We start from the raw sequence: 55,681 nt of genomic DNA on the forward strand, positions 1-55,681 counted from the left end.
GTTGGCGGCCGCGCACCGCGACCCGGACCGGCTGCCGGTGGGCGAGCACGGTGACCGGGCCGCGGTGCGCGAGGTGTTGCACGCGCTGCCGCTGCTGTCGCGGCGCTGACCCCGGTCAGGCCCGGTCCGGCCGATCCCGCCGGACCGGGCCCGGCCGGACAGGGCCCGGCCGGACAGGGCCCTCGGCCGGACAGGGCCTAGGCGAAGACGACCGTCCGGGCGCCGTCGAGCAGCACCCGGTGCTCGCTGTGCCACTTGACCGCGCGGGCCAGCGCCTGGCACTCGACGTCCCGGCCGAGCGCGACCAGCTGGTCCGGGCTGACGTCGTGGGTGACCCGGGCCACCTCCTGCTCGATGATCGGACCCTCGTCGAGGTCGGCGGTGACGTAGTGCGCGGTGGCGCCGATCAGCTTCACGCCGCGGGCGTGCGCCTGGTGGTAGGGCTTGGCGCCCTTGAAGCTCGGCAGGAAGGAGTGGTGGATGTTGATCACGCGGCCGGACAGTTCGGTGCACAGCCGGTCGGAGAGCACCTGCATGTAGCGGGCCAGCACGACCAGTTCGACGTTCTCCTTCTCGACCAGGTCGAGCAGCTGCCGTTCGGCGTCGGCCTTGGTGTCCCTGGTGACCGGGATGTGGTGGAAGGGGACGCCGTAGCTCTCGGTGAGGTCCCGCAGGTCGGTGTGGTTGGAGACCACCGCGGCGATCTCCACCGGCAGGGCGCCGATCCGGACGCGGTAGAGCAGGTCGTTCAGGCAGTGCCCGAACTTGCTGACCATGAGGACGATCCGCATCCGCTGCTCGGTCGGGTGGATCTGCCAGTCCATCGCGAAGGAGGCGCCGATCGCGGCGAAGCTGGCCCGCAGCTTGTCGACGGTGACCGGCTCGGGAGCGGAGAAGTGCACCCGCATGAAGAACAGTCCGGTGTCCCCGTCGCCGAACTGCTGGCTGTCGATGATGTTGCAGCCGGTCATGAAGAGGTAGCTGGAGACAGCGTGGACGATGCCCTGCTTGTCGGGGCAGGACAGCGTGAGGACGTACTGGGCGCTGGCCGGCTGCTGTTCCACTGGGGGTATCCCGTCCTGAGGTCGTGCGCGCGCGGGCACCGTCGGGTGCCCGCACGGGTCGAGTGCGTGAATGGTCCAGCGTGTCACATCGTGGACGGTCGCCGCCCCGCTGCCCGTACTGCGGGACGGCGCCGACCGGCGGACTCCTCAGACCTGGGTCAGGATGCGCAGCACGTCCAGGGACTTGGGGGTCGCGTCCGGGTCGTCCCCGTCTCCCGTGGCCAGGGCGACGTGGGCCTCGCGGGCGGCCCGGACGGTCTCCGGCCAGCCGGGGTGGCCGAGGTAGGCGGAGGCCGGGGCGTCGGCGCCGACCTCGTGCAGCATCTGCACCGCGCGCAGCACCGCGACGTCGACCAGGGCGGCCTCGGCGGAGTCGCGGAAGATGGTGCCCACGTACTTCTCGGCGGACCAGCGGTCCAGCCAGGTGTCCTCGACGAGCCGGTAGACGGCGTCGGTCACGTCCCCGTAACCCTCCCGGCCGGTCAGCCAGGCCTCGTACTGGAAACCGGGGTCGGAGAGCATGTGCAGGGCCGAGCGCAGTCGGGCTCGCCAGCGCCACCAGGGCAGGTCGTTGAGCGGCATGCCGCCCATCGTGCTGGAGCGGTGGCCCGGACGAGAAGGGTTTCGGGCGGACCGGTGCGAAGAATCTGTGCTGGCGGACATGGTGAACGATCGTACGTTCCCCGTCTGTTCGTGCTCCACTCGCGATCTACACGCGTACCGACCCGGATTTCGGCGGCCGTTTGCCGACCGTTCGCATTTCGGCCCTCTCGGCTTGTGGCTCCCGGGCTTGGCTTGTCCCCCGGTGCGCCGGATGGCGCCCCAGAGAGGGAAGACCGATGACCAGCCGAAGGGACTTCTCCCGGGCCCGTCCCACGATCAGCAGGCGCCGCCCGCGGCGTCCGATCGCCGCCGCGGTCACCGCCGCGGTGCTGTTCCCCACCCTCTTCTCGGCCTCCGCGTGCGGCGGACCGGCCGATGCCTCCACCAGTGCCGACGACCTGACCGTGATGACCTGGGCCCCGTCCGGCACCGGCTCCGCGGACCGCCCCGGCATGACCGCGCTCGCCGAGTCGATCGGCCGGGACGTCAACGTCAAGGGCGGGCTGAGCGGTCGCCGGCTGCACGTGATCACGTGCAACGAGCACAACACCGCCGACGGCGCCAAGACCTGCGCCCAGCAGGCGGTGGACGCCAAGGCGGTCGCCGTGCTCGGCTCCTACAGCCAGTGGGGCGACGCCTTCATGCCGGTGCTGGAGCGCGCCGGCATCCCGCTGATCGGCGGGTACGGGCTGTCCCAGCCGGAGTTCTCCAGCCCGCTGTCCTACCCGGTGGACGGCGGCATGCCCGCGCTGATCGCCGGCAGCGGCCGCCAGCTGGTCGACGCCGGATGCAAGGCCGTCTCGCTGATCCGCCCGGACACCCCGGCCGGCGACAACCTGCTCGGCTACCTGGGCAACGCGCTCAAGCCGGCCGGGATCAGGCTGCTGGACGTCAAGGCGCCCGAGCAGTCGTCCGACTACAGCCAGGTGGTCCGCAAGGCGATCGGCAAGGACGAGCCGGGCAACTGCATCACCAGCGCCCTGGCCGCCGAGCCGACGAGCAACCTGCTGGACGCCTACCGGCGGCAGAACGTGCGGAACACCCGGGTCGCCTCGGTGATCGGCAGCGTCCAGCAGTCGGTGGTGGACTCCACCGGCGGCGACTCCGGCCCGCTGGCCGGCGCGTTCGTCACCAGCTGGTACCCGCCGGAGTCGGCCAAGACCTGGGACGGCCTGCGCGCGGTGGTGCGCTCCCAGGCCACCGACGGGCACAGCATCGACGTCTCCGACCCGGGCGTGGAGACCACCTGGGTCGCCTACGAGGTGTTCCGGGTGGTGACGGAGAAGCTGTCGGCGGCCGGCCAGCAGGTCTCCGCGAAGACCATCGCCGCCCTGCTGGACAGCGGCGAGGGCATCGACGTCGGCCTCACCCCGCCGCTGAACTGGGGCACCACCAACATGCTGCCCAGTACCGAGTCCCCGCGGCTGGTGAACACCTGGGTCACCTACCAGGTGGTCAAGGGCGGCCGGATGACCCTGCAGCAGCCGGGCTTCGTGGACGTCCGCTGGGTGCTCACCGGGGCCCGCTCTCCGAGCTGACCCGGCCACGGGCACGGCACGGGCACGGGCACGGGGTACGGCACGGGGTACGGGTACGGCACAGCACGGGACAGCACGAAGGGCGGGCCCGGTGCGGGCCCGCCCGTCCGTAGCGCTACAGGTCGCCGTCGCCGCGGCTGGGCAGCCCGGTCTGGGTGGCGATCGCGTTCCACAGGGTCGAGGCCTGCTTCTTGGCGGTGGTCGCCGTGCCGCTGGCCTGCACCGCGTTCTTGTAGTGCTGGTTGCCGGTGTCCGGCTTCTTCGGGTCGCAGGAGGACTGGGCGTCGGTCGCCCAGGCCGCGTACTCGTCGTCGGCCTGGGCCGAGGCCGTCCAGGCGGCGTTGAGCTGCTCGACCAGCTGCTGGCCGCCGGGCAGCTTGTCGGTCTTCAGCTGGCCGAGCTTGGTCTGCAGCTCGCGCCGCTTGCCGGCCGCGGCGGACAGCGCCTGCTGCGAGTCGGGGAGCTTGTCGCACTTCTGCACCGCGGCGACCGCGGAGACCACCGCGCTGCGGCTGTCGCTCGCGGTGCCCAGCAGGTCGGACAGCGGCTGGGCCTGCGCCTTGACCTCCGGGTCGGCCGCCGCGCCGGAGCCGCTCGCGCTCGCCCCGCCGGGGGTGCTGCTGCCGGTGGCGGCGACCGGAGCGGTCTTCTGGTCGGACTTGGTGGTGCTGTCGTCGCCGTTCACCAGCACGGCGACCAGCACGCCGGCCGCCGCGAAGCCGGCCACCACGCCGCCGATGACCAGCTTGTTGGACGGGCGGCCGCCGCGGCCCGAGCGGCCGCCCTGGGTGGCGTCCGGGCCCGGCCCGTAACCGTCCTGCTGCCCGTAGCCGTCCTGCTGCCCGTAGCCGTCCTGGGCGTAGCCGCCCTGCTGGGGGTAGCCCTGCGCCGGGTAGCCCGGCTGCTGCTGCGGCGGCTGCCCGGCCTGCGGATAGCCCTGGTGCCCCTGGTAGCCGGGCCCGGCCTGCGTCGGGACGCCGTAACCGGGCTGGGGCGCGGGGTAGCCGCCCTGCGGGTCGCCGGCCGGGTACGGCGGCAGGTGCTGGGTCTCCGGGGCCTGCTCGGCCTGCGGCGGGACGCCGTAACCGGGCTGCGGCGCGGCGCCCCACGGCGGCTGCTGGGCGGGCAGGGCCTGGGTCGGCAGCGCGTGCGCGCCCTCGCCCAGGTACTCGGGCTGCCCGGACGGCTGGCCCACCGGCGGCACGGCCGTGGGGCCCTGCGGCTGGCCCGGCTGGCCCTGGGGCTGGCCGGGCTCGGGGCGGAACAGGTCGTCCAGGTTGAAGTCACCCGAGTTGGGGTACGAGCGGCGCTGACTCAACGCGATTCCTCACCTGTGCAGGACCGCGCACTGGCGGCGGACCACATCTCGTCGGTTCTTGGGAGCATCACAGTTCCTTGGACGTCGCGCCCACGCTACCGGTTCGCCTCACCGGGTGACCACGTGGGCGGGACGATCCCACACGCTCCCTGCACAGACGATCCTCAGGCCGCCTCCGCGTCCGCTCTGGCGTGGAACTCGCGCACCACCCGCTGTTCCCGGTAGGGCTCCAGGCGGCGCCGGAACTCGTCCAGGTACTCCACGCCCCGGTTGGAGCGCAGCCCGCTCAGCAGCCGCACCGCCTGGGTGCCCGTCTCGCAGGCGCGTTCCAGGTCGCGCTGCTGGAGTTGGGCGGTGGCGAGCAGCACCAGGTCCACCGCGCGGCGGCGGACCCGGGTCGGCGGGTGGAGGTCGAGCGCCCGGCGGGCGTAGTGCTCGGCCGGCCCGGCCTGTTCCAGGTCCCGGTGGCAGTGGGCGAGTTCGTCGGCGAGGTAGGCGTCGTCGAAGTGGACGATCCAGTCCGGGTCGTCCTCCGGGCGGCGCTTCTCCATCATCTCCAGCGCCTTGGCCGACACCGCCTCGCAGGAGCGGGCGTCGCCGAGCAGGGCGTGGCCGCGGGCCTCGGCGGCGTAGAACATCGCCATCGCCGTCGGGGTGGCCACCGTCCGGGCGCCCTCCTGGGCGGCGCGGGCGAGTTGGGCGATCTCCCGCGGGTTGCCGAGGGTGGCCGCCAGGTGGCTCATCGAGGCGGCCAGCACGTAGCCGCCGTAGCCGCGGTCGTCGGCGGCCTGGGCGAGCCGCAGCGCCTGGATGTAGTAGCGCTGGGCGAGCCCGGGCTGCCCGGTGTCCACCGCCATGTAGCCGGCCAGTTCGGTCAACCGGGCTACGGCGGCGAAGAGTTGGCGGCCGGTCTCCTCCCGGTAGGCGCCGCCGAGCAGGCCGGAGACCACCGAGTTGAGGTAGTGCACCACGACCGGGCGCACATGACCGCTGCCGAAGCGGTGGTCCAGGTCGACCAGCATCGCGGTGGTCGCCTTGATCGCGGCCACGTCCGTCGGGCCGACCCGGGGGCCGCCGGCGCGGGCCACCACCGGGTCGGGCGGGGTGATCAGCCAGTCCCGGCTGGGCTCCACCAGCGCGGAGGCGGCGACCGTCGCGCCGGTCAGGAAGTCCCGCCGGCCGACGTCGCTGCGCCACAGCTCGCAGACCTGCTCCAGGGCGGCGCCCAGGGTCGGCGCGAACTGCAGCCCGATGCCGGAGCTGAGGTTCTTGCCGTCGGCCATGCCGATCTCCTCGACCGACACGCTGCGGCCGAGCTTGCGCCCGAGGGCCTCGGCGATCACGGCCGGCGCCTGACCGCGCGGCTGCTGCCCGCGCAGCCAGCGGGCGACGGAGGTCTTGTCGTAGCGCAGGTCCAGTCCGTGCTCCGCGCCGCACAGGTTGACCCTGCGGGCCAGACCGGCGTTGGAGCAGCTGGCCTCCTGGATCAGTTGCTGCAGGCGCTCGTTGGGCTGTCGTGCGACGAGTGGTCTCGCGGCCATTGGGCTTCGCCTCCCCACACCCTCCGGTCCCGGCCGGCGGGCGACGATGTGCTGATCTGTTGCCGACTGTCCGACCGTCCAAGGAATCTGACACCAGGTTAGCGATCAGCAACGCCAGCGGGATACCCACGGTGACGAACCGCACCCCCCGCGCGCCCTGGGGAATGCTTCTGTGCGCCCCCGCTGCGCCTGCCTCCGCCCGCCCCAACTCGCTTGAGTCACCGGTTCGGGTGACATTGCCGGGATGCGGCCGACCGGGGCCCGCCGGGCCGTAACCAGCCTCACACACGGTAGTTGAGCAGCCCGTGGAAGACATCCCCGACGCCCCCGGCCAGGACAAGAACGCCGGCCTGCCCCCGCTGCTGATCGAAGCCGTCGGCTACGCCGAGAACCGCCACTGGGAGGTGGCCCCGGGCGCCTGGCTGATCGACGGCGACGGGCCCGCCCGCTGCTCCTGCGGCGACCAGCGCTGCACCCAGCCGGGCGCCCACCCGCTGGACGCGGACTGGGCCCGCAAGGCGAGCGCCGGGCCGGGCGCGGTGCGGCGCTGGTGGACGGAGCGGCCCAAGGCCTCGATCCTGCTGCCCACCGGCCGGTCCTTCGACGTCCTGGACGTGCCGGAGACGGCCGGGTGCCTGGCGCTGGCCCGGATGGAGCGGATGGACCTCCAGCTCGGCCCGGTCGTGGTGCTGCCCACCTCGCCGGGGAGGGTGGGGCGGCGGCTGCACTTCCTGGTGCTGCCCGGGGTCGCGGCCAAGCTGCCGGAGATGCTCCGCAAGCTCGGCTGGCCGCTCGGGCGGCTGGACCTGGTCGCCCGCGGCGAGGGGGACTGGACGGTCGCCCCGCCGTCCCGGATCGGCTCCACCGGCTACGCCCAGTGGGCCCGCTCCCCCTCCGAGTCCAACCGCTGGCTGCCGGACGCCGCCGAGCTGATCAGCCCGCTCGCGTACGCCTGCGGCCGCGAGGCGCCCGCGCAGCCCGTCCCGGCCGCCCAGCCGGCGGGCGTCTGACCGGACCACGCCCCGCCGCGGGCCGAAGCCTGCCGCCCTGCGCCGATCGGGTGAGGGCGAGCACCGCGCGACACAACGCGCGTGAGTGACGGGCCTTGTCTCCCACCGGGGACGGGGCCCGTCATACGCATGTGCGGATAAGGCTTCGGTCTACCCGCTGGTCACCCGGGAAAGCCGCTCGTACGAGTGACAGCGCTCAAGGATTGCCATGATCGGCCGAGGGGAGGAATGGCGGTGTGGGGGTCGCCGGAAGGGTCGCTCGGACGGGGAAGCCGGGCGAGGCGGTGGAGGGGAGCGGGAGGGAGCGGGAGGGGCAGGAGGGGACCGGGAGGGAGCCGGGGAGGACGGGAAGGGCCCGCTGCACGGGGAGCAGCGGGCCCTGATCGTTCCTACGGAGCGGGCGGCCCCGGCCTGGCGGGCTCAAGCCGCGGGCTCGGGCGGCGGGCTCAGGCCTGGGCGACGAAGACGTGCTGGGCGATGTCCTTGCCCAGCTCCGCCGCGTTCTCCCCGGTGCCGACCAGCACGCCGCCGACGCCGGCGCCGATGCTCACCTTGACCGTCGAGCCCGGCCGGACGCCGGCCCGGCGCAGGGTGCTCATCAGCTCGCTGTCGGTCTGGATCGGCTCGCCGATCCGGCGGACCACCACGTCCGCCCCGGCCTCGCCCGGCTTGACGGAGTCCAGCGGGACGAGCGCGGCGTCGAAGCCCTCGCCCTCCGCCTTGGTGTCGCCCAGCTCGTCCAGGCCCGGGATCGGGTTGCCGTACGGGGACTGGGTCGGGTGGCCGAGCATGGCGAGCACCTTGCGCTCGACCGTCTCGCTCATCACGTGCTCCCAGCGGCAGGCCTCCTCGTGCACCTGCTCCCACTCCAGGCCGATCACGTCGACCAGCAGGCACTCGGCGATGCGGTGCTTGCGCATGACGCGCACCGCGAGCCGTCGGCCCTCCTCGGTGAGTTCGAGGTGGCGGTCCCCGGCGACCTGGAGCAGCCCGTCGCGCTCCATCCGGCCGACCGTCTGGCTGACCGTCGGGCCGCTCTGCTCCAGCCGCTCCGCGATCCGGGCACGCATCGGGACGATGCCCTCTTCCTCCAGCTCCAGGATGGTGCGAAGGTACATCTCAGTGGTGTCGATCAGCCCAGACATCGCCGCTGGCTCCGTTCTTCGGTGTCCTCACCGCCAATTCTGACGTACCGCACTGACAACCGGGCCCGCCCGGGGGTTTCCGGGACCGGTTTTCGTTCCTGTTGACAGCGGTACCGCCGGGGCGCGACCGTGCTCGCCGTAGCTTTCTCCACTGGCGGTCCGGGCCTCCCCGGCCGCCCCACCCGGCCGGCGCCCCCACCGGCAGAGAGCGAAGGCAACCGATGAACGACCTGGTCGGCAGGTACTTCGACGCCGCGATCGCCCACCTGAACCGGGTCCGCGAGGAGGAGTCCGACTCCATCGAGGCCGCGGCGGCCCTGCTGGCCGAGGCGATCTCGCAGGGGCGGCGGGTGTTCGCCTTCGGCGCCGGGCACTCCTCGCTGCCGGCCCAGGACGTGGTCTACCGGGCCGGCGGGCTGGTCCCGATGAACCTGCTGAACGTGCCCGGGATGGCCGGGGTGACGATGATGCCCGCGCCGCTGGCCAGCGCGCTGGAGCGGGTCTCCGGGCTCGCCACCTCGACCCTGGACCTGACCCCGGCGACCAGCGGGGACCTGCTCTTCCTGATCTCGCTGTCCGGCCGCCAGGTGATGCCGGTCGAGCTGGCCCGGTACGCCCGGGGCCGCGGCCTGAAGGTGATCGGGGTGACCTCGCTGGCCTACCCCGGGGAGGTGCCCTCGGCGCACCCCTCCGGCAGCTATCTGAAGGACCACTGCGACGTGGTGCTGGACAGCAAGGTCGCGGTCGGCGACGGCGAGCTGACCCACCCGGGCGCCGAGACCTCCTTCGGCCCGGTCTCCACCATCGTCACCAGCGCGCTGATGCAGGCCGTGGTCGCCTCGGCGGTCGGCCGGCTGGCCGACCGGGCAGCCGCCGGGGACGCCCCCGCGCCGCCGCTGTTCCGCTCCGGCAACGTCCCGGGGGGCACCGAGTGGAACGCCAAGCAGATGGCGGAGAACGCCGAGCGCATCCTCTACACCTACTGACCGGGCCCCACCCGCCGACCCGTCGGGCGGCGCGAACACCGGCACGCCCGCTGACGGCGAGTGCCGGTACGACTACGGGGCGTACCGGACAACCACCGGACCATCCCGGCCATTGCGGGCCGCCCCGGCCACCGCCAGGCGTACCGGGAAGCCGCCGGGGGCAGGAGAGCCGAGGGACCTGAGCGACGGGTGGGGGCCGAGCATGGTGTCTGGTGCGGGACGGACCGGGTGGGTGCGGGAACGGGAGCTGCTGCCCGAGTTCTTCTGGGCCGCCGACGCGGCCTCGCTGCGCGGCCAGCGGCGTTCGGTGCTGCTCTCCGCCTGGGAGCTGGTCCTGCTGCTGGTCGCCGCCGCCACCGGATCGGCCGACGGCGAGCCGTGGGCCTGGTCGGCCGCCGCGGCCTACCTGGGCGCGATGGCGCTGGCGGTGGTGATCAGCCGGCAGAACCCGCAGGGCCTGTGGTACGAGGGCCGGGCGGCCGCCGAGTCGGTGAAGACGCTGGCCTGGAAGTTCGCCGTCCGGGCCGACGCCTACCAGCCGCCGCCGCACAGCCTGCCGGACGCCGAGGGGCTGTACCGCTTCCAGCTCGACCGGGTGCTGGGCGCCTTCCGGAACACCCCGGTGGCCGTGCCCGTGGACGGGGTCGAGGTCACCGAGGCGATGCGCGACCTTCGCGCACAGCCGCTGGCGGTGCGCCGCGAGGTGTACCTGAACGAGCGGATCCGGGTGCAGCACGACTGGTACCGCCGCAAGGCCCGCTACTGCGCCCGCGCCGGGTACTGGACCGGCGTGCTGGGCGTGCTGCTGCCGGCGCTGGGCCTGGCGCTGGCCGTGCTGCGGGCGCTCGGCGCGTTCACCTACGACGCGCTGGGCACCGTCTCGGCGGTGGCCGCCTCGGTCACCGCCTGGGCCCAGTTGCGCCAGTACCGCCCGCTGGCCGCCGCGTACGGGCTCGCGGCCGAGGAGTTGGAGCTGATCCACCTCCAACTCGCCCGGCTGGACCTGGAGTCGATGGACGCCGAGGAGCTCTGGGCCCGGCTGGCCCGGGACGCCGAGGACGCGGTGTCCCGCGAGCACACCACCTGGCAGGCCCGCCGGGAGGTGCGCACCACCACCGACCGGGAGCACTGAGGAGGAACGCGTGGCGTTACGGATGGTCAAAACGGCGGACGGTCGCGCCCTCGCCGTCGAGTCCCTCGGCGACCCGCGCGGCCGTCCGGTGTTCCTGCTGCACGGCATGCCGGGCAGTCGGGTCGGACCGCACCCGCGCAGCACCGTGCTGTACCGGCTGGGGGTGCGGCTGATCTCCTACGACCGGCCCGGCTACGGCGACTCGACCCGGCTGTTCGGCCGCCGGGTGTCCCACGCGGCGGCCGATGTGCGCACCATCGCGGACGAGTTGGGGCTGGACCGGTTCGCGGTGCTGGGCCGTTCCGGCGGCGGCCCGCACGCGCTGGCCTGCGCGGCGATGCTGCCGGGGCGGGTCAGCCGGGTGGCGGTGCTGGTGGGGCTGGCGCCGCGCGACGCGACCGGCCTGGACTGGTACGCGGGGATGACCCCGTCCAACGTCCGCGCCTACCGGGAGGCGGAGCGCGGGCACGGCCGGATCGCGGACGCGATGGAGTTCCGCTCCCGGCAGATCAAGGACGACCCGGTCCGGCTGCTGAACGGGCTGCGCACCGAACTCTCCCCCGCCGACCGGGAGGTGGTGGCGGACAGCGGGCTGCGCCGGATGCTGCAGAGCAACTACCGGGAGGCGTTCCGGCACGGCGCGGACGGCTGGATCGACGACGTGCTGGCCTTCACCGCGGACTGGGGCTTCGAGGTCGGGTCGGTCGGGGTGCCGACCTGGCTGTGGCACGGCGCGGACGACCAGTTCTCGCCGGTCGACCACTCCCGCTGGCTGGCCGACCACATCCCGGGCGCCGAGCTCTTCCTGGAGCCCGGCGCGGCGCACTTCGGGGCGTTCCGGGTGATGACCACGGCCCTGGCCTGGGCGGCGGGTTAGGGTCCGTCCTCGAACTCCCGCCTGCGGGGCGACGGGAGCTCGGGGACGGACCCTAGCCCCGGACGGGGGTGAGGGGCTCGGCGCCGTCCAGCACGGCGAGGATGTTGTCCACCGCGAGGTCGCCCATCGCCTGCCGGGTGCGCACGGTGGCGCTGCCCAGGTGCGGGACGAGCACCGCGCGTTCCTGGGCGAGCAGCGCGGACGGGACGTCGGGCTCGTGCTCGAAGTTGTCCACGGCGGCGGCGAACAGCGCGCCGGACTCCAGGGCGGCGGCCAGCGCCTCCTCGTCGACCACGCCGGCCGTCATGCTGATCACCACCGCCCCGGGCGGCAGCATGGCGAGCCGGCGGGCGTCCAGCAGGTGCCGGGTCTCCTCGGTGCAGGGGCAGGTGACGACCAGCACGGTGGAGGTGGCGAGCAGTTCCTCCAGCGGCTTCCACTCGGCGCCGCCGGCCTGCTCGGGCGGCAGTGCGCGGCGGTTGTGGTAGCCGACCGGCATGTCGAAGGCGGCGGCCCGGCGGGCGACCGCCTGCCCGATCCGGCCCATGCCGAGCACGCCGAGCGGGGTGCCGGCCAGTTCCAGGCCGAGCAGGAAGTTCGGGCCCCAGGCCCAGGGCGTGCCGGAGCGCAGCAGGCGTTCGCCCTCGCCGAGCCGGCGGGTGGCGGCCAGCAGCAGGGCCCAGGCGGCCTCGGCGGTGGCGTTGGTGAGCACCCCGGGGGTGTTGGTGACGACCACGCCGCGTTCGGCGCAGGCCGCGAGGTCGACGTTGTGGTAGCCGACGGCGTGGTTGGCGACGATCTCCAGCTGCGGGCCGGCGGCGTCCAGGAACTCGGCGTCCACCCGGTTGTTGAGGGTGGTGAGCACGGCTCGGCGGCCGCGGACGGCGGCGAGCAGTTCGGCTCGTTCCAGCTCACGGTCGTTCTCGCCGCAGGTGGCGGCGTACCGGCCGGTGAGCCGTTCGAGGACGTCGGGCGCGGGGTGCCGGGTGACCAGGACCGGGGGCGGGGTGGTCGGGTCCGTGGGCCGCTCGCTGCTGTCGCTCATGGCTCGGCAGCGTACCCCGCCCCCGCCCGGTCACACCGGCTGCGGCTCCAGGTCGCGGTTGATCCGCTTCCAGCCGCGCGCGGAGACCGTGTTGGGGTGTTCCTCGCCGACCTGCCGGATCAGCTCGGAGATCGCCCGGGCGCGCAGTTCGGCGGCCTGGGTGTGCCGGCCGGCCGCGCGAAGGGTGATCGCCAGGTTGGCCTCGCAGGCGACCGCGTCCGGGTGCTGCGGGGAGTAGCGCCCGCACAGGCCCGCGTAGGCGGACCGGCCGAGGTGCTCGGCGAGGTCGTTCTGCCCGTCGTCGCCGTAGGCGTTGGCCAGGTTGATCACCGCGTTGAGGGTGTACGGGTGTTCCGCCCCGACGGAGCGGGTGAGGCCGTCGACGGTGAGCCGGCCGCGTTCGATGGCGCCCTGGACGTCGCCGCTGCCGCGCAGGTAGATCCCGAGGTTGTTGGCGCAGGCCAGGGTGAAGGGGTGCTCGTCGCCGAACAGCCGCCGGTGGCCCTCGAAGACGGTGGCGCAGAGGTCGCGGGCGGCTTCCTTGTCGCCGGAGGCGCTGTGGTCGGCGGCCAGGTTGAGTGCGCAGGCGAGCGCGTCGGGGGCGTCGGCGCCGTAGCGCTCCAGGTAGCGCTCGTAGGTCTCCTTGGTGATCCGGCGGGCCTCGGCGAGCTGGCCGATCCGGCGCAGTGAGACGGCCAGCGACTTGGCGTTGCGCAGGTTCTCGGGCAGGTCGGGGTCGAGCACGTCGCCGAGGTCGGAGGTGACCTCCTGGAGGAGGTCCACCGAGCCGCGGTAGTCGCCGAGTTCGCGCAGGTCGCGGGCCAGGTTGGACTTGGTGGACAGGGTGTAGGGGTGCTTGGGGCCGAGGACGGCGGTGCGCCGGTCGAGGGTCTCCTGGTCGAGTTCGCGGGCGGCCTCGCTGTTGCCGACCAGCCGGTAGTCGATGGCCAGGTTGTTGGCCATCGAGAGGGTGCGCGGGTTGTCGTCGCCGAAGAGTTCGCGGAACTGCTCCAGGATCTCCTGGTCGAGGTCGAGTGCGGCCTGGAAGCGGCCGAGCGCCCGCCGGTCGGCGCCGAGCGAGCCGGCCGTCATCAGGGTGTACGGGTGGTGTTCGCCGAGCAGCACCCGCTGGCGCTCCAGGGTGGCCTCGTCGAGGGCGAGCGCCTCGGCGTAGTTGCCCTGGGAGCGCAGCACGTTGGCGAGTTGGAAGCGCAGCAGCAGGGTCTGCCGGTCGTCGTCGCCGAGCTTGCCGGTCCATTCGGCGTCGAGGGCGTGGCCGAGGTCGCGGGCGCGGTCGAGTTCGCCGCGCTTCCACAGGTAGCGGACCCGGTCGATGAGCAGTTGGCGGGTGTCGGCCTCGTCGCAGTTGTGCGCCTTGGAGGGCGACAGGTGGGGCCAGATCTCGTCGAAGGCGGGCCAGTTGGCGGGGTCGTCGGTGTCGCCGAGGACGGGCCGGGCGCCGGTGAGGATGCGGTGCACCTCGTGGACGGCGATCTCCTGTTCGTCGTCGGTCATCCCGGCGCGGATCACCGCCTGGACGAGGCGGTGCACCTGGAAGCTGTTGCTGCCGGCGTCGACCTTGGCGAGGGCGTACCGGCCGATCGCCTGGATGACCTTGCCCAGCATGAACTTGTCGCTGAGGTCGGCGTCGTAGCGCACCAGCGCGCGGATCATCTGGTCGCTGTAGAAGAGGTTCATCGAGATCGGCTCGGGTGCGAAGAAGGCGCACAGTTGCAGCAGTCGCACGGCCGCCGGGGACTGCTGGCGCAGCCGTCCGATCGAGACGTTCCAGGTCGCGGCGACGGGGGTGGGGTAGTCGGTGGGGTGGTCGACGGCGAGGGCGCGGGCGGCCTCGGCGTGCAGCTGGGCGACGTAGGTGTCGACCGGGGTGCCGGTGGTGTCCAGCCAGGCGGCGGCCACCTCGACGGCGAGCGGGAGGTCGCCGACGGCCTCGGCGACCCGGTCGGCGTCCGGGCGGGAGAGGCTGCGGGCGCGCCGGCACAGGTGCTCGACGCTCTCGCCGCGGGTGAAGACGTCGACCTCCAGCGCTTCGGCGTGCCCGGTCCAGGCCTGGTTGCGGGAGGTGACCAGGATGTGGCCGGAGCCGCCGGGGAAGAACCGGCGGATCTCGGAGGGCTCGTCGGCGTTGTCGAAGATCAGCAGCCAGCGCGAGGTGGGCACGCCGCGGCGCAGCGCCTCGCGGGCGGCCTCGGCGGCCTCGGTGACGGAGTCGCCGACCCGCAGGCCGAGCCGGCGGGCGAGTTCGGCGAGGGCCGGGGCGACCAGTTCGGTCTGCTCGGCGTCGATCCACCAGACCAGGTCGTAGTCGGACATGAAGCGGTGGGCGTACTCCAGCGCCACCTGGGTCTTGCCGACGCCGCCGAGCCCGTACAGGGTCTGCGGGGTGGGCAGGACGGCCGCCATGCCGCCGCGCAGCTGGTTGCGCAGTTGTTCCAGGACGGCGGCGCGGCCGGTGAAGGAGGGGTTGCGCGGCGGGACGTCCCAGACCGAGGGCTTGCTGCCGGGGAAGCGCGGGCCGCCGCTGGGGGCGTCGTCGAGCACCGCGTCGCCGCGGCCGAGGGCGCGCAGCAGGCTCTGGATGGACTGGGTCTCGTCGCGGCCGACCAGGTCGACGGGGTTGCGGTTGCTGAACGGCGCGGTGAGCCGGACGTCGCCGACGCGTACCGGCAGCAGCTGGCGCCGGGTGCCGGAGGGGTCGGAGTTGACCACGGACTCCCACAGCGCCCGGGCCTGCGGGGAGCGCTGGTAGGCGGGCGAGAGCACGGCGACCGTGCGGTAGGCGGAGTCGATGCCGCGCTCGGTCTCCTCGCGCGGGTCGGTGCCGGCGCTGAGGTCGCGCGGGAGCACCCGGAAGCCGGCCCTGGTCAGGACGGACTCGATCCAGTCCGCCCACATCCGGTCCTCGGGCACGTAGGACAGGTAGAGGTCGGCGGGGACGGACGGGCGGCGGCGGGTGAAGGCGTCGACGTAGCGCAGCCGCACCTCCTCCTCCACGGCCGGCAGCCCGGTGACCCGGCCCTCGGTGATCATCGAGGTGAGCCGTTCGCAGGCGGCCAGCATCGAGGTGGGACTGCCGGTCTGGTCGCCGAAGGTGGCGAGGATCTCCTCGTAGGCGTAGAACGGCCGGTACGGGATCTCCACCGCGCCCCAGTACCCGGCGAGTTCCTCGCTGCTCAGGCCTGCGGGCAGGCCGTCGAAGCGGACCCGGGCGAGGGCGCGGCCGGCGTCCGCCTTCTCCTTCTCGCCCTCGTCGATGCGCATCGGGACGGGCAGGATGCGGATACCGCGGTCGCGGTAGCGGTCGTGGATGTGCTGGGCGATCCGGGAGGCGCCGTCGATGGACTGGTCGCTGAGGGTGAAGCAGACCACCAGGTCGTCGGGCATCTGGACGGTGCAGATCTCGGCGATGTCGGACAGGCCGGTGCGGGAGTCGATCAGCACGTAGTCGTAGCGCTTGGCCATGTCGGCCTTGAGCGCGTCGAAGAACTGCCCGCCGTCGAAGCGGTCGTAGAAGATGTCCCAGTCGAGGTGGGTGACGGCCTCGGAGTAGTCGCGGTTGAACTGGCCCGCGGAGAGGAAGTCCAGACTGCCGCCGGCCGGGAAGTACGGCCAGGAGAGCGAGAGCGCGTGCGGGTGCACCCGGGCGAAGTCCAGGTGCCAGCCCTCGGCGTGCTCGACCGGGCGCAGTGCCTCCTCGCGGTACTCGGCGATGAGGTCCATCATCCCGGTGGTGCCGGCCAGCGAGGCCGGGTCCAGGAAGGGGTGGAAGAACTTGGCGAGGCCGGGGGCCTCCAGGTCCCAGTCGACGGTGAGCACCCGGAAGCCGTTGGCGGCCAGGATCCAGGCGGTGTTGGCGAGGGCCATGGTGCGGCCGGTGCCGCCCTTGTAGGAGTAGAAGGTGATGATCCGGCCGTTGCGGTCCTGTTCCGCGGCCAGCCGGGCGGCCTCGCGGGCGGCGGCCAGTTCGGCGGCGCCAAGGCGGAAGTTCCTGGTGGTGTTGTCGCTCATCGGTTCGGTCCTCCCAAGGGCGCCATCCCAGCATCGGGGTCATCGCCGTCGTGACGGTCGTAGCGGTGGTCGCGATCGTTCTCACGGGCGGTGCGGTCGTTGCGTTCGTTCTCCTGGGCGGTGCGGCCGAGGGGCCTGGCCCGGTCGAGGGGACTGTCGCGGTCGTCCCGGTCGGGGTCGTGGTCGGGGTCGAAGGGGTCCGGTCCGTAGGGTTCCGTCCGGTGCCCGCCGAAGCCGTCCGGTCCGTATGCCCCCGGGGCGCGGCGGAAGGCCTCGCGCAGGCTCGGCCGGGGCGCCGGCGGCTCCTCCGGTTCGGCTCTGGTCCGGCTCTCGAAGGCGTACTTGGCCTTCATCGCGGCGCGGGGCAGGGCGTCGTCGAAGTCCTCCAGGCTGTTCAGCCCGGTGGGGCCGGTGACGCCGAGGAAGCTGGGGCGGCCCGCGCGGCGGGTCTTGCGCAGGGTCTGGTCGGACAGCCCGCTGAACTCGCCGTCCCGTTCGAGGCATTCGCGGTCGTCGGTGTTCCACGGCTCCAGCACGCTGACCCAGGTGGCGTCGGAGCGGTCGAAGCGGCGGACGAGTTCGCGGCGGCGCGGGTCGCGCAGTGCCCAGCGGTCGAGCAGCAGCAGGCCGGGGGCCTCGGCGTTGCCCTCGATGATGGAGTCGACCTCGTCGTCGAACTCGTGCACGGTCGGCTGGAATCCCAGCTGCCGGGCCAGGCGCACCGCGTGCTGGGCGATGGGGGATCCGGCCGGGCGGTAGGGGTGCCAGTCGGCGCGCCGGGCGCCGTAGAAGTCGGGGTTGCGGTCCTGGGGCAACTCGCCCTGGTGGTAGGTGAGTACGGAGATCCGCAGCTGTTTGGTCGGGGCGGACACGTTGAAGGCGCTGGGCAGGCCGTTGAATTCCAGCCGCCGCCCGACCGGGATCACCGTCTCCTCCGCCACCTGCACGATCCGCGCCGCGAGCCGGTGCACGGCCAGTTCGTAGGCGGCCCGGAAGTAGCTGAGCTTCATCAGCGCGTACAGGCCCTCGGTGGCGTAGTCGGGCCCGAACCCCGCGTGGTTGAACTGCAGTTCGCTGGCCACCTGGGGCAGCCGGTAGCGGCTCATCGGGGCCCACAGCACCGGCACGATGCCGCTGGTGCGCTCCACCTCCATGGTCGCCGGGTAGACCGGCCGCCGGGTGAAGGCGTGCCACTCCTGGCCGCACGGCACGCTGTTGAAGTACCGGGGTGAGTACAGCGGCACGAAGACCCGGCAGGTCGCCAGCTCCTCGGACAGCCGCTCCGCCCACAACTCGCCCTGGTGCATGGACTCGTCCATGAACCCGACGGGCACCCCGGCCGGGACGGTGGTGAGTTGGAGCACCGCCTCGCAGAGGTCGCGGTACAGCTGGCGCACCCAGTGGTTCGGGTCGCCGGCGCCACGCGCACCGGACTTCGGCGTGTGCGCGTAGGAGAGGAAGAAGTACGGCCTGGCCTCGTCCTCGTCCCAGCCCCGGTCAGTCACACGTGCCTCCCCCGGGCCCGTCGGCAACCTGGCTCCCGCAGCCCCCGTGCGGCGGGGTCTCAGTGTAGGAACGACTGACACCCCAATGGAATAGCACAACGGCTCGCACGAATTGACATGACCGAAACGATGCCGCTGTCCTGTTTCGGTGAGCAGTACCCTCGTTGCGGCCACCGTGAACGATCAGGAGGGGTACGCATGGACCAGCTCAACTGGCAGAGGTCGAGTTTCGGCACCGACCAGGCGAACTACCTGGAGATCGCCTCCGCGGGCGATCTCGTCTACATCCGCGAGTCCGACAACCCCGACTTGGTCGTGACCACCACCCGGAAGAAGCTCAACGCCTGGATCCTGGGCGCCAAGGACGGCGAGTTCGACCACTTCGTCGGGCTCTGAGCGGCCCTCACGGCCGGTAGCGCGCGGCCAGCGTCCGGACCGTCCCGGCGATCCGCTCGCGGAGTTCGGCCGGTTCGAGCACCTCGATGTCGGCGCCGAGGCGCAGGAACTCGCCGTGGGCGTGGTCGATCGACTCGATCGGCACCCGGACGTCCGTCCAACCGCTCTCGGCCGCCGGCACGCCGAGGCGGCGGGCGCCCTCCGGGGTGAGCCGCACCAGCGCCTCCCCGGTGTGCAGCCGGGCGTGGAAGTCCGCCAGGTAGGCCTGCCAGTACGCGGCCAGGACGAAGCCGTCCGGCAGCGCGAAGTCCTCGTCCAGGGTGCGGAGTGCGAGCACCTGGTCGACCCGGTAGGTGCGCGTCCCGGACGGCCCGCCGGCCACCAGGTACCAGCGGCCCGCCTTGAGCACCAGCCCGTACGGCTCCACCCGGCGCTCGATCTCCTCCGGCGCCCGCCAGCGCCGGTACCGCAGCAGCACCGTCCGGCGCGCCCACACCGCCGAGGCGACGGCCGCCAGGTGCGGGGTCTCGTCGGCGCGGCCGTACCAGCCGGGGGCGTCCAGCAGGAAGCGTTCCTGGATCCGCCCGGCGTGCTCGCGCAGTTCGGCGGGGAGCGCGGCCCGCAGCTTGAGCTGGGCGGCGGCGAGCGCCTCGCCGAGGCCGAGGTCGGCGGCGGTGCCGGGGAGCGCGGCGAGGAAGGCGGCCTGCGCCTCGTCGGCCGTCAGTCCGGTGAGGCGGGTGCGGTAGCCGCCGACCAGCCGGTAGCCGCCCGCGTGCCCGGCCTCGCCGTACAGCGGGATCCCGGCGGCGGCGAGCGCCTCGGCGTCCCGGTAGACGGTGCGGACGGAGACCTCCAGCTCCTCGGCCAGCTGCTGGGCGGTCATCCGGCCCCGGTTCTGCAGCAGGAGGAGCAGGGTGACCAGTCGGCTGGCGCGCATGCCGTCCAGTATCCCGTTTTCCACTGACAGTGGATGTCAGTGGAGTGCCCCTAGCCTGCGGCGCATGAACGACTTCGACTTCCTTCGCGGCTCCTGGGACGTGGTCAACCGCCGCCTCACCACACCGCTCAGCGGCGGCGGCACCTGGGAGGAGTTCCCCGGCCACACGGTGGTCCGGCCGCTGTTCGGGGGCGCCGGCAACATCGAGGAGATCGTCTTCCCCACCATCGACCTCCGGGGCATGACCCTGCGGCTGTTCGACCGCGAGACCGAGCGCTGGTCGATCTACTGGTCCAACAGCCGGACCGGCCGACTGTACCCCCCTGTGGTCGGCGGCTTCACCGGCGACCGGGGCGACTTCTACGGCGATGACACCCACGACGGCCGCCCGATCCGGGCCCACTTCACCTGGCACCGCCTCGGCCCGGACACCGCCCGCTGGGAGCAGGAGTTCTCCGCCGACGAGGGCCGCAGCTGGGAACTGAACTGGACGATGGACTTCACCCGCACCGGCCCGGCCCTGGGCGGGCTCGCCGCATGAGCCTCATCGTCGAACTGCGCCAGTACACCCTGCACCCCGGCGCCCGGGAGACCCTGATCGAGGTGTTCGAGCGGGCGTTCGTCACCGGGCAGGAAGCCGTCGGCATCACCCTCGGCGGCCGCTTCCGCGACCTGGACGACCCGGACCGCTTCGTCTGGCTGCGCGCCTTCCCCTCGATGGCCGAGCGCCGCCGCTCGCTGGAGGCCTTCTACGGCGGACCGGTCTGGCGGGAGCACCGCGACGTGGCCAACGCCACCATGGTCGACAGTGACGACGTCCTGCTGCTGCGCGGGCCGGGCTTCCTGCCGCCGCCGGGGGTCCGCGAGGTGTTCGCGACCGTCTGCCACCCGGCCGGCACCGGCTCCTTCGACGCCGCCTCCTTCGACGCCGCCACCTTCGACGCCTACGCCGCCCGGCACCTCGGCCCGGAGCACGCGCTGCACCGCACCGAGCACGCCGAGAACGACTTCCCCGCCCTGCCCGTCCGCACCGGCGAGGACGTCCGGGTGTGGTTCGGCCCGGCCGAGGCGCCGCCGCCGGCGCTGTCGTCGCGGTTGCAGCGGCTCCGGCTGGAGCCGGTGACGGCCTGACGGTGTGACGTCATGACGATGTGACGGCCTGACGGTGCGGCGTCATGACGATGGGACGGTGTGAGTGCGCGCGTGCCCCGGCCCCTCGCCGGGGCACGCGGATATCCGGTGGCAGGCCCGGCCCCCGGCGGCGAGGATCACCGCATGCACGCCTTCCTGGAGACCGAACGGCTCGTGTTGCGCCCGTTCACCGACGCCGACGCCGACGCCCTCTTCACGCTGGACGACGACCCCGAGGTCATGCGCTTCATCAACGGCGGTGAGCCGACCAGCCCGGAGACCGTCCGGGCGAAGGTCCTGCCCCGGCTCCTGCACGACTACCCGTGCTTCGGCACCCGCGGCTACTGGGCCGCCGAGGAGGCGTCCACCGGCACCTTCCTGGGCTGGTTCGAGTTCCGCCCCCTCGACGAGCACAGCCCGGCCGTGGTGGAGCTCGGGTACCGGCTCAACCGGTCGTCCTGGGGGCGCGGTTACGCCACCGAGGGCGCGCGGGCGCTGATCCGCAAGGGGTTCACCGAGTTCGGGGTGGAGCGGGTCACCGCGAACACGATGGCCGTCAACTCCCGTTCCCGGCGGGTGATGGAGAAGTCCGGACTGTCCTTCCTGCGGAACTTCACCGGCGACTGGCCCGACGCGATCCCCGGCTCCGAGCACGGCGAGGTCGAGTACGAGCTCACCCGGTCGGCCTGGCAGCGGCAGCTCTAGCACCGCCGCGCGCGGGAAGTCGGCCGGGCCGACTTCCCGCGCTCCTCACCCTGGCAGCGGTCAGGAGCCGGCCGGCAGCAGCGCGGCGACCTCGCCCAGCACCCGGGCCGCCGGCGCCGGGTCGACCAGCCACTTCAGGTGGCTGCCCGGCAGCGTACGGACGTCGTACGGGTTCTCCGGCGTCAGGGCGTCGCCCTCGCGGATCATCCGGTCCTGCATGGCGAGCGGCACGCTGGTGTCCTCGGTCAGCCGCACGTACGTCCGGGGGATCCGGCCCCAACTGTCGCGCTGCGCCCGGTCCTCGGGGGTGCCGGCGTCGAGGTTCTCGTCGGGCTGGAAGGTGTTGAGGAACACCATGAACTCCTCGTCCGTCCCGTCGGCCAGGAAGGCCGACTTGAAGGCGGCCAGGACCCCCGGGTCGGCGGTGCGGAAGTTGCAGCGCAGCAGACCGAGTTCGGCCGGGTTCCCGACCATCGCCGCCGCCAGCCCGGCGGCGTCCACCGTGGCCATCTCGGGCTCTGCGTAGTAGGCGCCGACGGCGAGGTCGACGGGCGCCCAGGCGGAGACGTAGACGATCCGGTCGATCAGGTCGGGCCGCCGGTTGGCCGCGACGGTGGCCGTCAGCCCGCCGCGGCTGTGCGAGACCAGGATGACCGGGCCGTTCCGCTTGGCCCGCTCCAGGATCCCGATCAGGTGCGCGACGTTGTCGGCGAGCGTGACGCCCTTGATTCCCCCGGCCTCGGTGGCGAGTCCGGCGAGGTCCTGCGGCGCCTGGTAGGCCCGCGGGTACGTCGCGCCGAAGCCGTGCCCGGGGAGGTCGACGGCGACCGAACGGTGTCCGAGCAGGCCGAGTTCGGCCTGGAGGGGCGCGAAGGAGAAGGAGCTCGCGAAGGCTCCGTGTACCAGGACGAACGTCGGCTGCATCTGTCCACACTCCCTGTCCCCGAGGGCGTCATGCGAACGACCGGCCCCCATCCGGTGTTCCACCCTACCCAGTGAAGATCATCAGCACTACCCCGAAGAGCCCTGCCACCTGCGGACTTCGCGATCCGCCGGGAGGCGGCGGACACAGCCGCCGGCCGGTCCGCCGTGGAGGCCCTCGCGGAAGGAAGCCTTGGGAGCAAACTTGGCACCCTGCGCCGACGGCGGCGGCCGCGAGGAGCAGGAGGAGAGCGGTCACGCCCGACCCCGGTGCCGCTTGAACTCGCGCAGCAGCGCGAGGAGGTTGATCACAGTGCTGGCGGGAACGTTGCCGAGGCTGACCAGGACCCGACCGTCGAGGATCTGCTCGCCCGACGTGGCGGACGGCCAGAGCAGGCCGAACTCCCGGCCCTCGGTGCGGAGTTCCACGACGAGTTCGGTGAGCTGCGGGGCGGTCAGGTGGTGGATCGCCGGATCGGCCGGGTGAATGGGGTGCAGGGCGTTCACGCGACACCCCCGTCCAGCTCGAACCAGACCCGCTTGCCCAGCGCCTGGGGTTCGGCGCCCCAGCGGTGGGTGAGGCCCTCCACCAGCTGCAACCCCCGCCCGGACTCGGAGAGTTCGGAGGGCGTACAGCGCTCGGGAAGCTTCGAGCTGCGGTCGGCGACGATGACACGAAGGGTGCCGTCCCCGACGCTGAAGGCGACAGCGGGCGAGGAGGTCTGCCCGTGCCGCCAGGCGTTCGCGATCAGTTCGACGAGGGCGGTCTCGGCGTCCGCGATGGCGGACCGGACGTACCCGGCGCGCACCATGACGTCGCGCAACACCTCGCGGGACACGGTGAGGGAGGGAGAGTTGAGGTTGGAGTCACACATGGGGAGATCTCCCAGCAGTGCAGAGGAATGCCGTACGGGCAGGCCCTACTGACGACCCATCCGGTCGGCTGCATGTCCCTGAACTGTAGGCGAATAAGCCTCAACTCTGCAACACTCTCCGCACATGCCCCTACACTTTGCGTAGCCATAGATCGCGGAAGGACGTTGCCCATGGGATTCAGGACTGGGATCAGCGAGCGTCAGCGCCGCTTCGGCGAGGAACTTCGTCGCCTTCGAGATGCCGCCGGCCTCTCAGCCTTGGAGATCGGCGAGGCCCTGGGCGTGAAGGGTCCGAACATCAGCCACACCGAAGCCGGCAGGCTCGGCCTCAATTCAGAGCGCTTGAACGCCTGGCTCGACATCTGCAACATCACGGACCCCCAGTACCGCGCAGGCCTCATCGCCATGAGCGAGAGCTCAGGCAAGGGCTGGTGGAGGGAGTTCAAGCCTCATGTAGTCCCCAGCGCTCTCGATCTCGCGGAGTTCGAAGCCAGCGCAACTGCCCTGGACAGTTACCAGACACTGCTGATCCCCGGACTCCTGCAGACCAAGGCATACAGCGAGGTCATCCACGATTACGCAGAGAAGAAGGTCGAGTTCCGCCAGCGCCGCCAGGAACTTCTGACCGTTGAGAACGCACCACCGTTTCGCACCGTGATCCATGAAGCAGCACTTCACATGATGTACGGGGGACCGACCATCATGCGCGACCAGCTGAACCACCTCATCGAGGTCAGCAGGCTGCCGCATGTGACGATCCAGATCCTCCCGTTCGACTGCACCACCTACTCGTCGAGCGAGACACCCTTCGTACTCATGCATGGGGCTCACACACGCCTGGACACCGTTCTCCTGGAACAGCCTCATAGCTCGTACTTCTTGGGAGACCCTGAGGACGTGGCAGCATTCCGACGGAAGTTCGAGCGGATCAGGGGCTTGGCACTCCCTCCCCTGCATTCCGCCACGCGCTCTCCGTCAGCAACCCAGCGCGATTCGCTGGGCTTGATCCAGCACGTTCGTTACAAGCTCCAGGGAAGATAGCCATGAGCCAACTCAACTGGCAGAAGTCGAGCTTCAGCGGCGACAAGGCCGACTGCGTAGAGATCGCCTCCGACGGCGACCTCGTCTACATCCGTGAGTCCGACGACCCTGCCCAGGTCGTCACCACCACCCGCGCCAAGCTCAACGCGTGGATCAACGGCGCCAAGGCCGGCGAGTTCGACCACTTCACCGCCTGACGTCAGCCGTCAGCCGTCAGCCGTCAGCCGCCGGGCGACCTTCACCCGTGCGACTGAACCGGTGCACCCCATGGCCGGGTCAGCCGGTTACCAGGCCATGGAAACCAGGACCTGGGCCGGGCTACTCGCCGGCGCCGCCGTACTGGTGACGGGCGCGACCCTCGCACCCGTCGCCGGTGCGGCCGGCACGCCGACCGCGCCGCACGATCCGTACACCCGCACCGAGTTGTTCTTCGGCACCGACCGCCCCGATGGCGGGCCTGCCGTCACCGACCAGGAGTTCCAGGACTTCGTCGACGCGGAGATCACCCCGCAGTTCCCCGACGGCCTCACCGTCGAGCAGGCGCGTGGCCAGTACCGGGACCGCTACGGCGTCATCGAGCACGAACGGTCCTACCTGGTCACGCTGTTGTACCCGACTCCCAGGGCGAAGCCGGCCGGCGCCGCCGTCGAGGAGATCCGCCGTGCCTACGACCAGCGGTTCCAGCAGGAGTCCGTGGGCCGGGTGGACGAGTCGGTCAGGGCGTCGTTCTAGCGCAGGAGATCTGCACGGTGGATCCTTAGGCCGGAAAGTCGCTATCCGAAACCGATGATCAGACCATAGGAATGGCTCCACGGCCTGACGGGCCACCCCCGATCGAAGGAGCCATCACCCATGATTCGCCTCCGCACCACCTGTATGGCCATCGCCGGCACCGCTGCCATGCTCGCCCTGACCGCAGCGCCCGCTCAGGCCGCCCCGGGCGACGTCACGACCGTGTGCGGAAGCACGCTCACTCCGACCGGCTACGTCGACGTGAGTTGGGGTTACAGCAGCAGTTGCGGCACGCAGAGCTTCAGCCCGAACATCAAGCAGATAAAGCAGCTCACCGGACTTCCCGTCGGCACCGTGGTCCAGGCCTGCGGCACCACCTACCCGCCCGCGGGCTGGGTCCAGACCAGCTCGTACTACAGCAGCAGCTGCGTCGCCTGGTCGAACCCGAGCTTCAACAACAACGCCTGGCAGCTGCAGCGCGTCTCCTGATCCGGTGACTCCGGCCGCGGCCCGGCCACCCTGCCCCTCTGCTTGTTGATCTAGTGCTGCTCCGCCAGTTCCTCCCGAACCCGCGCCAACTGCTCCACCGTCAACGGGTGGTCGGAGAGCACGAGGGTCCACTGCCAGCGGGCGTCACGCCACCGCTGGCGGTGGTACCCCGGGTTCCTGGCCCACCCGTTGAGGTACGGCGGCTCGTCCAGGGGCTGGCGCACCAGTTGGGCCGCCGTCGGCGCCCCCGGCGACGGCTCGTTGTCGAGGTCCACCACGACGAACCCGGTGTCGGGATCGCCGCAGCCCGCCCCGGACGGCGCCTCCCACGGAGCGTGATCGGTCTCACGAACGGCGACACGGCCACCGAACTCGAGCAGCCACAGCGACGGCGCCCGGAACGCGAACGCGATGACCGTCTCGACATCTTCCGCCGGCGGGTGGCCAGGGCCGTTCGCCACTCGGGGCCTCATCGCTCGGTACAGGCCGGTGAGGGCGCTCGGCGGTTCAGCGCCATCGGTAGGCGGCGTGACTGTCACTGGCGCTTCCTAGGGACCGGCCCGATTCCCGGCACGTCGATCAGTCACCCGTGCCGGTGGTCGGGCAAAGTGTGCTGTCTTCTTCAACCACCAGCGGGCTCGAAGCACCGTCGCCGCTTCGGCGGGGCCGAAGCGGCGACGGGCGAACGAGCCGGGCGCTCAGCCGCAGAAGACGGCCTTGATCAGCCGGTCAAGGGCCTGCGGGAAGGTCTGCGCCGGGTCCGCATCGGAATCGCCGGTGGTCAGTCCGGCGGTCAGGATCCGACTGCCGTCCGGGGTGGCGATCATCAGGGCGCCGTAGCCGCCGGGGGCGCCGCCGTTGTGGTGGACGATGGTGACGTCGCCGTTCTCCGGGCCCAACTCCTGGATGAACAGGCCCAGCCCGTAGCCGAGCATCCCGTGCGGCGTCCGCATCGCGTCCAGCAGCTCGCCCGGCAGCAGCCGGCCGCCGAGCAGGGCGGCGAAGAACACCTGGAGGTCCCGGGTGGTGGAGATCATGTCGCCGGAGCCGCACAGCAACGAGAGGTTCTGGCGGGAGACGTCGACCACCTTCCACTCCTCGCCGTCCTGGTAGCGGCAGTAGCCGTGGGCATGCGGACCCGGGAGCTCCGACAGGTCGCCCGGCACCACGGTGTCCGCCAGCCCGAGCGGCCGCAGGATCCGCCGCTGCATCTCCTCGGCGTACGAGTGCCCGGTGAGCGCCTCGACCAGCAGCACGGCCAGCGTGTAGTTGGTGTTGGAGTAGCTCTGGTCCGCCCCCGGCTCGAACCGGGCCGGCTTCGCCAGCGCGAACCGCACCAGCTCGTCCGGCTGGTAGCTGTGGAACCGGTTGTCCACCCACGCCTTGCCGATCGAGGGCAGCCCGGGCACGAACTCCCCGTTCTCCAGTTCGCCGGTGCAGTTGTAGACGCCGCTAGTGTGCTGGAGCAGCATCCGCACGGTGATCCGCTCGTCCAGGCCGAACCGGGGCAGGTGCCCGGCGACCGGGATGTCCAGACCGATCGCGCCGTCGGCGACGAGGTGCAGCAGCAGAGCGGCGACGAAGGTCTTGGTGGTGCTGCCGACCCAGAACTGCCCTTCGGTGGACGGCTTCGCGCTCTCACCCAGCTTGTGCACCCCGGCGCTGCCGACCCATTCGCCGCGCTCGTCGCGCACCCGCAGCTGTATCCCGGCGAAGCCGGCGTCGACGAAGTCCTGGACGGCCTTCCGCAGTTCGGGGCGGTCCTGCGCGGTGCTCTGCTCGGTGCTGTTCATGGTCGTTCCTTCTTCACGGGTCGTGGCGGGGCATGGTGGGCTGCGGTGGGGCGGGCTGTGGCAGGGCGGGCTTTGGTGGGCTGCGCCGGGGGACTCAGAGGCTGTGGGCGGTGATGTCGCCGTAGGCGGTGGTGGCGTGGATGGTCAGGTCGGGGGTGCCGTCGGTGTTCTTCAGGGCGTTGTGGATCCGGCCGTGGCCGGTGCCGGCGTCCAGGGCGGCGGAGACCCCGCGGGCGGCCCCGACCGCGATCTGCCCGTACTCGGTGCGCAGGGTGACGGCGCCGCCTACGGCCTCGGCGATCCGCAGGTCGCCCTTCTGGGTGTGGATCTCGGCGGGGCCGCCGAGCCGGCCGACGGCGATGTCCCCGTCCTGGAGGGCGAGGCGGGCGCCGGCGGTCTCGTCGAGCTTGACGGTGCCCTGGGCGACCTTGAGGGTGACGTCGCCGAGGCGGCCGACGCCGCGGAACTCGGCGAGCGCGGCCGTGGCGTCGATCCGGGAGCCGGCCGGGAGCTGGACGGTGACCTCGACGGAGCCGGAGTTGCCGAGGAGGCGGTGCTTGGCCTCCGGGGTCACCACCCGGAGCACGCCGTCGGCGTAGGCGACCTCGACCCGCTCCGCGGCCTTCACGTCGCGGCTCTTGGTGCCGTCGGCGGGCCGGACCTCGACGACGGTGTCGGCCCGGTCGGCGGCGATGAACCGGATGCGGCCGGCGGGGACGTCCAGGACGGCCGAGACCGGGGCGGGGGTGGCGAACTTCTGCATCGTGCTCTCCTTCTCCTCGGCGTCGGGACCCTTTGGCCCCGCAGCTTTCTGATGAAGGAAACGCTACGTTGCGTTCCAAATCTCGGCAACTATCTTGTTGCGCGAAATCGCCATACCTACAGGTCAATGACGTGCAATCATTGCAACGGCCCTGCCGGGAATGCAACGACCCTCACTCCATGCGTTGCAATGGAATGAGGGTGAACGCTATGCCGGAGCCGCTGCGGCGGGCAGCCGGGCGCTACCCGCGCCCAGCGCAGCCCCACGGCCACGGGCAGCGGCGCTCGTTCAGCAGCACCGAGACCGTGTCGTCCTGGGCGTTGGTGACCGCCAGGTCCAGCCCCCCGTGACGGGTGAACCGCCCGGCCACCACCGCGTCCGGGGTGGAGTAGTCGCCGGACCCGGTCGCCAGGAACTCCGGCGCCCGGAAGCTGCCGTCGCCCTTGCCCCGCAGCAGCGCCACCGAGTTGTCGCCGGTCGCCAGGGCCAGGTCGGACGTGCCGCGGCCGGTGAAGTCGCCCACCGCGACCGAGACCGGCGCGCTGCCCGCCGGGTAGGCGTGCACCGGCTGGAAGGTACCGTCCCCGTTGCCCAGCAGGACCAGGGCGGCGTGCTCCGAGTCGGCGAGCACCAGGTCGAGCAGGCCGTCCCCGCGCAGGTCGCCGACGGCCACCGAGACCGGGACGCCCCCGACCCGGTAGTCCGTCCGGGCGCCCAGCGTGCCGTCGCCGTTGCCCGGGAAGACCGCCACCTTGCTGACCCCGTCCAGGGCGACCACCAGGTCGAGGTGGCCGCTGCCGCCGAGGTCGGCAAGGGCGATCGAGGCCGGGTTGGAGTTGTCGCCGGTCGGGTAGTCGCGCGGCGCCCGGAAGGTGCCGTCCCCGTTGCCCAGCAGCACCGAGACGCTGCCGTCGCCGGAGTCACCCAGGTCGGCCACCGCCAGGTCCAGTGTCCCGGTGCCCCGGAAGTCGCCGAGGGCGACCGCGTCCGGGTGCGAGCCGGTGGCGAAGGGGCGGGGCGGCTGGAAGGTGCCGTCGCCGTTGCCCAGCAGCACCGAGACCCCGCTGGCGTCCTGGTCGGCGACCACCAGGTCCTGCACACCGATGCCCCGGAGGTCGCCCGTCGCGATCGCGGTCGGGCCGGGCCCGGCCGGGAAGGTCCGCTGCGGGGCGAAGCCGCCGTGGCCGTCGTTCAGCAGGATCGACACCGTCCCGTCGGCGGCGTTCGCCACCGCCAGGTCGCTCCGGCCGCTGCCGGTGAAGTCGCCCACCGCGGCCGCGCGCGGGTTGTGCCCCACCGGATGGTCCGTCGTGGGGGCGAACCCCCCGTTGGGGGCGAAGTCGGGGGCGAAGTCAGGGGCGAACGCCCCGACCGCCGCCGCACCGCCCGGCAGCCCCACCAGTGCGCCCGCCGCCAGCAGCACCGCCGCCACGGCGGCCCGACCGGCCCTCGGTCCTCGCATTCCCGCACCTCTCCCGTCCCGGGCGCCGGGCGGCGCCGCTTCTGGGCGCGATGGTCACCCGGTGGGGAAGGGCGCGGACGCAGCGACACCCCGGGGTCGTCGGAAAGGACGGGAACCCGGCAGGTCCGGCGGCGGGCTCAGGTGCGGGGCTCAGGTGCGGGGCTCATGCACCGCGCTCACGCCCCGGCGCCGGTCCGCAGCAGCCGGTCGGCGAGGTCGACGGCCTCCCGGACCGGGACGAGCCGGCAGTCGGCGCCGCCGATCCGCCCGACGCCGACCCCCTCGGCCTCGGCCAGCACCCGGGCGCCCAGCGCACCGAAGTGCAGGTCGTCCAACTCGGCCGCCTGGAAGGCGATCCAGCCCTCCGGGGTGACGCAGCGGTACTCCCGCTCCCGCACCCCGGGCTGGCGCAGGTCGGCGAGGTGGAAGGCGGTGAAGCGGGCCATCTCGACGCCGAGCATCAGCACCCGGGCGTCCAGTTCGTACAGCCGCCCGAGCGGGGAGTCCGGGCCGAGGTGGGAGGTGAGCGGGTGCCGGTCGGTGATCTCCCCCGCCCGCGGGCCGACCGCCGCCCACGAGGTCTGCGGGTGTCCGCTGCGCAGGGCGCCGGGCCGGGTGCGGACGGCCTCGGAGAGCGCGCCCAGGGTCGGGGAGGCCGGGGTGGTCGCCGGGTCGAAGCGCGGCATCCGCGCCCGGTACTCCTCGGCCTCCGCCGCCGAGAGCCCCGCCACCGCCGCCTGGTAGATCCGGGAGGTCGAGGAGTTCTCGGGCGTCCCGGTGAACGCCACCAACGTCCCCTCCTCGCCCAGGACTTCGAGCAGCGCGTCGACCACGCCCGCCGCCCCGCCCTCGACCGGCCCGAGCGCCCGCAGCGACGCCTGGACGTGCAGCACCATGCCCGCCCGGACCCCGAGCCCGGCGAACCCGTCCACCAGATCGGCGACAGAGATCACCGCGATCCCCTCCTCCACCTCAGGCCTCGACCATCCGCTCCACGCGCTCCGCACCGGCCGTACGCTCCGCACGCGCCCGTTCGGCCGCCCGCTCCGCCGCCGCCGGCAGCGGCACGTCGAGCCACGGGGTGACACTTTCCCCCATCCCCTGCGCGAAACGCACCCCCAGGCCGGTCAACGCCCCCGACTCACCCAGCCGTTCGACCGCCTCCGCCGTGTACCGCCGCCAGAGCGCGAACTGCGCCCGCGCCCGCTCGGCGGCCTCCCCGGCCAGGCCGTCGTACGCGGCCGTCCGGGTGCCCCAGTACTCGGTGACGGCCAGGTGCGCGTACGTGCCCTGGAGCAGGCCCTCCAGCGGGCGCGGGTCGGGCCGCCAGGGGGCGAAGTACAGCCGGTCGTCGGCCCGGTCGTAGAGGTCGTACAGGTCGAGCACCGCCCCGAGCTTCACGTGCTGGAACTCGTGCGCGAGCAGCAGCGCCAGCGTCGGCGCCGTCGCGGGCCGGGCGATGCCCACCGCGCCGTACGCCTGCCGGGCCGCCGAACTGACGTCCCGCCCGGCCGGGCCCGGCCGCAGCGGGGTCACCGTGGCCAGCCCGGCCCGGATGCCCTCCGCGTACGCCGGCAGGTCCCGCCCGAGCAGCTCCCAGGCCTCGCGCAACGCGCCCGTCCAGCCCAGCAGTTCGGCCTCCGACAGCCGCTCGGCCACCGGGTGGTCATGGCTGTCCCGCAGCGGGTCGAGGTCCTCCAGGGCGACCGTCCAGCCCCCGGCCAGCCGGATCCGCCGCAGCGGCTGGTCCAGCACCGTGGTCACCGACCCGTCGGCGGCCCGCACCTCGAAGCCGCCCGGCCGCCCGGTGACCACCGCCTCCCCGTCCGCCACCGCGACCCGCCCCAGCGTCGGCAGGTGCAGCCACCCGCCCCGCACCGGCACCGGCACCGAGTCCCCCCGCCCGGCCCGCACCGCCGCCGCGGCCGCCAGCGCCGCCAACGGCCCCAGCCCCACCGTCAGGTCCCCGGCGATCCGCCGCGCGGCCCACGCCCTCGCGTACGGGTGCGCCAGCACCGCGTCCACCGCCCCGGGCGCCACCCCGTCCAGCTCCGACAACAACCCCCAGGCCGCCGCCCGCCCCTGCCCGGAGGCATCCCAGGCGGCTGCCAACATGGCCCGGGTGAGCGAGAGTTGGGCCTTCCCGAGCGCCGCGACGGTCTCGGCGCCGCCGTACCCCCGGGCCAGTTCGTCGAGTTGGGCCGGAGCGAGCGCGGTCGACAGCAGCGGCCGGCCGCCCTGGACGGGCACCGGTGCCGGGGTGGAGGACGAACCTCCGCTCTCCGCAATGCCGTTGATGAGTGTCATGAGGTCACCGCAGTAGACGGAGGGATTGTCGAAGCCATTGTCCGCACGGTAGCGGTGGGCGTACAACCCGCCACCGCAGGCGCGGACCACCGGGCAGGCCCGGCAGGTCCCGCTGAGTCCGGCGAGGCCGGACTGGCGGGCGGCGATGCCGGGGTGGCGGGCGAGGTCGTCGAGGCTGTGCGCGAAGACGTTCATCCCGGTGACGGGCGCCCCGTCGTACGCGGTCTTCAGGCTGTCCGCCTGCTCGAAGGTCCCGTCCGTCTCCAGCACCGCGAGGTCCGAGGGCTCCAGTCCGAGCGACTCGGTGAGGCTGGACAGCCCGCGCACGGTCCGGTGCACGGATTCGAAGGTGCGCACGGCGAACGGACGCGCGTCCGTTTCCCACAGCCTGTGGACGGCCAGCAGCCAGTCCGCGTACGGCGTCCGTGTGGCCTCGCCCGGGAGCCGCTTCGGCGGATCCTCCCAGGTCGCGTGCGGCAGCAGGAAGTCGACGGCGGGGGGCCGCAGTTCGGCCAGCGCCCGGTAGACGGCCACCGGGTCGTTCTCGATGTCGATGGTGCACAGCAGCCCGGCGAACAGGTGCCGGAACTCCGGCTCGTTCAGCAGTCCGACCGCCCGCAGCACCTGCGGGTGGCTGCTGCGCCCGTCGGCGAAGCGCCGGTGGCGGTCGTTGGCGACCTTGTCGCCGTCCAGCGAGATGCCGACCTTGACGCCCAGCTCCGCGAACAGCTCGCAGAACGCGCGGCTGAGCAGCACGCCGTTGGTGTGGATGCGCAGATCGAGGCCGCAGTCGGCCGGGAGCGCCGCCCGGAGCGCCTCGGCGGCGCGGCGCAACCGGTCCGGGCCGGCGAGCAGGGGTTCTCCCCCGTGCAGGACGACCCGGACGGCGGACAGCCGGTGGGCGACCGCGTGCTCGCCGATCCGCTCGGCGGCCTTGGCCAGGATCCCCTCCCCGATGACCTTGGGTCGGGAGCGCCAGCTGCTGTCCGCGTGCTCGTAGACGTAGCAGTGGTCGCAGGCGAGATCGCACCGGCTGTGCATCTTGACCACGAATTGCGTCAGTGGCACCGGAATTCGCGTCGTCATGGGTGTGGCAGGTTCAGCTCGGTCTGGGTCCGTTCGGTGTTCGGAGCCGGTCAGATCGAGGAGTTGAAGGCGGCGACCGGCACGAGGCCGGATTCCGCACCGGGAAGGGCGCGCTGCAGCCGGGTGGCGAGTTCCTCCGCGCCCAGGGCGGCGAGCTCGGCGAGGGACGGGCGTTCCGGCGTCTCCTGAGTGTCAGTGAGGTTGCCGGCCGGCCTGATGCTGGTTACCGGAGTCATATTCGTTTCCTTAGGCGCGGTTAGGACCTGCCGAGTGCGGGTAGACCACCCGGTTGCGACCAATGTAATGCCCGCGAGGACTCCGCGCGGCACCTTGCTCCCCCAAGTTGGTCTGCCCAGCCAGTCGACGCCGTACCACGGCGCGCGACAGCCCGAGAATTCACCCGTTCAGCGGTCGCGCACTTCGCCTTCGCGCGCGCCGAAGCACATTGATCGGATCCGGTGTTCGAGCCCTTCGGCCGGTCTCCGTACGGACGCGCGCCGGGGGTACGGGCAGCGGGCCCGAGCACGCTCCCGCGAGCACCACACCCTCGCCAGAGCGGCGGATTCCGCCCCGGCACCGCGCCTCAGGCTCCCAGCTCACGGACGGAACGCGCCAGCTCCTCGGTGAACTCCCGCCCACTCAAGGTCAGTTCGCCGCAGTCCAGCAGAGTTGCGGACGCCGCCAGAGTGTGCGCCCGCCAACAGGCGAACTCCCGTTCCGCGCGGGCCGGTTCGCTCACCCCGGCAGCCGCCTCGGCATACCAGAAGGAGGCCACTCCCAGGTGCGCGTACGCCCCCTGGAGCAGCGCGCCGACCGGGCGCGGATCGGGCCGCCAGGGAGCGCGGTAGACCGCCGGACCGTTCGGCCGGTGCAGCGGCACGAGGTCCAGCAGGGCGCCGAGTTGGACGTGCAGGAACTCGTGCACCAGGGCCAGTGCGAGCAGCACCGGATCGGCCGGCAGTGAGGCCGCCACCGCGCCGTACGCCCGCCGGGCGGCGGCGCTCACCGCCTCCCCGCCGGGTGCCGGACGCAGCGGCACCACGACGGCGACGCATGCCGCCACCGCCTCCGCGTGCCGCCGGTGGCGGCGCACCAGGATCTCCCAGGCCTCCGCCAACCGCTCTGTCCACGGCAGCAGTTCGGCGGCGGACAGCGGACCGACCGGGGGCCGCCCGTAGTCCACCCGGCGCGGACCGAGGTGGTCGACCAGCGGTGTCCACCGCAACCCGTCGCACTCCAGGTCGAGCACCTGACCGGCGTCCGCCCGAAGGAACTCGCCCAGCCCGTCCAGCGGCGCCGCCGAGCCCAGCGCCAGCGCGCGCAGGCACTCGGCCGCCCAGGCGTCCAACTCCGGCCGCAGCAGCACCTCTTCCCAGCGCGCCCGGTCGGCCCGCTGGAGCGCGCAGACCTCACCGTAGGCCTCCCGGTAGGCCTCGTCCCGCGGCGCCGCCCGGCGCAGCGCCAGCAGCAGCAGCGCCCGTTTGCTCAACTGCCCTGCCCGTAGCAGTTGGACGGCCTCCGGACCGCCGCGCGCGCCGGCGATCGCCCGGAAGGTGGCCCGGTCCAGACCGTGCCGCGGCAGCCCGTCGGGACCGTTCCCGGCGGCGCCTCCCGTGCCGCCACCACACCCGTCCGCGCCGTTCCCCCGCGCACCCCGCGCGCCCGGCACCCCGGCCGCCACCGCCTCACCCGTCACCGGTCCGTCCTCTCCCGAAGGCCCCTGAATGGCCGGGCGGCCGCCCGGTCCGCCCGCAGTCTCCCCCGCGCGGCGCCGGCTCGGCCGGTCCGGCCTCGCGCATGACCCGCACGGGTGAGCCCGGCACCACCGACGACGCCCCGCTACCGACGACGCCCCGCTACCGGCGCTGCCCGACCCCGGCCAGCTCCGCCACCCCGGCCCGCAGCCGCCGCGCGATGTGCCGGATCAGCCGGTCCATGTCCGCGCAGTACACCGACGGGTGCGCGAAGCCGTCGCCCGCGTACCGGTGGGCGTAGAGGCCGCCACCGCAGACCCTGACCAGCGGGCAGGCCACGCACTCCGGCCCCAGCCCGTCGAGCCCGCGCTGGCGGGCCCGGAAGGCGGGGTGGGCCGCGGCCTCCGCGAAGCCGTGCCGCCACACGTCCAGGCCCGTTCCGGCGGCCCCGTGGTACGCCACCTTGAGGCTGTCGGCCTGCTCGATGGTGCCGTCCGCCTCGACCACCACCAGGTCCACCGGCGCCAGCCCGACCGCCTCGCTGGCCGCCCTACCGCCGAGCAGCAGGACGGACAGCTCCTCGAACAGCCGCACCCCGGTCTCCCGGTACGGCGCGTCGTACCAGCGGTCGAAGGCTGCGGTCAGCCACTGCCCGTACGGTGCCGGGTCGGTGCCCGGGGGCGGCGCGAGCGGCAGGCTGCGTCGCACGCCGGCCGGCTGCTCCTGCCAGGTGGCGTGCGGCAGCAGCAGGTCGAGCCGCGGCGGGGCGAACTCCAGCAGAGCCTCGTAGGTGGCGACCGGGTCGGCGGCCAGGTCGACCACGCACAGCAGCCCGGCGAACAGCTCCCGGTGCCGGTCCGAGCCGAGCAGCCGTACCGCCGCCGCGGTCCGCTGCCAGCTGCCCGCGCCGGTGGGCAGCCGCCGGTGCCGGTCGTGGTCGGCCCGGGTGCCGTCCAGCGAGACCGCCACGCCGACCCGGTACCGGTGCAGCACGTCGAGCAGGGCCGGCTCGTCCAGCAGTCGTAGTCCGTTGGTCTGCAGGCTGAACCGCACCCGGGGCCCGGCACCGGCCAACTCGGCCAGCAGGCCGTCCAGATGGGCCGCTCCGACGAGCAGCGGCTCACCGCCGTGCAGCACCACGGAGACCTCGTCGAGCCCCTGCGCGGCCGCGTGCTCGGCGATCCGCCGGGCGGTGCGGCGGACGGTCGCCAGTTCCATCCGCCGCGGCCGGTCGCGCCAGCTCTGGTCGGCGCCCTCGTACATGTAGCAGTAGTCGCAGGCCAGGTTGCAACGGCTGTGGATCTTCAGCAGGAACTGCCGGAACGGCACCATGCGCGTGAACCTAGCACCGCCCCGCAAGATCGCTGACCGTCCGTCACCGTCCGTCACACGTGGGGTGGCTCCACGTCCGAGTCGAGCCGGGTGCCCGCCTTCACGGCGACCGTGGTCGGGTGTTCCTCCCCCAGCGTGACCCTGGCCCGTCGGATGCAGTCCGCCCGCAGGTCGGCGGCCCGCTCGGTCTCCCCGAGCGCCGCGAGCGTCAGCGACAGGTTGGAGTTGATGCCGATGGAGTCGTAGTGGTCCGGGCCGAGCGCCTCGGTCATCAGCGGCGCCGCCTCCTGCTCCAGGACGAGCGCGGCCCGGATCTCCCCGCCCAGCGCCAGGTCGTTCGCGTGGTTCATCATCGCGATCGGGATGTAGAGGTGGTGGGCGCCGAGGACGGTCCGGAACTGCGCCAGCGTGCGCGCGGACAGCTCCCGTGCCTCTTCGATCCGCCCGGCCAGCCGCAGGTAGACCGAGAGGTTGTTGGCGCCGGCCAGAGTGACCGGGTGGTCCTCGCCCAGGTAGTCGCGGTAACGCGCGAGCGCCCGTTCGGCCAGCGGGACGGCCCGGTCGGTGTCGCCGAGCGCGTTGTAGTCGCTGGCCAGGTTGGTGGCGGCGGCCAGGGTGTCGGGGTGTTCGGCGCCGTTGATGTCCAGGTAGCGCTGGTAGATGTCCTCGTCGATCTCCAGAGCCTCGTGGTAGCGCCCGGCCCGGCGCAGCGCCACGGCGAGGTTCTTGCGGGCGCGCAGGGTGTCGGTGTGGTTGTCGCCGATGGTCTGCTGGTAGATCCGGACGGTCTCCTCCAGCAGGTCCAGCGCCTCCCGCAGCCGCCCGGTCTCGCGCAGGTCGCGGGCGTAGTTGGAGGCGGAGGACAGCGCGTACAGGCTGTGCGCGCCGAGGGCGTCGCGCTGCTGGAGGTAGTTGCTGCGGTGCCGTTCCAGCGCGGCGTAGCGGTCGCCGGCCAGGTAGTCGGAGACGGCGAGGTTGTTGGTGATCATCAGGGTGCGCGGGTGGTCCGGCCCGAGGGTGCGCCGGGCCGCGTCCAGGGTCCTGCGGTCGAGTGCCCGGGCCTCGTCGTAGCGGCCGAGGAAGCGCAGGTCGGCGCCGAGGCTGTTGGCGACGGCAAGGGTGTGCGAGTGCTCCGGGCCCAGGGTCGCGGTGAACCGCTCCAGGATGTCCCGGTCCATCTCGTACGCCTCCTGGAGGGCGCCCTGGGAGCGGCGGATGTTGCTCAGCTGGGTACGCAGCATGAGGGTCTGGGCGTCGTTGTCGACGTCGAAGTCGGGCCCGCCGTAGCCGTCCTCGCGCCAGTGTTCCAGGGTCCGTTCGGCGAGTTCCCGGCCGGACTCGTGCAGGCTGCGCTTCCACTGGTAGCGGACCGAGTCGATGATCCACTGTCGGACGTCCTCGTCGGCGCTGTCGAGCGCGCCGGACGGCCAGAGGTGGGGCAGGAGTTCGGCGTACTCGGTCCAGTTGGCGGGGATGTCCGGGTCGCCGGGGTTGGCGGTGGCCAGGGCCGCGTGCACCACGCCGCGCAGCTCGGCCTGCCGCTCCTCCTCGACCTGGTCCCGGAGCACGGCCTGGACCAGCCGGTGCACGGTGATGGTCTCGCTGCCCTGGTCGGTGCGGGCGAGCCCGAACCGGTTGATGGCGCGCAGGAACTCGCCGATCGCCAGCTTGTCGCGGGGGGCGCGCGGGGGCAGTCGCAGGGCCCGGGTGACGGCCCGGCTGTAGAGCAGCTGCATCGGGATGGCGTCCGGGCCGAAGAAGGCGCAGATCTCCAGGATCTGGGCGGCCGGGGCGTTCATCCGGCGCAGTTCCTCGACCGAGATGCGCCAGGTGGCGGCGGCGGAGTGGGGGTACTCGGCGGGGCGCAGCCGGGTGCGCTCCAGCATCTCGGTGAGTTCGCCGTCGAGGAGTTCGAGGTACGTGGCGATCGGCATCGACGTCTCCTGGAGCCAGACGGCGGCCTGGCCGACGGCGAGCGGGAGGTCGCCGAGACGGTGCGCGACCTGCTCGGCGTCCTCCGGGGAGAGGCCGTTGTTGAAGCGGCGCAGCAGCCGGACGCTCTCCTCGCGCAGGAAGACGTCGACCTCGACCAGGCCGGCGTGCCGGGCCCAACCCTGGTTGCGCGAGGTGATCAGCACGTGTCCGCCGGAGGAGGAGCCGCCGGGCTGCCATGGGGCGAGTTCCTCGGGGGTGCCGGCGTTGTCGAAGACCAGCAGCCAGCGGCGGTACGGCTGGCCGCGGCGCAGCGCGTCGAGGACGGCGGCGGCGGTGTGCGCGACGTCGTCGCTGGTCGGCACGCCGAGCCGGGGGGCGAGTTCGGCGAGCTTCTGCGGGATGTTGGCGGGCTCCTCGGCGGGCACCCACCAGATGACGTCGTAGGCGGACTTGAAGCGGTGCGCGTACTCGGCGGCGATCTGGGACTTGCCGGCGCCGCCGAAGCCGTAGAGGACCTGGCTGAGGACAGCGGCGGGTCCGCCGGTGAAGCGGTTGCGGAGCAGTTCGAGCAGCTTTCCGCGGCCGATGAAGGCGGCGTTGCGCGAGGGCGCCTCCTGGACCTGCGGGGCGGTGCCGGGGAAGCGCGCCGGGGCGATGAACTCGCCGCTGTCGGAGTCGAACTGGCGGTTGCTGCCGGGCGGCGGGCCGAGTTCGCCGTACAGCTGGGCCTCGGCCGCGGTGCCGGAGGAGCGGATCAGGTCGGGCACCGCCTGGCCGACGAACGGGCGGGGCACCGGCTCATCCGAGTCCTGCAGTCGCAGTGCGACCAACGCCGAGGCCCCGGAAAGCAGTTCGCGCCCCTGGAGGAGCTGCCAGACCTCGCCGGCCCGGGGCAGCGCGGTGTACTCGGGCGAGAGCAGGGCGAGCAGCCGGCCCTGGCCGTCGAGCGGCCCGGCGACCTCCGGCGGCCGCTGGCCGGTGTGCGGCTCGGCGGCGTTGTGCAGGGAGGTCTGGTAACCGAAGCGGGTGAGGGTGGCGGCCGCCCACTCGGCCCACATCCGGTCCTCGGGCGCATAGCTGACAAAGACCTGGCGGGGCACCGCCCGGGCGGAGCGCAGGTAGGCGCCGTACAGCCGGCGGCGGGCCTCGGAGGTGAGCGGGCGCAGCGAGCGGACCCGCCCGTCGGTGATCCACTCGGCCAGCCGCTCGAAGGCGTTGAGCAGGCTGCGCGCTTCCTGCGGGCGGTCGGCGACGGTGGCCGGCACCTCCTCGTAGGCGTAGAACGGCTTGTACGGCACCTCGACGTCGGCCCAGTAGGCGGCCCGGCGGTCCCCGGGCAGCCAGCGGCCGAGGTAGGGGGCGAAGGCCTCGCGGGCGAAGTCCCGTCCGGCTTCGAGGCGTTCCTGCTCGGCGTCCTCGACCCGCATCGGCACCGGCAGCACGCGGATGGCCCGCTCCTCGGCCTCGGCGATGGCCTTGGCGGCGTCCACGCCGCCGCGGATGTTCTGGGCGCTGAAGGTGAAGCAGTCGACCACGGTGTCGGGCATCAGGACGGTGCAGATGCCGGAGGTGTCGCTGACGCCGGTGCGGCTGTCGATGAGCACGTAGTCGTAGGCGCGGGCCCAGCGTTCGCGCAGCTCGCGCAGGAACTCGCCGCCGCGGATGTCCCGACCGTGGTAGAAGCTGCGCCAGTTGAAGCTGGTGACGGCGGCCGCGTAGGCGGCGTTCTGCCGGCCGGCGGGCAGGAAGTCGAGCCGGCCGCCGGCCGGCAGATCGAGGGCGAGGCCGCAGAGGTAGCCGTCCAGCCTCCCGGGTTCGTCCAGCCAGGCGGCCGGGGGCAGGCCGGTCGGCCCGGTGGCGGAGGGCAGTGCCTGTTTGACGTAGGAGCGCAGCAGGTCGATCAGGCCGTCGGTGGAGTGGAGTTCGGGGTCGACCAGCAGCGGGTGGTAGTAGCGGTGCAGGCCGGGGGCCTCCAGGTCCCAGTCGACCACCAGGACGCTCAGGCCCCGGCTGGCGAGGATCCAGCCGACGTTGGCGAGTGCCATGGTCCGGCCGGTGCCGCCTTTGAACGAGTAGAACGTGACGACCGTCCCCGGTCCGCCGCGCCCCGGCTCCGTGCCTGGCTCAGTACTCATCGTCCGTCTCCCCTCAGCGGGACAGAGCCGTCATGGCCGCCCGGGCGCTGGCCGGGCACGTCCTTCGGTGTCGGATCCGGATCGCGGCGCGCGGACGGGCTGCGCGGCGGACCGGAGGGGCTCGGCGGGCCGGCCGGGATGGCCAGACCGGGCATGTCCGGGCCGCCGCCCGGGCCGAAGCCGAAGGCATCGCCGCCATCGTCCCCCCAATCCAAGTTGTCGTCCATGAGCTTGTTCTGGGCGACCGTCACCATGATGGCGAGGTCACTGTCGAAGCTCTCCTGGCTCACTTTCACCCGGAACAAGTGCTCCGGGTCACGCCGGCGCAGCCAGTTGCGGCGGAACACCCCGCGCACGCCCGCCCACGGCGCTTCGCGCTCCCCGTCCGGGTCGTTGCCGCCGATCGGCACCACGACGCCGGTGACCGGGTGGTTCTGGTCGTCGTACTCGCGCAGGGCATGCCGATAGCGCTCGCGCTCGGCCGCCCACGGGTCCACCAGCAGGACGCTGACCTGGCTGTCCTCCCGGGCCTGGTCGAGCTTCTCGCCGAGCCCGGCGCCGATCTCCTCCAACGTGGTGGTGTGCCCGGCGTTGGTGATCACCCGCTGGGCGCGCGAGGCCAGCGAGGGCTGGGCGGGCGGGTAGAACGGCGCCCAGTGCCACGGCCTGGCCCCGTACCAGCCGCCCACGTACGCGCCGCCCTCGGCGGCGGCCTCCGAGGCCCGGCCCGCCGCGATGAACAGCCGCACCATGCCAGGCTCGGCGGTGGGCGCGGGCGCGGCCGGCCCGGGAAAGTAGCCACGGACGGCGTCGAGGTCGAACTCGGGCAGTTCGGCGAGCCGCCGCACGGCCGCGTCCCGGATCCGCCCGGCGACCACCCGGACGACCTGCCGGTAGGCGTCCTGCTGGGCGGTGCGCAGCAGCGCGCGCAGGCCGTGCCGGGCGTAGGCGTCGCCCATGTCCGGCTGGGCCCACTGGATCTTGGTGACCTCGGTGACGAGGTCCCCGGGCGCGACCGGCTCCCAGAGCACCGGGATCAGCGCCGAGACCAGTTCCCCGGTCTCCTCGTGGTGGCGTCGGACCCTGCCGCGGAAGGCCGTCCACTCCTTGCCGCAGTACAGGCTGGCGAAGTAAGCCGGGGAGTAGAGCGCGACCATGGTCCGGCTGCGGCCGAGCATCAGCGCGAGCTTCTCGGCCCATTCGTCGCCCAGGCGCAGCCGTTCGGTGTCCCGGAAGGCGAGTTCGTAGGCCTGGACGGCCGGTCCGATGATGCGCCCGAGTTCGTCCCTCAGGTCGTTGAAGAACTGGTCGACGAAGGCGTCCTCCGCCTCGAAGTCCCGACGCGCGTAGCTGAAGAAGAAGTACGGCCGCTGCTGCTGTTCCCGCTCACTCACCTGTTCCCCCCGACCCTGACGGTGCCGTGACGGCGCTGGTTTCTTACCCAGCATGTCGTGAACCGCACCAGGGCGGCGGGGAGTTGGGCCGTTTCGTGCGGCCCGCGGGGTTTAGCCGACGGTCAGCGGCGGATCACCGGAGTTCGAGTGCCGACTGGAAGGCGGCGAGCGGCTCCGCGCCGGGGGTCAGGGCGTCCGCCACGACCCGGCGCAGCAGGTCGCCGAGCACGGTGTCCGGCAGGGCGTCGAGTTCGTCGAGCGGCAGGGCGGCGACGTCGACCAGGTCGGAGTCGAGTCCAGCGGCGGTTTCCGCACCGGTGACGCCCATCAGTCCCTCACTCGATCGTGCCGGCACAGCGGGCTGCCGGCCGGAAAATCATCGACCCAGGTCCGCGACGCGCACATTCTACACAAAACGGTGACGGTGCGTCAGGTGCGGCCTGGCGCCGCGCCCGGCCGGATCCCGCCGGACGTCACGGGCAGAGGCGCTCCACCCGCCACCCCGTGGAGCCGGCCGGGTCGGCGAGGTAGCGGAGGCGGTCGTGCAGGCGGTTCTCGCGCCCCTGCCAGAACTCGACGCTCTCAGGGACGACCCGGTAGCCGCCCCAGAACGGCGGGACGGGGACGCCCTCGCCCTCGGGGTAGCGGCGTTCGAGGTCGGCGTAGCGCTGTTCGAGGACGGCGCGGTCGCTGACCGGGCTGGACTGTTCGCTGGCCCAGGCGCCGAGTTGGGAGCCGTGCGGGCGGGTGCGGAAGTAGGCGGCGGTCTCGTCCCGGCCGACCTTCTCGACCCGGCCCTGGACGATCACCTGGCGGGCCAGCGCGATCCACGGGAAGAGCAGTCCGGCGTAGGGGTTGGCGGCGAGCTCGGAGCCCTTGCGGGAGCCGTAGTTGGTGAAGAACACGAAGCCGCGCACGTCGTAGCTCTTGAGCAGGACGGTGCGCGAGCTGGGCCGGCCCTGGGCGTCGGCGGTGGAGAGCACCATGGCGTTGGCCTCCACCACCCCGGCCTCGTCGGCCTCGTGGAACCAGCGGGTGAACTGGCCGATCGGCTCGGGTGCGAGCTGCTCCTCGGCCAGGCCCTCGTGGACGTAGTGCTTGCGCATCACGGTGAGGTCCGGGCCGGGGCGGTCCTCGCCGGCCGGGGTCCGGGTGGCGGGGCTCGGGGGCGTCGACTGGGCGCGTTCCGGGGTCTGCACGCCAACATCATCCCGTACGACAAGCAACCGGCACCGCTACCTCCGGACAAACCCCGGCCGGAGATATGGTGACTCGCCACCGCTTGGCCGCCCGCCGTACGGGGAATTGTCCGGAACTTGGCGTTTGGTTCCAGGGGCCCCCCGGGCACGACCGACCCTCGGCGGGAAAGTCAAGTGGTCCCCACGGGAAACATCACCGCGGTGGTGTATGGCGCAATGCACCCCGTGCCTGTCACTCTGGCACCGAGTGCCAACCACGATTCGGTCACTGGCGAACCGCCCCCACCACGGCGGAGCGCCGATCCCAGAACTGAAGGAGCCGTCGCATGTCCGACTTCGTACCCGGGCTTGAGGGAGTCGTCGCGTTCGAGAGCGAAATCGCCGAACCCGACCGTGAAGGCGGCGCCCTGCGGTACCGCGGTGTCGACATCGACGACCTGGTCGGCCACGTCTCCTTCGGCCACGTGTGGGGCCTGCTCGTGGACGGCAAGTTCAACCCCGGCCTGCCGGCCGCCGAGCCGTTCCCCATCCCGGTGCACTCCGGCGACATCCGGGTCGACGTCCAGTCCGCGCTCGCCATGCTCGCCCCGGTCTGGGGCCTGAAGCCGCTGCTCGACATCTCCGCCGAGCAGGCCCGCGACGACCTCGCCCGCGCCGCCGTGATGGCGCTGTCCTACGTCGCCCAGTCCGCCCGCGGCCAGGGCCTGCCGATGGTCCCGCAGAGCGAGATCGACAAGGCCGAGACGGTCGTCGAGCGGTTCATGATCCGCTGGCGCGGCGAGCCGGACCCGAAGCACGTCAAGGCCGTCGACGCCTACTGGACCTCCGCCGCCGAGCACGGCATGAACGCCTCCACCTTCACCGCCCGGGTCATCGCCTCCACCGGCGCCGACGTCGCGGCCGCGCTCTCCGGCGCGGTCGGCGCGATGTCCGGCCCGCTGCACGGCGGCGCCCCGTCCCGGGTGCTCGGCATGATCGAGGAGATCGAGCGCACCGGCGACGCCACCACCTGGGTCAAGAACGCGCTGGACAAGGGCGAGCGGCTGATGGGCTTCGGCCACCGCGTCTACCGCGCCGAGGACCCGCGCGCCCGCGTGCTGCGCCGCACCGCCAAGGAGCTCGGCGCCCCGCGCTTCGAGGTCGCCGAGGCGCTGGAGAAGGCTGCGCTGGAGGAGCTGCACAACCGTCGCCCGGACCGCGTGCTCGCCACCAACGTCGAGTTCTGGGCCGCGATCATGCTGGACTTCGCCGAGGTCCCGGCGCACATGTTCACCTCGATGTTCACCTGTGCGCGCACCGCGGGCTGGTCGGCGCACATCCTGGAGCAGAAGCGCACCGGTCGCCTCGTGCGCCCCTCCGCGCGCTACATCGGCCCCGGCCCGCGCCGCCCCGAGGCCGTCGAGGGCTGGGACGCCATCGCCCACTGAGCTCCCACTGAGCTCCCGACGAGCGCCCGCCGAGCTCTCGTCGAGCTCTCGCCGAGCGCCCGAACGAACGCCCACTGAGCTCCGCTCGGCCGCCGCCGAGCCGGCTCCGCACCACCCCTGACCAGCGGGTCCGGCTCCGGCCGGGCCCGCTGGTCGCATGCCGATGAGCAGTCAACATCACAATCTCAGCGGGCGGACGACCGTACCCCCGCACGGCCGCCAGCCAGTAGGCTGCGCGCGTGGCTCAGATCCAGATCCCCGCTGACATCAAGCCCGCAGACGGCCGTTTCGGCTGCGGACCGTCCAAGGTGCGCCCCGAGGCCCTGAGTGCCCTCGCCGCCACCCAGACCTCCCTGCTCGGCACCTCCCACCGCCAGGCCCCGGTCAAGAACGTGGTCAAGCGCGTGCGCGAGGGCGTGAGCAGCCTCTTCTCCCTGCCGGAGGGCTACGAAGTCGTCCTCGGCAACGGCGGCTCCACCGCCTTCTGGGACATCGCCGCCTTCGGCCTGGTGCGGGAGAAGTCCCAGCACCTGGACTTCGGCGAGTTCTCCTCGAAGTTCGCCTCCTCGGTCAAGGCCGCCCCCTGGCTGGCCGAGCCGACGGTGATCAAGACCGCCCCGGGCACCCACCCGCTGCCGGTCGCCGAGGCGGGCGTGGACGTCTACGGCCTCACCCACAACGAGACCTCGACCGGCGTCGCGATGCCGATCAAGCGCCCGGCGGGTGCGGACGACGGCTCGCTGGTGCTGGTGGACGCCACCTCGGGCGCCGGCGGCCTGCCGGTCGACATCACCGAGACCGACGTCTACTACTTCGCCCCGCAGAAGTCCTTCGCCTCCGAGGGCGGCCTGTGGCTGGCCACCTTCTCCCCGGCCGCCCTGGAGCGCGCCGCCGAGATCGCCGGCTCCGGCCGCTACGTCCCGCCGTTCTTCTCGCTGCCGACGGCCATCGACAACTCGTCGAAGGACCAGACGTACAACACCCCGGCGCTCTCCACGCTGTTCCTGCTGGCCGACCAGCTGGAGTGGATGAACGGCAACGGCGGGCTGGACTGGGCCGTCGCCCGTACGGCTGATTCCTCGTCCCGGCTGTACGCCTGGGCGGAGAAGTCCCCCTACGCGACCCCGTTCGTGGCGAACCCGGCCGAGCGCTCCCAGGTGGTCGGCACCATCGACTTCGACGAGTCGGTGGACGCCGCCGCGGTCGCCAAGGCACTGCGTGCCAACGGCATCGTGGACACCGAGCCGTACCGCAAGCTGGGCCGCAACCAGCTGCGCATCGCGATGTTCCCGGCGATCGACCCGGCGGACGTCGAGGCGCTCACCCACTGCATCGACTACGTGGTGGAGCAGCTGGCCGGCTGAGCCTCCGAGGACACGGCTGAGGGGGCTGAGCCTCCGAGGACACGGCTGAGGGCCACCGCCTGCGGGCGGTGGCCCTCAGCCGTGTCCGGGGCCGACGTTCCTGGGCCGGCGTTCCTGGGCCGACCTGCCGGGGCCGGCGTGCCGACCGGCCGGGGGCCGGGCTACCGGCTGCCCGCTACTTGCCGGCCAGCGAGCTGATCAGTACGACGACCAGCAGCAGCACCAGGGTGCCGGAGACGATGCGCATTCGAGTCTTGGGGTCCACGGTCATCGAGCGTACCTGTGGCTCACACCCGGACGAACCCGAGGCCCTCGGCCCCGAGCCCCCCTCCTTCGGACCCAGACCCGCCCTAGTCCGCCAGCGCCCAGGAGCGCAGCGACTCGTAGTGGGCGAAGCCCCCGTCCAGGTCGCTCTTCATCAGGTGCAGCTCGGCGGCCTCCCACTCCGGCCCCCGGTAGGGCGCCAGCGCCGCCGCCAGGGCGTCCAGCTCGGCCGCGGCGACCCGCTGGACGGCCCGCCGGTGGCCGCGCGGGGAGCCGGCCCGGGCCAGCGTGAGGTGGGGGTGGAAGGCGACGGCGTCGGGCTCCCCGCCGACCTCGGCGACGGCCTCGATGACGGCCTCGGCGAGCCGGCGCAGCTCCCTGGTCCGCCCCTCGACCCCGGCCCAGAGCACCCGCTCGCCGAACCGGCCGGAGCCGGCGATCCGCAGCCGGTGCGCCGGGTGCACGGCGGCCACGGCCGCCAGGGCGGCCTCCAGCTCCGGCAGCCGCTCGGCGGGCACCTGGCCGAGGAAGGCCAGGGTCAGGTGCCAGCCCTCGACGGCGGTCCAGCGCAGCCGGTCCGCCCCGGGCAGGGCGCGCACCGGCTCGACGGCGGCGCAGAGCCCCTGTAGTGCCTCGGCGGGCGGCAGGACAGCCACGAACAGCCTCATGGTCCGATCTTCCCCTGCTCGGCCGTTCGGTGTAGAACGGATTTCCATGAAGATCCGCAACGGGGGTCCCGCGGACGTCCCCGACATCCTGTCCCTGCTCGACGGCGCCGTCTCCTGGCTGGCCGCCCAGGAGCGCACCGGCCAATGGGGCGACCAGCCCTTCAGCACCAACCCGGCCCGGGTCGACCAGGTCGCCTCGTACGCCGAGGAGCCCTTCCTGATCCGCCTCGCGGTGGACGAGGACGGCCGTACGATCGGCTGCTGCGTGCTCAACGAGGACCGCGGCAAGTGGATCCCCGCCGCAGATGAACGCGAGCTGTACGTGCGCAGCCTGGTCACCGACCGCAGCCGCAAGGGCTCGGGCATCGGCGCCGCGCTGATCGCCGACGCGATCGAGGAGGCCCGCCGGCGCGGCATCGGCCTGCTGCGGGTGGACTGCTACGCCGGCAACGACCGCAAGCTGGTCGGCCTGTACCGGGCGCTCGGCTTCACCGAGACCGTGGGCTTCGAGGTCGAGCAGCCGTCCGGCCTCTGGCCCGGCCAGGTGCTGGAGATCCGGCTCTGACGGAGCGTCAGAGAACCCCGGAATCATCTTCCGGGATTCTCTGACTACACATCAGCAGGCGGCGGCCAGCTCGGACTTGAGCGCCGGAGCGGTGCGCGGCACGAAGGCCACCACCCGCCCGCCGCGGCCCGGGTGGAGGTCGAACCGCACCCGCAGGTCGGCGCTGCGGGCCAGCACCAGGCCGACCGCGCCGGCCGCCAGCGCGGACACCAGGCCGCAGGCCAGCAGGCCGAGCCGGGGCCCGTACGAGGCGGTGACCCAGCCGACGACCGGGGCGCCGATCGGCGTGCCGCCGGTGAAGACCAGCACCAGCAGGCCCATCACCCGGCCGCGCATCTCGGGGTCGGTGCCCAGCTGCAGCATGGAGTTGACCGAGGTGTTGAAGCTCAGCCCGAACACCCCGATCAGCGTCAGCAGCAGCGCGAAGGTCCAGTAGTCGGGCGCGAAGGCCGCGACGACCTCCAGGGTGCCGAAGGCCAGCGCCGCGGCGACCAGCCGGCGCAGCCGGGGCGCGCCCCGGCGGGCGGCGAGCAGTGCGCCGGCCAGCGAGCCGACCGCCATCGCGGTGTTCAGCAGGCCGTACTGCCCGGCGCCCACCTTGAAGGTGTCGTGCGCGAAGCCGGACAGCAGCGTCGGGAAGTTGAACCCGAAGGTGCCGATGAACCCGGCCATCACCATCGGCCAGAGCAGCTCGGGCCGCTCCTTCACGTACCGCAGGCCCTCGCGCAGCTGGCCCTTCTCGCGGGCGATCGGCTCGGTCGGGCGCAGCTCGGACTCCCGCATCGCGAGCAGCCCGCCGATCACGGCGGCGAAGGACAGCGCGTTGACGGCGAACGCCCAGCCGCTGCCGACCGCGGCGATCAGCAGGCCCGCGACGGCGGGGCCGACCAGCCGGGCGGTCTGGAAGTTGGCGGCGTTCAGGCTGACGGCGTTGGCGAGGTCCTTGGGCCCGACCATCTCGGACACGAAGGCCTGCCGGGTCGGGTTGTCGACCACGGTGACCAGGCCGAGCAGCAGGGCGAAGGCGTACACGTAGTACGGCGTCACCACGCCGCCGACGGTCAGGACGGCCAGGCCCGCGGCGAGCAGGCCCATGGCGCCCTGGGTGTAGATCAGCAGCCGGCGCTTGGGCATCCGGTCGGCGAGCACGCCGCCGAACAGGCCGAGCAGCAGCATCGGCAGGAACTGCATGGCGGTGGTGATGCCGACCGCGAGCGGGCTGCCGGTGAGGCTGAGGACCAGCCAGTCCTGGGCGATCCGCTGCATCCAGGTGCCGGTGTTGGACACCACCTGGCCGACGAAGTAGTAGCGGTAGTTGCGTACGCGCAGCGAGGAGAACATCCCCCGGGGCCGGGTGAACTCGGCGCCGGTCGGCGATGCGGCCGAAGCCGCGGGAGACGGCACCGAAGCCGTGGGAGCCGGAACCGAAGTCGTGGGAACCGGAACCGAACCGGTGGGAGATGAGAGGGGCCGAGCGGAGCTCGTCGCCAGAAGGGTGGTGGTGGGCGACGGGCGGGACGAATGGGCTCGGCCCTGAGCGGCGGGGTGCGCCGCGGTGCGTTCGTCAGGGTCGTCGTCGCCGTTGCCGGGCAGTCCGCTGGGGGCGGGGGCCTGGGCGTCGGCGGCCGCGGTGTTGTCCGCGGCGGGGTCGCTGGTCGGGTCGTCGGTACGGATGGCGGCGGCGCTGGCTGCGGCCGGCGGTGTCACGGTGGTCTCCCCTCGTGGCGCGACGGCCCTGGCGGGGGCCGTCGCGCTGCTGGTTTCGGTGGTCGGTCCTGCGGTGATGCTGACTCCTTCTCCTCCCGGCGGCCGGCCGGGTTCGGTGTGCCTAGAGGTGTGCGAGCTTGTAGAGCACGGGTGCGGCCTCCCGCAGGACGGCCCACTCCTCATCGTCGAGCCCCTGGGCGAGCTCGGCGAGCCAGACGTTTCGGCGCCGGCGACTCTCCGTGAGGATCGTCTCGGCCTGCTCGGTGCTGCTGACGACCACCTGGCGGCGGTCCTCGGGGTGCGGTTCGCGCCGCACCAGCCCCTTCTCCTCCAGCATCGCGACGATCCTGGTCATCGAAGGCGGCTGCACGTGCTCCTTCCGGGCGAGCTCACCCGGCGTCGCCTTCCCGCACCGGGCGAGGGTGCCCAGCACTCCCATCTCGGTGGGACTCAGTGACTCCTCCACCCGTTGGTGTTTGAGTCGTCGGGAGAGGCGCATCGTGGACGACCGCAGCTGTGAGATCGCTGCGAGGTCCTGCTCGGACATCTCGGGCATCTCTTTAGCTTACGTCATTACTCTCGCTAAGGAAAAACGGGTTCCCACCGTGCCGGAGGATCGGCCCGGTGCCATATTGGTGATGGGTGATCGTTCCCGACTCCGGAAGGGCCGACCAGTGATGTCCGACCTCGCCTCCGAACCGTCCGTACAGTCGCCGCCGGCCGTCCGGTCCGCACCGGCCGTCCGGCCCGCGCAGACCCTGCCGGACCCGCAGTCCGCGCCGGACGACACCGGCTTCGCCCGGCTCGCCATGGTCACCATCGACTGCGCCGACCCGATCGCACTGGCCTCCTTCTACGGCGAGCTGCTCGGCTGGGAGACCCGGCACGTGGACGAGCACTTCGCGATCCTGGACAACCCGGAGGGCGGCAGCCCGCTGGGCTTCGGGCGGGTCACCGGCTACCGGCCGGAGCCGTGGACCGAGCCGGACGGCAGCAAGCACTTCCACCTGGACTTCTACGTCGACGACCTGGAGGAGTCCACCGCGAAGGCGCTCGCGCTCGGCGCGACCGAGCCCAGCTACCAGCACGGCCGCACGCTCCGGGTGCTGATCGACCCGGCCGGTCACCCGTTCGGACTGGCCCCGCTGGACCAGGCCGTCGGGCAGTAGGCGCAGCAGGGGGCGGCGGCGGGCGGCGGGGCCCGGGGGTCGTGCGCAGGCGATGTCAGGGCTTGGTGCCGAGATCTTGCAGGCAGCGTAAAGGTCCGCTCTGACCTGGGAGTTCACGAAAAACCCGAACATTGTGCGACTGCCCGGCAGTCGTTACTGTCCCCGTTGTCAGGGGCAGCACACGCCAGGTCTCCTCTCGATGGCACCCGTTCCGTGCCCCTTCCCCCACTTCTTCCCGGCGACCCGGCCTGCCGGGTCCGCCCGAGCCCTGGCGCCCTCAACCCCTCGTCCAGGGAGTTCAATTGGGTGCGATCCATCACGCCGACCACGGCTGGGTGACACCAGCGGTCTCGTACTTCGTCGCCTGCCTCGGCGCCTTCGTCGCCCTGCGCAGCGCCCGCTGGGCACTCGTCTCCACCGGCCGCAGCCGGGTGATCTGGCTGCTGTTCGCGTCGACCTCGCTCGGGGCCGGCATCTGGTCCATGCACTTCATCGCGATGCTCGGCTTCTCGGTCAGCGGCGTCGAGATCACCTACCAGCCGGGGCTGACCGTGCTCAGCCTGCTGGTCGCCGTCGCCGTGGTGGGCGTCGGACTGTTCACCGTCGGGTACTGGCGCCGCCGGCCCGTGCTGTCCCTGCTGATCGGCGGGCTGACCACCGGACTCGGGGTCGCCGCGATGCACTACCTGGGCATGGCCGCGATGGTCCTGCCCGGCCACCTCGGCTACGACCACGTCACGGTCTGGCTGTCGGTCGGCATCGCGGTGTTCGCGGCCACGGCCGCGCTCTGGGCCGCGCTCAACATCCGGGGCACCCTCGCCGTGCTGGCCGCGGCGCCCGTGATGGGCGTGGCCGTCTGCGCGATGCACTACACCGGCATGGCGGCGCTCTCCGTCCAGCTGGACTTCTCGCGCTCCACCGAAAGCGGCGTGATGGCGCTGCAGTTCATCTTCCCGCTCGGCGTCGGACTGGGCTGCTACGTCTTCTTCGGCTCACTGGCCTTCGCCGTCTCGCCGAGCAAGCCCTCCACCCAGCCCCTGCTGGCCGGCCCGGCGGCCCCGCTGCCGCCCCGGCCGCCGCGCGTCCCCCCGCAGCAGCGACGCTCCATGACCGGCTCGGGCGCCCGGCGCTGAACGGCACCGCCCCGAACGGCACCGCGCTGAACCGGACCGCCCCGCACGGCACCGCGCTGCGCCGGACCGCCCCGCGTCGAACCGTCCCGAGCGGCACCGCACTGCGCCGGACCGCCCCGAACCGGCGCTGAAGCCCAGCGCTGGAAGGACCGACGTCCGGCCGGGTCCCCCACCCCGGCCGGACGTCCGCGTGAGCTCTCAGGGCCGGCCGAGCAGCCCGGTCAGGTGCTCCGGTGTGGCCACCGGGCAGGCCTTGCGCACGAAGTCCCGCCGCAACGCGTGGTACGGCTCGCCCGCCCGGTAGAAGTTGGCGTGCATCCGGCGCAGTTCCTCGGCCCGGTACTCGGCCAGCGGCTTGGCCTCCTCGTCCTCGGCGCGGCGCCGCTTCTTGTCCACCAGCCGCCCGGTGAGCTCCGGCGCGTCCGCCAGCGCGGCAGCCTCCCGGGCCACCCAGCGCCGGAACCCGGCCGCGTCCCCGCCGGCCGTACGGTCCACCAGGCCGATCCGGCGGGCGTGTTCGGCCCCGACCGGCAGCGCCTCGGTGGTGAGCCGCTCGGCCTGCTCGGCGCCGACCCGGGCGGGCAGGGTGTACGTCCAGTACTCGGAGCCGTACAGGCCCATCAGCCGGTAGTGCGGGTTGAGCACCGCCGACTCCCGGCACCACACCTCGTCGGCGGCCAGCGCCAGCATCAGGCCGCCGGCCGCCGCGTTCCCGGCCAGGGCGGCGACGGTCAGCTTGTCGTCGGTGGTCAGGACGGCCTCGACCAGGTCGTCCATCGCGTTGATGTTCTCCCAGGACTCCAGCGCCGGGAAGGCCGCGCCCTCGATGACGTTGAGGTGGATCCCGTTGGAGTAGAAGTCCCGGGGCGCGCCCAGCACCAGCACCGAGGTGGGCCGGGCGGCGGCCTCCCGGTAGGCGGCCAGCAGCCGGCGGCACTGCTCGGTGCCCATCGCCCCGCCCGCGTAGGCGAACTCGAGGAAGCCGACCTCGCCGTCCTCGTGGTAGCGCAGCTCCGACCAGGTGGTGCGGCGGGCCGCGTCCGCCGGGCTCACCGGCACCTCGCGGACCCGGTGCAGCTCGTCGGCGAGCACCGTCGCGGCCGGCAGCTTGAAGGTGACCGGCCCGCCGGGGGTACGGCGCGGGCGCAGCTGGGGGATCCAGACCGCGCCGTCCACGGTGGCCCGGCAGATCGCGCCGTCCCGGGTGGCGAGGACGGCGCCGGGCTCCGGGCCGCGCAGCTGGTCCTCGGGGTGGCCGCCGTGCAGGAAGAACTCGCGTCCGTACAGCTCGTCGAGCACGCCGGGCTGGGAGTCGGCGGCGCGCAGCTTGCGCAGCACGGTGGCGGTGTCGTCCTGCTGCCAGTCGATCCGGCGCGCCTCCTGGCGCAGGAACGGCCGCAGTTCGCCGCGCACGTCGGGGCGGGTGTAGTCCAGCGGCTCGGGGGTGAACAGCCCGCCCTCGTAGCGCTGGACGGCCAGCAGGACGGCCTCGGCGGCGGCGTCCGCGACCTCGCCCCGGTACAGCTCGCTCTTGCCGCACTCGGGGACGGCGAACTCGACGGACGCCCAGATGTCGCCGGCGTCCATCTCCTCGACGGCCTGCAGCACGGTGACGCCCCAGCGCCGGGCGTCCTCGGTGATCGCCCAGTCGAGCGAGGAGGGGCCGCGGTCGCCCTTCGGGCCGGGGTGCACGATCAGGACCGTCCGGGTGGACCAGATGTCCGCGGGGACGGCCCTGGTGAGCATCGGGCAGACGATCAGCTCCGGGTCGACCCGGGCCACCGCCTCCCTCATCTGTTCGTCGCCGAGGGCGAGTTGGACGGCGACCTGGTGGCCGCGCTCGCGCAGCTCGGTGTGGACGCGCTGGGTCAGGCTGTTGAACGCGGTGGCGATCAGGAGAATGCGCACAGGGGGCCTCCGGGCAGGGACTGCGGGTCGCGCGGAGGCGATGAAACCACGGCATGGACACGCAATGGTCACGTTCCGTGGCTCGGCGCTCTACTCTCACGCACCCCGCACACCTGTGGCCCCGGCGTGGCCCCGCTTCGCCGGATCTCCCCAGCCCCTCCCCGGAGTCGGCCTGGCGCCGGACACCCGGCGCCAGGACCATGACCCGGCCCGCGACCGGCCCGCGACCGGCCCCGGGTGCTACCGGGGGAAGGCCCGGCGGGCCCGCCAGGTGGTGTGCTCGCGGGAGACCGCGTCCTCGGCCTCGGCGGCCAGCCGGGCCCAGCGCTCCTCGGCGTCCGGCGTCTTGAGGTCGAGGTCGGAGAGCTGGTTGCCGACGTTCTCCAGTTCGCGCGCGGCCAGCTGGTAGGCGGCGGCCAGCGGGCGCAGCTGCTTGAGCTGGGTCCAGGCGATGATCGCGGCGGCCGCGGCCGAGCTGGCGCCGAAGATGTGCACCTCCAGGGCGCCGGTGGCCTGGGCGATGGCCGCCGCCGCGCCGATGATGATCAGCGTCGCGATGCCGAGCCCCCAGGAGACCGCCTGGGACTCGCAGGAATCGGCCCGGGAGCGGTACCAGGTGCGCTGGCTCTCGACCCGGGTGCGCAGGTAGAGGGTGCGCCGGGCGGCGAGGCTGTCGGCCCGGGCGCGGCGCATCTCCTCGGTGATCTCCGGGACGCTGCCGGGCGGCACGATCTCCGGGTCCTCGAAGGCCCGCAGCACGTCCTCGACCTGGAGCAGGTAGCCGCGGTCGGCGTCCGGCGAGTCGGCGTCGCCACCGAACGGGCTGGCCCGGACGCTGTACTTCCAGGCCAGCGTCTTGACCGACTCGGCCGCCGCCCGCGCCTCGTACCACCGGCCCTGCGGGTTGCTGCGGCGCAGCCGGGACCAGAAGTAGCCGGCGATCAGGAAGGCGGCCACCGAGAACAGTGGCTTGATATCGCTGTCGCCCTTGTGGTCCGGGCCCGGGAGCGAGCCGATCAGCGCGGCGACCACCAGCATGGCGATCAGCCCGCGGTGCCAGCGGAGCGTCTCGCGCTGTCCGTCCAGCGAGGCCTTGTCCGCCCGCCAGAACAACTCCGGCAGCAGTCGCGCCTCGACTCCCCCGGGCGGATCCTGTTGCACCATCGGTCGAGTCCCCTCCCCGTCTCCGTCCAGGCAGTATGCCCGCCGCCAACTGCCCTACACAGTCACCTTTTTGACACCTTCCGATCGCCGGTGATTGCCCCCGAGCCGGGGCCGGTACACCCGGTCGCATGCCACTGCACTGGAAGCTCGTCATCGACTGCGCCGACCCGCACCGCCAGGCCGCGTTCTGGGGCGCCGCCCCGGACTACGCCGTCGAGGACCACCGCACCCTGATCGCCCGCCTGCTGGACGCCGGCCCGGGCCCCGACCGGAACGCCGGCGGCCCGGGAGAACGCCGCCCCGGACGCCGACGGCCCCGCCCTCCGGTTCCGGAGGGCGGGGCCGTCGAGGGCCGTACGGCGTCAGAGCAGGCCGAAGGCCGGCATCAGGTAGTAGAAGGCGAACACCGCCGCCACCACGTACATCGGGGCCGGCACGCCACGGCCGCGGCCGGCGGCCAGGCGCAGGACGCAGAAGGCGATGAAGCCGAAGCCGATGCCGTTGGTGATCGAGTAGGTGAACGGCATCATCACGATGGTCAGGAAGGCCGGGATCGCGATGGTGTAGTCCGCCCAGTCGATCTCCTTGATCGAGTTGGCCAGGATCAGGAAGCCGACCGTGACCAGGGCCGGGGTGGCGGCCTGGGCCGGGACCATGGTGGCCAGCGGCGTGAGGAAGAGCGCCACCACGAAGAGCAGGCCGGTGACGATCGAGGCGAAGCCGGTGCGGGCGCCCTCGCCGACGCCCGCGGTGGACTCGACGAAGCAGGTGTTGGCGGAGGCGGAGGCGGCGCCGCCGGCCGCGGTGGCGATGCCGTCGACCATCAGGATCCTGTTGATGCCCGGCAGGTCGCCCTTCTCGTCGAGCAGGTGGGCCTCGTCGGCGACGCCGAGGATGGTGCCCATCGCGTCGAAGAAGCAGGACATCAGCACGGTGAAGACGAACAGCACGCCGGTCAGCACGCCGACCTTCTCGAAGCCGCCGAACAGGCTGACCTTGCCGACCAGGCCGAAGTCCGGGGCGGCCACCGGGTTGCCGGGCCAGGTGGGGACGGTGAGGCCCCACTTGAGCGCCGGGACGTCGGCGAACTTGTCGATCACCACGGCCAGCACGGTGGAGACGGCGATGCTGATCAGGATTGCGCCGGGCACCTTGCGGATGACCAGGATCAGGGTCAGCAGCAGGCCGACCACGAAGACCAGCACCGGGAAGCCGAGCAGGTGGCCGTTGCCGCCGAGCTGCAGCGGGACGGTGGTGTGGGCGGCGTCCGGGATGCGGCTGACGAAGCCGGAGTCGACCAGGCCGACGAGGGTGATGAACAGGCCGATGCCGATCGCGATGGCCTTGCGCAGGCCGAGCGGGACGGCGTTCATGACCCGCTCGCGCAGGCCGGTGGCGACCAGCAGCATGATCGCGAAGCCGGCCAGCACCACCATGCCCATGGCGTCCGGCCAGGTCATCTTGGGTGCGAGCTGCAGCGCCACGATGGTGTTGACGCCGAGGCCGGCGGCCAGGCCGATCGGCACATTGCCGACCACGCCCATCAGCAGGGTGGTGAGGCCCGCGGTGAGGGCGGTGGCGGTGACCAGCTGGGCGCTGTCCAGGTGAGCCCCGGTCATGTCCGTGGCGCTGGCCAGGATGATCGGGTTCAGCACCAGGATGTACGCCATGGTGAAGAAGGTGGCGACACCGCCGCGGATCTCGCGCGGCAGGGTGGAGCCGCGCTCACTGATCTTGAAGTAGCGGTCCAGGGCGCCGGAGGGGGGCGTGGGCGCGCTGGAGGCGGGTTCGGGCGACTCGGTGGCCGACTGGACCACAGGCATGCGGGCGTCCTCTGTGGGGGAGCTGAGGAGGAGGGTTCCACCCGGGACGACGGTGGCCGGGCGTAGACCTTTAAGTATGGTTTCCGGATCGCACACGCGCTATCTTCGCGCGTAGAGCACCGAGGGCCGCCGGAGGCCGCCGGCCGGGCACCCGCCACACCCCCCGAGCCCCCCGCGCACCGTACGCTAGGCCCCATGCCCAAGACGCCGCTGCACCCCTCGCCCCCTCCGCTGGAGGCCAATGACGTCGCCATCGTCGGCGGCGGCACGGTGCTGTGGTTCGTCGCCTTCCTCGCCCTGCTCCCCTTCCAGGGCACCCTCTCCGACCACGGCCACGGCACCTGGCCGTGGATCTGCCTCTCCGGCGGC

At 72.8% G+C, this 55,681-nt stretch carries 50 protein-coding genes (1 of these 50 cut by a window edge); 19 read left to right on the top strand and 31 right to left on the bottom strand.

Going from position 1 to position 55,681, the window contains the following annotated elements:
* Positions 1 to 197: 197 nt before the first annotated feature.
* Positions 198 to 1,064, bottom strand: a complete 867-nt coding sequence (purU, locus tag BG452_RS14235) for a formyltetrahydrofolate deformylase (protein WP_411292947.1) — start codon at positions 1,062 to 1,064, stop codon at positions 198 to 200.
* Between the two features lie 147 nt (positions 1,065 to 1,211).
* Entirely contained in the window at positions 1,212 to 1,646 is a 435-nt protein-coding gene (locus BG452_RS14240; protein WP_223242199.1) for an SCO4402 family protein, read from the bottom strand.
* Between the two features lie 257 nt (positions 1,647 to 1,903).
* Here BG452_RS14240 and BG452_RS14245 point away from each other — a divergent pair, with 257 nt between their 5' ends.
* Positions 1,904 to 3,205, top strand: coding sequence for an ABC transporter substrate-binding protein (locus tag BG452_RS14245; RefSeq protein ID WP_188304646.1), 1,302 nt, complete (start codon positions 1,904 to 1,906; stop codon positions 3,203 to 3,205).
* 115 nt (positions 3,206 to 3,320) lie between these two features.
* Here the strand turns inward: BG452_RS14245 and BG452_RS14250 are convergent, their stop codons facing one another.
* Both BG452_RS14250 and BG452_RS14255 read right to left on the bottom strand, forming a co-directional pair.
* Entirely contained in the window at positions 3,321 to 4,523 is a 1,203-nt protein-coding gene (locus BG452_RS14250; RefSeq protein ID WP_188304647.1) for a hypothetical protein, read from the bottom strand.
* A 164-nt stretch (positions 4,524 to 4,687) separates the two neighbouring features.
* On the bottom strand, positions 4,688 to 6,064 hold the full coding sequence (locus BG452_RS14255; RefSeq protein ID WP_188304648.1) for a transcriptional regulator: 1,377 nt from the start codon (positions 6,062 to 6,064) through the stop codon (positions 4,688 to 4,690).
* Between the two features lie 305 nt (positions 6,065 to 6,369).
* Between BG452_RS14255 and BG452_RS14260 the strand changes: the two genes are divergently transcribed.
* Entirely contained in the window at positions 6,370 to 7,074 is a 705-nt protein-coding gene (locus BG452_RS14260) for a bifunctional DNA primase/polymerase (protein ID WP_188304649.1), read from the top strand.
* A 446-nt stretch (positions 7,075 to 7,520) separates the two neighbouring features.
* Here the strand turns inward: BG452_RS14260 and BG452_RS14265 are convergent, their stop codons facing one another.
* Positions 7,521 to 8,219: a metal-dependent transcriptional regulator gene (locus tag BG452_RS14265; RefSeq protein WP_188304650.1), complete on the bottom strand. Its 699-nt coding sequence runs from the start codon at positions 8,217 to 8,219 to the stop codon at positions 7,521 to 7,523.
* A gap of 221 nt (positions 8,220 to 8,440) precedes the next feature.
* Between BG452_RS14265 and BG452_RS14270 the strand changes: the two genes are divergently transcribed.
* The 3 genes from BG452_RS14270 (at position 8,441) to BG452_RS14280 (ending at position 11,214) form a co-directional block, all read left to right on the top strand.
* Positions 8,441 to 9,205 (top strand): sugar isomerase domain-containing protein, encoded by a 765-nt coding sequence (locus tag BG452_RS14270; protein WP_188304651.1) that lies wholly within the window; start codon positions 8,441 to 8,443, stop codon positions 9,203 to 9,205.
* 232 nt (positions 9,206 to 9,437) lie between these two features.
* The gene (locus BG452_RS14275; RefSeq protein ID WP_188304652.1) at positions 9,438 to 10,337 is read left to right on the top strand and encodes a DUF4231 domain-containing protein; all 900 of its coding nucleotides are present in this window, start codon (positions 9,438 to 9,440) and stop codon (positions 10,335 to 10,337) included.
* Between the two features lie 22 nt (positions 10,338 to 10,359).
* Positions 10,360 to 11,214 (top strand): alpha/beta fold hydrolase, encoded by an 855-nt coding sequence (locus BG452_RS14280; protein ID WP_188304693.1) that lies wholly within the window; start codon positions 10,360 to 10,362, stop codon positions 11,212 to 11,214.
* 52 nt (positions 11,215 to 11,266) lie between these two features.
* Here the strand turns inward: BG452_RS14280 and BG452_RS14285 are convergent, their stop codons facing one another.
* Genes BG452_RS14285 through BG452_RS14295 form a run of 3 tightly spaced genes read right to left on the bottom strand, consistent with a single transcriptional unit; the run spans position 11,267 to position 17,793 of the window.
* Positions 11,267 to 12,259 carry a 2-hydroxyacid dehydrogenase gene (locus tag BG452_RS14285; protein ID WP_188304653.1) on the bottom strand — a complete coding sequence of 331 codons (993 nt, stop codon included), beginning with the start codon at positions 12,257 to 12,259 and terminating at the stop codon, positions 11,267 to 11,269.
* A gap of 30 nt (positions 12,260 to 12,289) precedes the next feature.
* Complete coding sequence (gene fxsT, locus BG452_RS14290; protein WP_188304654.1) at positions 12,290 to 16,288, bottom strand: FxSxx-COOH system tetratricopeptide repeat protein; 3,999 nt, start codon at positions 16,286 to 16,288, stop codon at positions 12,290 to 12,292.
* Positions 16,285 to 17,793, bottom strand: a complete 1,509-nt coding sequence (locus BG452_RS14295; RefSeq protein ID WP_188304655.1) for a TIR-like protein FxsC — start codon at positions 17,791 to 17,793, stop codon at positions 16,285 to 16,287. The genes fxsT (BG452_RS14290) and BG452_RS14295 overlap by 4 nt, the downstream gene beginning before the upstream one ends.
* 198 nt (positions 17,794 to 17,991) lie before the next feature.
* Here BG452_RS14295 and BG452_RS14300 point away from each other — a divergent pair, with 198 nt between their 5' ends.
* The gene (locus BG452_RS14300) at positions 17,992 to 18,189 is read left to right on the top strand and encodes a DUF397 domain-containing protein (protein ID WP_188304656.1); all 198 of its coding nucleotides are present in this window, start codon (positions 17,992 to 17,994) and stop codon (positions 18,187 to 18,189) included.
* A gap of 7 nt (positions 18,190 to 18,196) precedes the next feature.
* Here the strand turns inward: BG452_RS14300 and BG452_RS14305 are convergent, their stop codons facing one another.
* Entirely contained in the window at positions 18,197 to 19,126 is a 930-nt protein-coding gene (locus BG452_RS14305; protein WP_188304657.1) for a helix-turn-helix transcriptional regulator, read from the bottom strand.
* A gap of 64 nt (positions 19,127 to 19,190) precedes the next feature.
* Here BG452_RS14305 and BG452_RS14310 point away from each other — a divergent pair, with 64 nt between their 5' ends.
* The 3 genes from BG452_RS14310 to BG452_RS14320 all read left to right on the top strand — a co-directional run bounded on the left by BG452_RS14310 (position 19,191) and on the right by BG452_RS14320 (position 20,962).
* Entirely contained in the window at positions 19,191 to 19,667 is a 477-nt protein-coding gene (locus tag BG452_RS14310; protein ID WP_188304658.1) for a hypothetical protein, read from the top strand.
* Positions 19,664 to 20,257 carry an NIPSNAP family protein gene (locus BG452_RS14315; protein ID WP_188304659.1) on the top strand — a complete coding sequence of 198 codons (594 nt, stop codon included), beginning with the start codon at positions 19,664 to 19,666 and terminating at the stop codon, positions 20,255 to 20,257. The genes BG452_RS14310 and BG452_RS14315 overlap by 4 nt, the downstream gene beginning before the upstream one ends.
* Positions 20,258 to 20,401: 144 nt before the next feature.
* Positions 20,402 to 20,962 (top strand): GNAT family N-acetyltransferase, encoded by a 561-nt coding sequence (locus tag BG452_RS14320; RefSeq protein WP_188304660.1) that lies wholly within the window; start codon positions 20,402 to 20,404, stop codon positions 20,960 to 20,962.
* 60 nt (positions 20,963 to 21,022) lie between these two features.
* On the opposite strand, the gene BG452_RS14325 is transcribed toward BG452_RS14320, so the two are convergent.
* From BG452_RS14325 to BG452_RS14335, 3 genes are all read right to left on the bottom strand, one after another.
* A complete protein-coding gene (locus tag BG452_RS14325) occupies positions 21,023 to 21,886 on the bottom strand; it encodes an alpha/beta fold hydrolase (RefSeq protein WP_188304661.1) in 864 nt (287 codons plus the stop codon).
* A 252-nt stretch (positions 21,887 to 22,138) separates the two neighbouring features.
* Complete coding sequence (locus tag BG452_RS14330) at positions 22,139 to 22,390, bottom strand: hypothetical protein (RefSeq protein ID WP_188304662.1); 252 nt, start codon at positions 22,388 to 22,390, stop codon at positions 22,139 to 22,141.
* Entirely contained in the window at positions 22,387 to 22,758 is a 372-nt protein-coding gene (locus BG452_RS14335; protein WP_188304663.1) for an ATP-binding protein, read from the bottom strand. The genes BG452_RS14330 and BG452_RS14335 overlap by 4 nt, the downstream gene beginning before the upstream one ends.
* Before the next feature lie 171 nt (positions 22,759 to 22,929).
* Between BG452_RS14335 and BG452_RS14340 the strand changes: the two genes are divergently transcribed.
* The 4 genes from BG452_RS14340 to BG452_RS14355 all read left to right on the top strand — a co-directional run bounded on the left by BG452_RS14340 (position 22,930) and on the right by BG452_RS14355 (position 25,020).
* Positions 22,930 to 23,799: a helix-turn-helix domain-containing protein gene (locus BG452_RS14340; RefSeq protein ID WP_188304664.1), complete on the top strand. Its 870-nt coding sequence runs from the start codon at positions 22,930 to 22,932 to the stop codon at positions 23,797 to 23,799.
* 2 nt (positions 23,800 to 23,801) lie between these two features.
* On the top strand, positions 23,802 to 23,996 hold the full coding sequence (locus BG452_RS14345; protein ID WP_188304665.1) for a DUF397 domain-containing protein: 195 nt from the start codon (positions 23,802 to 23,804) through the stop codon (positions 23,994 to 23,996).
* Positions 23,997 to 24,066: 70 nt separating this feature from the next.
* Positions 24,067 to 24,531 carry a DUF3574 domain-containing protein gene (locus BG452_RS14350; RefSeq protein WP_188304666.1) on the top strand — a complete coding sequence of 155 codons (465 nt, stop codon included), beginning with the start codon at positions 24,067 to 24,069 and terminating at the stop codon, positions 24,529 to 24,531.
* Positions 24,532 to 24,651: 120 nt separating this feature from the next.
* Entirely contained in the window at positions 24,652 to 25,020 is a 369-nt protein-coding gene (locus BG452_RS14355) for a hypothetical protein (protein WP_188304667.1), read from the top strand.
* Between the two features lie 50 nt (positions 25,021 to 25,070).
* On the opposite strand, the gene BG452_RS14360 is transcribed toward BG452_RS14355, so the two are convergent.
* From BG452_RS14360 to pdxH, 13 genes are all read right to left on the bottom strand, one after another.
* A complete protein-coding gene (locus BG452_RS14360) occupies positions 25,071 to 25,481 on the bottom strand; it encodes a hypothetical protein (protein ID WP_188304668.1) in 411 nt (136 codons plus the stop codon).
* Positions 25,482 to 25,718: 237 nt separating this feature from the next.
* Positions 25,719 to 26,813: a serine hydrolase domain-containing protein gene (locus tag BG452_RS14365; RefSeq protein ID WP_188304669.1), complete on the bottom strand. Its 1,095-nt coding sequence runs from the start codon at positions 26,811 to 26,813 to the stop codon at positions 25,719 to 25,721.
* 94 nt (positions 26,814 to 26,907) lie between these two features.
* Complete coding sequence (locus BG452_RS14370; RefSeq protein WP_188304670.1) at positions 26,908 to 27,576, bottom strand: DUF4097 family beta strand repeat-containing protein; 669 nt, start codon at positions 27,574 to 27,576, stop codon at positions 26,908 to 26,910.
* Positions 27,577 to 27,817: 241 nt separating this feature from the next.
* Entirely contained in the window at positions 27,818 to 29,038 is a 1,221-nt protein-coding gene (locus BG452_RS14375; protein WP_188304671.1) for an FG-GAP repeat domain-containing protein, read from the bottom strand.
* A 176-nt stretch (positions 29,039 to 29,214) separates the two neighbouring features.
* Complete coding sequence (locus BG452_RS14380) at positions 29,215 to 29,991, bottom strand: AAC(3) family N-acetyltransferase (RefSeq protein WP_317621037.1); 777 nt, start codon at positions 29,989 to 29,991, stop codon at positions 29,215 to 29,217.
* Positions 29,992 to 30,010: 19 nt separating this feature from the next.
* Entirely contained in the window at positions 30,011 to 32,431 is a 2,421-nt protein-coding gene (locus BG452_RS14385; RefSeq protein WP_188304672.1) for an FxsB family cyclophane-forming radical SAM/SPASM peptide maturase, read from the bottom strand.
* Positions 32,432 to 32,481: 50 nt separating this feature from the next.
* Complete coding sequence (locus BG452_RS14390; RefSeq protein ID WP_188304673.1) at positions 32,482 to 32,667, bottom strand: hypothetical protein; 186 nt, start codon at positions 32,665 to 32,667, stop codon at positions 32,482 to 32,484.
* Positions 32,668 to 33,014: 347 nt separating this feature from the next.
* On the bottom strand, positions 33,015 to 34,127 hold the full coding sequence (locus tag BG452_RS47660; RefSeq protein WP_188304674.1) for an aKG-HExxH-type peptide beta-hydroxylase: 1,113 nt from the start codon (positions 34,125 to 34,127) through the stop codon (positions 33,015 to 33,017).
* Between the two features lie 160 nt (positions 34,128 to 34,287).
* A complete protein-coding gene (locus tag BG452_RS14400; RefSeq protein WP_188304675.1) occupies positions 34,288 to 35,457 on the bottom strand; it encodes an FxsB family cyclophane-forming radical SAM/SPASM peptide maturase in 1,170 nt (389 codons plus the stop codon).
* A gap of 53 nt (positions 35,458 to 35,510) precedes the next feature.
* Positions 35,511 to 39,527, bottom strand: a complete 4,017-nt coding sequence (gene fxsT, locus BG452_RS14405) for an FxSxx-COOH system tetratricopeptide repeat protein (protein ID WP_188304676.1) — start codon at positions 39,525 to 39,527, stop codon at positions 35,511 to 35,513.
* Positions 39,524 to 40,921 (bottom strand): TIR-like protein FxsC, encoded by a 1,398-nt coding sequence (locus BG452_RS14410; protein ID WP_188304677.1) that lies wholly within the window; start codon positions 40,919 to 40,921, stop codon positions 39,524 to 39,526. Before BG452_RS14410 ends, fxsT (BG452_RS14405) begins: the two co-directional genes overlap by 4 nt.
* Before the next feature lie 133 nt (positions 40,922 to 41,054).
* A complete protein-coding gene (gene fxsA, locus BG452_RS14415; RefSeq protein ID WP_188304678.1) occupies positions 41,055 to 41,249 on the bottom strand; it encodes an FxSxx-COOH cyclophane-containing RiPP peptide in 195 nt (64 codons plus the stop codon).
* A gap of 145 nt (positions 41,250 to 41,394) precedes the next feature.
* Complete coding sequence (gene pdxH, locus BG452_RS14420; protein WP_188304695.1) at positions 41,395 to 42,027, bottom strand: pyridoxamine 5'-phosphate oxidase; 633 nt, start codon at positions 42,025 to 42,027, stop codon at positions 41,395 to 41,397.
* A 419-nt stretch (positions 42,028 to 42,446) separates the two neighbouring features.
* Between pdxH and BG452_RS14425 the strand changes: the two genes are divergently transcribed.
* The gene (locus BG452_RS14425; protein WP_188304679.1) at positions 42,447 to 43,547 is read left to right on the top strand and encodes a citrate synthase 2; all 1,101 of its coding nucleotides are present in this window, start codon (positions 42,447 to 42,449) and stop codon (positions 43,545 to 43,547) included.
* 239 nt (positions 43,548 to 43,786) lie between these two features.
* Entirely contained in the window at positions 43,787 to 44,911 is a 1,125-nt protein-coding gene (serC, locus tag BG452_RS14430; protein WP_188304680.1) for a phosphoserine transaminase, read from the top strand.
* Positions 44,912 to 45,261: 350 nt separating this feature from the next.
* Here serC and thpR read toward each other — a convergent pair whose 3' ends face one another.
* Positions 45,262 to 45,843: an RNA 2',3'-cyclic phosphodiesterase gene (thpR, locus tag BG452_RS14435; RefSeq protein ID WP_188304681.1), complete on the bottom strand. Its 582-nt coding sequence runs from the start codon at positions 45,841 to 45,843 to the stop codon at positions 45,262 to 45,264.
* 46 nt (positions 45,844 to 45,889) lie between these two features.
* Between thpR and BG452_RS14440 the strand changes: the two genes are divergently transcribed.
* On the top strand, positions 45,890 to 46,408 hold the full coding sequence (locus tag BG452_RS14440; RefSeq protein WP_188304682.1) for a GNAT family N-acetyltransferase: 519 nt from the start codon (positions 45,890 to 45,892) through the stop codon (positions 46,406 to 46,408).
* A gap of 51 nt (positions 46,409 to 46,459) precedes the next feature.
* Here the strand turns inward: BG452_RS14440 and BG452_RS14445 are convergent, their stop codons facing one another.
* Entirely contained in the window at positions 46,460 to 47,812 is a 1,353-nt protein-coding gene (locus BG452_RS14445) for an MFS transporter (RefSeq protein WP_317621038.1), read from the bottom strand.
* A gap of 424 nt (positions 47,813 to 48,236) precedes the next feature.
* On the bottom strand, positions 48,237 to 48,671 hold the full coding sequence (locus BG452_RS14450; protein WP_030287092.1) for a MarR family winged helix-turn-helix transcriptional regulator: 435 nt from the start codon (positions 48,669 to 48,671) through the stop codon (positions 48,237 to 48,239).
* Positions 48,672 to 48,792: 121 nt separating this feature from the next.
* Between BG452_RS14450 and BG452_RS14455 the strand changes: the two genes are divergently transcribed.
* On the top strand, positions 48,793 to 49,284 hold the full coding sequence (locus BG452_RS14455) for a VOC family protein (RefSeq protein WP_223242203.1): 492 nt from the start codon (positions 48,793 to 48,795) through the stop codon (positions 49,282 to 49,284).
* A gap of 302 nt (positions 49,285 to 49,586) precedes the next feature.
* A complete protein-coding gene (locus BG452_RS14460) occupies positions 49,587 to 50,417 on the top strand; it encodes an MHYT domain-containing protein (RefSeq protein WP_188304683.1) in 831 nt (276 codons plus the stop codon).
* Positions 50,418 to 50,615: 198 nt separating this feature from the next.
* On the opposite strand, the gene BG452_RS14465 is transcribed toward BG452_RS14460, so the two are convergent.
* From BG452_RS14465 to BG452_RS14475, 3 genes are all read right to left on the bottom strand, one after another.
* Complete coding sequence (locus BG452_RS14465; protein WP_188304684.1) at positions 50,616 to 52,325, bottom strand: hydrogenase maturation protein; 1,710 nt, start codon at positions 52,323 to 52,325, stop codon at positions 50,616 to 50,618.
* 240 nt (positions 52,326 to 52,565) lie between these two features.
* On the bottom strand, positions 52,566 to 53,489 hold the full coding sequence (locus BG452_RS14470; protein ID WP_188304685.1) for a DUF4231 domain-containing protein: 924 nt from the start codon (positions 53,487 to 53,489) through the stop codon (positions 52,566 to 52,568).
* 362 nt (positions 53,490 to 53,851) lie between these two features.
* Positions 53,852 to 55,312 carry an NCS2 family permease gene (locus BG452_RS14475; RefSeq protein ID WP_188304686.1) on the bottom strand — a complete coding sequence of 487 codons (1,461 nt, stop codon included), beginning with the start codon at positions 55,310 to 55,312 and terminating at the stop codon, positions 53,852 to 53,854.
* 195 nt (positions 55,313 to 55,507) lie between these two features.
* On the opposite strand from BG452_RS14475, the gene BG452_RS14480 reads away from it, so the two are divergent.
* Positions 55,508 to 55,681: the 5' portion of a DUF2530 domain-containing protein gene (locus tag BG452_RS14480; RefSeq protein WP_188304687.1), read on the top strand. It continues 129 nt past the right edge of the window; 174 of the gene's 303 nt are visible here — the first part of the coding sequence; its start codon is at positions 55,508 to 55,510; the stop codon falls past the right edge of the window.

The sequence above is a fragment of the Streptomyces sp. CBMA123 genome, from assembly GCF_014596465.1.
In the GTDB taxonomy this organism is placed as follows: domain Bacteria; phylum Actinomycetota; class Actinomycetes; order Streptomycetales; family Streptomycetaceae; genus Kitasatospora.

What these genes read in the sequence shown, in the direction of transcription:
- thpR (WP_188304681.1), bottom strand. Translation starts at nt 45,843, where the DNA reads ATGAGGCTGTTCGTGGCTGTCCTGCCGCCCGCCGAGGCACTACAGGGG.
- BG452_RS14265 (WP_188304650.1), bottom strand. Translation starts at nt 8,219, where the DNA reads ATGTCTGGGCTGATCGACACCACTGAGATGTACCTTCGCACCATCCTG.
- BG452_RS14300 (WP_188304656.1), top strand. Translation starts at nt 17,992, where the DNA reads ATGGACCAGCTCAACTGGCAGAGGTCGAGTTTCGGCACCGACCAGGCG.
- BG452_RS14305 (WP_188304657.1), bottom strand. Translation starts at nt 19,126, where the DNA reads ATGCGCGCCAGCCGACTGGTCACCCTGCTCCTCCTGCTGCAGAACCGG.
- BG452_RS14310 (WP_188304658.1), top strand. Translation starts at nt 19,191, where the DNA reads ATGAACGACTTCGACTTCCTTCGCGGCTCCTGGGACGTGGTCAACCGC.
- BG452_RS14320 (WP_188304660.1), top strand. Translation starts at nt 20,402, where the DNA reads ATGCACGCCTTCCTGGAGACCGAACGGCTCGTGTTGCGCCCGTTCACC.
- BG452_RS14400 (WP_188304675.1), bottom strand. Translation starts at nt 35,457, where the DNA reads ATGGTGCCGTTCCGGCAGTTCCTGCTGAAGATCCACAGCCGTTGCAAC.
- BG452_RS14365 (WP_188304669.1), bottom strand. Translation starts at nt 26,813, where the DNA reads ATGAACAGCACCGAGCAGAGCACCGCGCAGGACCGCCCCGAACTGCGG.
- BG452_RS14385 (WP_188304672.1), bottom strand. Translation starts at nt 32,431, where the DNA reads ATGACGACGCGAATTCCGGTGCCACTGACGCAATTCGTGGTCAAGATG.
- BG452_RS14350 (WP_188304666.1), top strand. Translation starts at nt 24,067, where the DNA reads ATGGCCGGGTCAGCCGGTTACCAGGCCATGGAAACCAGGACCTGGGCC.
- BG452_RS14335 (WP_188304663.1), bottom strand. Translation starts at nt 22,758, where the DNA reads ATGTGTGACTCCAACCTCAACTCTCCCTCCCTCACCGTGTCCCGCGAG.
- fxsA (WP_188304678.1), bottom strand. Translation starts at nt 41,249, where the DNA reads ATGGGCGTCACCGGTGCGGAAACCGCCGCTGGACTCGACTCCGACCTG.
- BG452_RS14440 (WP_188304682.1), top strand. Translation starts at nt 45,890, where the DNA reads ATGAAGATCCGCAACGGGGGTCCCGCGGACGTCCCCGACATCCTGTCC.
- BG452_RS14370 (WP_188304670.1), bottom strand. Translation starts at nt 27,576, where the DNA reads ATGCAGAAGTTCGCCACCCCCGCCCCGGTCTCGGCCGTCCTGGACGTC.
- BG452_RS14345 (WP_188304665.1), top strand. Translation starts at nt 23,802, where the DNA reads ATGAGCCAACTCAACTGGCAGAAGTCGAGCTTCAGCGGCGACAAGGCC.
- BG452_RS14325 (WP_188304661.1), bottom strand. Translation starts at nt 21,886, where the DNA reads ATGCAGCCGACGTTCGTCCTGGTACACGGAGCCTTCGCGAGCTCCTTC.
- pdxH (WP_188304695.1), bottom strand. Translation starts at nt 42,027, where the DNA reads ATGCGCAAGCACTACGTCCACGAGGGCCTGGCCGAGGAGCAGCTCGCA.
- BG452_RS14245 (WP_188304646.1), top strand. Translation starts at nt 1,904, where the DNA reads ATGACCAGCCGAAGGGACTTCTCCCGGGCCCGTCCCACGATCAGCAGG.
- BG452_RS14355 (WP_188304667.1), top strand. Translation starts at nt 24,652, where the DNA reads ATGATTCGCCTCCGCACCACCTGTATGGCCATCGCCGGCACCGCTGCC.
- BG452_RS14390 (WP_188304673.1), bottom strand. Translation starts at nt 32,667, where the DNA reads ATGACTCCGGTAACCAGCATCAGGCCGGCCGGCAACCTCACTGACACT.
- fxsT (WP_188304654.1), bottom strand. Translation starts at nt 16,288, where the DNA reads ATGAGCGACAACACCACCAGGAACTTCCGCCTTGGCGCCGCCGAACTG.
- BG452_RS14340 (WP_188304664.1), top strand. Translation starts at nt 22,930, where the DNA reads ATGGGATTCAGGACTGGGATCAGCGAGCGTCAGCGCCGCTTCGGCGAG.
- BG452_RS14240 (WP_223242199.1), bottom strand. Translation starts at nt 1,646, where the DNA reads ATGCCGCTCAACGACCTGCCCTGGTGGCGCTGGCGAGCCCGACTGCGC.
- BG452_RS14255 (WP_188304648.1), bottom strand. Translation starts at nt 6,064, where the DNA reads ATGGCCGCGAGACCACTCGTCGCACGACAGCCCAACGAGCGCCTGCAG.
- BG452_RS14455 (WP_223242203.1), top strand. Translation starts at nt 48,793, where the DNA reads ATGTCCGACCTCGCCTCCGAACCGTCCGTACAGTCGCCGCCGGCCGTC.
- BG452_RS14450 (WP_030287092.1), bottom strand. Translation starts at nt 48,671, where the DNA reads ATGCCCGAGATGTCCGAGCAGGACCTCGCAGCGATCTCACAGCTGCGG.
- fxsT (WP_188304676.1), bottom strand. Translation starts at nt 39,527, where the DNA reads ATGAGTACTGAGCCAGGCACGGAGCCGGGGCGCGGCGGACCGGGGACG.
- BG452_RS14280 (WP_188304693.1), top strand. Translation starts at nt 10,360, where the DNA reads ATGGTCAAAACGGCGGACGGTCGCGCCCTCGCCGTCGAGTCCCTCGGC.
- BG452_RS14475 (WP_188304686.1), bottom strand. Translation starts at nt 55,312, where the DNA reads ATGCCTGTGGTCCAGTCGGCCACCGAGTCGCCCGAACCCGCCTCCAGC.
- BG452_RS14470 (WP_188304685.1), bottom strand. Translation starts at nt 53,489, where the DNA reads ATGGTGCAACAGGATCCGCCCGGGGGAGTCGAGGCGCGACTGCTGCCG.
- BG452_RS14375 (WP_188304671.1), bottom strand. Translation starts at nt 29,038, where the DNA reads ATGCGAGGACCGAGGGCCGGTCGGGCCGCCGTGGCGGCGGTGCTGCTG.
- BG452_RS14425 (WP_188304679.1), top strand. Translation starts at nt 42,447, where the DNA reads ATGTCCGACTTCGTACCCGGGCTTGAGGGAGTCGTCGCGTTCGAGAGC.
- BG452_RS14285 (WP_188304653.1), bottom strand. Translation starts at nt 12,259, where the DNA reads ATGAGCGACAGCAGCGAGCGGCCCACGGACCCGACCACCCCGCCCCCG.
- BG452_RS14270 (WP_188304651.1), top strand. Translation starts at nt 8,441, where the DNA reads ATGAACGACCTGGTCGGCAGGTACTTCGACGCCGCGATCGCCCACCTG.
- BG452_RS14315 (WP_188304659.1), top strand. Translation starts at nt 19,664, where the DNA reads ATGAGCCTCATCGTCGAACTGCGCCAGTACACCCTGCACCCCGGCGCC.